General features: G+C 52.8%; 60 protein-coding genes and 1 tRNA gene (1 of these 61 running past the window's edge). 26 read left to right on the top strand and 35 right to left on the bottom strand.

Annotation, left to right across the window (positions count from 1 at the left end; all coding sequences use genetic code 11):
• Both purF and G6Q15_RS00300 read left to right on the top strand, forming a co-directional pair.
• A protein-coding gene (gene purF / locus G6Q15_RS00305) for an amidophosphoribosyltransferase (RefSeq protein WP_164114389.1) crosses the window boundary here: on the top strand, window positions 1-807 show its 3' portion. Its footprint begins 651 nt before the window's first position; only the last 807 of its 1,458 coding nucleotides appear in the window; its start codon lies off the left edge, out of view; the stop codon is at window positions 805-807.
• On the top strand, window positions 807-1,523 hold the full coding sequence (locus G6Q15_RS00300) for an SDR family NAD(P)-dependent oxidoreductase (RefSeq protein WP_164114387.1): 717 nt from the start codon (window positions 807-809) through the stop codon (window positions 1,521-1,523). The genes purF and G6Q15_RS00300 overlap by 1 nt, the downstream gene beginning before the upstream one ends.
• 3 nt (window positions 1,524-1,526) lie before the next feature.
• Here the strand turns inward: G6Q15_RS00300 and G6Q15_RS00295 are convergent, their stop codons facing one another.
• The 6 genes from G6Q15_RS00295 to G6Q15_RS00270 all read right to left on the bottom strand — a co-directional run bounded on the left by G6Q15_RS00295 (window position 1,527) and on the right by G6Q15_RS00270 (window position 9,497).
• Window positions 1,527-2,735: a serine hydrolase gene (locus G6Q15_RS00295; protein WP_164114385.1), complete on the bottom strand. Its 1,209-nt coding sequence runs from the start codon at window positions 2,733-2,735 to the stop codon at window positions 1,527-1,529.
• 18 nt (window positions 2,736-2,753) lie between these two features.
• Window positions 2,754-4,016, bottom strand: coding sequence for a cyclopropane-fatty-acyl-phospholipid synthase family protein (locus G6Q15_RS00290; protein WP_164114383.1), 1,263 nt, complete (start codon window positions 4,014-4,016; stop codon window positions 2,754-2,756).
• Window positions 4,017-4,121: 105 nt separating this feature from the next.
• Window positions 4,122-5,516 carry a deoxyribodipyrimidine photo-lyase gene (locus G6Q15_RS00285; protein ID WP_164114381.1) on the bottom strand — a complete coding sequence of 465 codons (1,395 nt, stop codon included), beginning with the start codon at window positions 5,514-5,516 and terminating at the stop codon, window positions 4,122-4,124.
• Window positions 5,517-5,530: 14 nt separating this feature from the next.
• A complete protein-coding gene (locus G6Q15_RS00280; RefSeq protein ID WP_164114379.1) occupies window positions 5,531-6,490 on the bottom strand; it encodes a metal-dependent hydrolase in 960 nt (319 codons plus the stop codon).
• Window positions 6,491-6,516: 26 nt separating this feature from the next.
• Window positions 6,517-7,545, bottom strand: coding sequence for a 2-oxoacid:ferredoxin oxidoreductase subunit beta (locus tag G6Q15_RS00275; protein WP_164114377.1), 1,029 nt, complete (start codon window positions 7,543-7,545; stop codon window positions 6,517-6,519).
• An 86-nt stretch (window positions 7,546-7,631) separates the two neighbouring features.
• Window positions 7,632-9,497 (bottom strand): 2-oxoacid:acceptor oxidoreductase subunit alpha, encoded by a 1,866-nt coding sequence (locus G6Q15_RS00270; protein WP_164114375.1) that lies wholly within the window; start codon window positions 9,495-9,497, stop codon window positions 7,632-7,634.
• Window positions 9,498-9,695: 198 nt separating this feature from the next.
• Between G6Q15_RS00270 and G6Q15_RS00265 the strand changes: the two genes are divergently transcribed.
• Entirely contained in the window at window positions 9,696-10,175 is a 480-nt protein-coding gene (locus tag G6Q15_RS00265; protein WP_164114373.1) for an RNA pyrophosphohydrolase, read from the top strand.
• A gap of 21 nt (window positions 10,176-10,196) precedes the next feature.
• Here G6Q15_RS00265 and G6Q15_RS00260 read toward each other — a convergent pair whose 3' ends face one another.
• The 6 genes from G6Q15_RS00260 to G6Q15_RS00235 all read right to left on the bottom strand — a co-directional run bounded on the left by G6Q15_RS00260 (window position 10,197) and on the right by G6Q15_RS00235 (window position 15,970).
• Complete coding sequence (locus tag G6Q15_RS00260; RefSeq protein ID WP_164114371.1) at window positions 10,197-10,718, bottom strand: tetratricopeptide repeat protein; 522 nt, start codon at window positions 10,716-10,718, stop codon at window positions 10,197-10,199.
• An 83-nt stretch (window positions 10,719-10,801) separates the two neighbouring features.
• Entirely contained in the window at window positions 10,802-11,998 is a 1,197-nt protein-coding gene (locus tag G6Q15_RS00255; protein WP_164114369.1) for an RsmB/NOP family class I SAM-dependent RNA methyltransferase, read from the bottom strand.
• Window positions 11,995-12,204 carry a hypothetical protein gene (locus G6Q15_RS00250; RefSeq protein WP_164114367.1) on the bottom strand — a complete coding sequence of 70 codons (210 nt, stop codon included), beginning with the start codon at window positions 12,202-12,204 and terminating at the stop codon, window positions 11,995-11,997. Before G6Q15_RS00250 ends, G6Q15_RS00255 begins: the two co-directional genes overlap by 4 nt.
• A gap of 19 nt (window positions 12,205-12,223) precedes the next feature.
• Window positions 12,224-13,681 (bottom strand): IMP dehydrogenase, encoded by a 1,458-nt coding sequence (guaB, locus tag G6Q15_RS00245; protein WP_164114365.1) that lies wholly within the window; start codon window positions 13,679-13,681, stop codon window positions 12,224-12,226.
• A gap of 72 nt (window positions 13,682-13,753) precedes the next feature.
• A complete protein-coding gene (locus G6Q15_RS00240; protein WP_164114363.1) occupies window positions 13,754-15,304 on the bottom strand; it encodes a M28 family peptidase in 1,551 nt (516 codons plus the stop codon).
• Between the two features lie 66 nt (window positions 15,305-15,370).
• On the bottom strand, window positions 15,371-15,970 hold the full coding sequence (locus G6Q15_RS00235; protein ID WP_164114361.1) for a DUF937 domain-containing protein: 600 nt from the start codon (window positions 15,968-15,970) through the stop codon (window positions 15,371-15,373).
• Between the two features lie 214 nt (window positions 15,971-16,184).
• Here G6Q15_RS00235 and G6Q15_RS00230 point away from each other — a divergent pair, with 214 nt between their 5' ends.
• Complete coding sequence (locus G6Q15_RS00230) at window positions 16,185-16,547, top strand: DUF3597 domain-containing protein (protein ID WP_164114358.1); 363 nt, start codon at window positions 16,185-16,187, stop codon at window positions 16,545-16,547.
• 133 nt (window positions 16,548-16,680) lie between these two features.
• Here the strand turns inward: G6Q15_RS00230 and G6Q15_RS00225 are convergent, their stop codons facing one another.
• Window positions 16,681-18,276, bottom strand: coding sequence for a phosphoenolpyruvate carboxykinase (locus G6Q15_RS00225; protein WP_164114356.1), 1,596 nt, complete (start codon window positions 18,274-18,276; stop codon window positions 16,681-16,683).
• A gap of 226 nt (window positions 18,277-18,502) precedes the next feature.
• On the opposite strand from G6Q15_RS00225, the gene G6Q15_RS00220 reads away from it, so the two are divergent.
• The 7 genes from G6Q15_RS00220 to G6Q15_RS00190 all read left to right on the top strand — a co-directional run bounded on the left by G6Q15_RS00220 (window position 18,503) and on the right by G6Q15_RS00190 (window position 23,778).
• Entirely contained in the window at window positions 18,503-19,210 is a 708-nt protein-coding gene (locus G6Q15_RS00220; protein WP_164114354.1) for a response regulator transcription factor, read from the top strand.
• Window positions 19,179-20,774: an ATP-binding protein gene (locus tag G6Q15_RS00215; RefSeq protein ID WP_164114352.1), complete on the top strand. Its 1,596-nt coding sequence runs from the start codon at window positions 19,179-19,181 to the stop codon at window positions 20,772-20,774. Before G6Q15_RS00220 ends, G6Q15_RS00215 begins: the two co-directional genes overlap by 32 nt.
• 4 nt (window positions 20,775-20,778) lie before the next feature.
• Complete coding sequence (locus G6Q15_RS00210; RefSeq protein ID WP_164114350.1) at window positions 20,779-21,210, top strand: serine kinase; 432 nt, start codon at window positions 20,779-20,781, stop codon at window positions 21,208-21,210.
• A 46-nt stretch (window positions 21,211-21,256) separates the two neighbouring features.
• On the top strand, window positions 21,257-22,189 hold the full coding sequence (gene rapZ / locus G6Q15_RS00205) for an RNase adapter RapZ (RefSeq protein WP_240330676.1): 933 nt from the start codon (window positions 21,257-21,259) through the stop codon (window positions 22,187-22,189).
• Window positions 22,190-22,256: 67 nt separating this feature from the next.
• On the top strand, window positions 22,257-22,661 hold the full coding sequence (locus G6Q15_RS00200) for a PTS sugar transporter subunit IIA (protein WP_164114348.1): 405 nt from the start codon (window positions 22,257-22,259) through the stop codon (window positions 22,659-22,661).
• Entirely contained in the window at window positions 22,662-22,934 is a 273-nt protein-coding gene (locus tag G6Q15_RS00195; protein ID WP_164114346.1) for an HPr family phosphocarrier protein, read from the top strand.
• Window position 22,935: 1 nt separating this feature from the next.
• On the top strand, window positions 22,936-23,778 hold the full coding sequence (locus G6Q15_RS00190) for an RNA methyltransferase (protein WP_164114343.1): 843 nt from the start codon (window positions 22,936-22,938) through the stop codon (window positions 23,776-23,778).
• Window positions 23,779-23,787: 9 nt separating this feature from the next.
• Here G6Q15_RS00190 and rmuC read toward each other — a convergent pair whose 3' ends face one another.
• From rmuC to recR, 3 genes are all read right to left on the bottom strand, one after another.
• Window positions 23,788-25,215, bottom strand: a complete 1,428-nt coding sequence (gene rmuC, locus G6Q15_RS00185; RefSeq protein WP_240330675.1) for a DNA recombination protein RmuC — start codon at window positions 25,213-25,215, stop codon at window positions 23,788-23,790.
• 87 nt (window positions 25,216-25,302) lie between these two features.
• On the bottom strand, window positions 25,303-25,869 hold the full coding sequence (gene def, locus G6Q15_RS00180; protein ID WP_164114339.1) for a peptide deformylase: 567 nt from the start codon (window positions 25,867-25,869) through the stop codon (window positions 25,303-25,305).
• 55 nt (window positions 25,870-25,924) lie between these two features.
• On the bottom strand, window positions 25,925-26,521 hold the full coding sequence (recR, locus tag G6Q15_RS00175; RefSeq protein ID WP_164114336.1) for a recombination mediator RecR: 597 nt from the start codon (window positions 26,519-26,521) through the stop codon (window positions 25,925-25,927).
• A 62-nt stretch (window positions 26,522-26,583) separates the two neighbouring features.
• Here recR and fmt point away from each other — a divergent pair, with 62 nt between their 5' ends.
• Window positions 26,584-27,489 (top strand): methionyl-tRNA formyltransferase, encoded by a 906-nt coding sequence (gene fmt, locus G6Q15_RS00170; RefSeq protein ID WP_164115038.1) that lies wholly within the window; start codon window positions 26,584-26,586, stop codon window positions 27,487-27,489.
• Complete coding sequence (gene truA, locus G6Q15_RS00165) at window positions 27,486-28,229, top strand: tRNA pseudouridine(38-40) synthase TruA (protein ID WP_164114334.1); 744 nt, start codon at window positions 27,486-27,488, stop codon at window positions 28,227-28,229. Before fmt ends, truA begins: the two co-directional genes overlap by 4 nt.
• 3 nt (window positions 28,230-28,232) lie before the next feature.
• On the opposite strand, the gene G6Q15_RS00160 is transcribed toward truA, so the two are convergent.
• Both G6Q15_RS00160 and G6Q15_RS00155 read right to left on the bottom strand, forming a co-directional pair.
• Window positions 28,233-29,459, bottom strand: a complete 1,227-nt coding sequence (locus G6Q15_RS00160) for a pyridoxal-dependent decarboxylase, exosortase A system-associated (RefSeq protein WP_164114333.1) — start codon at window positions 29,457-29,459, stop codon at window positions 28,233-28,235.
• Entirely contained in the window at window positions 29,456-31,006 is a 1,551-nt protein-coding gene (locus tag G6Q15_RS00155) for an acyl-CoA ligase (AMP-forming), exosortase A system-associated (RefSeq protein ID WP_240330674.1), read from the bottom strand. The genes G6Q15_RS00160 and G6Q15_RS00155 overlap by 4 nt, the downstream gene beginning before the upstream one ends.
• A gap of 189 nt (window positions 31,007-31,195) precedes the next feature.
• Here G6Q15_RS00155 and G6Q15_RS00150 point away from each other — a divergent pair, with 189 nt between their 5' ends.
• Entirely contained in the window at window positions 31,196-31,492 is a 297-nt protein-coding gene (locus G6Q15_RS00150) for an acyl carrier protein (protein ID WP_240330673.1), read from the top strand.
• Between the two features lie 22 nt (window positions 31,493-31,514).
• Here the strand turns inward: G6Q15_RS00150 and trxB are convergent, their stop codons facing one another.
• Window positions 31,515-32,480 carry a thioredoxin-disulfide reductase gene (gene trxB, locus G6Q15_RS00145; protein ID WP_164114326.1) on the bottom strand — a complete coding sequence of 322 codons (966 nt, stop codon included), beginning with the start codon at window positions 32,478-32,480 and terminating at the stop codon, window positions 31,515-31,517.
• Window positions 32,481-32,605: 125 nt separating this feature from the next.
• On the opposite strand from trxB, the gene G6Q15_RS00140 reads away from it, so the two are divergent.
• Together G6Q15_RS00140 and G6Q15_RS00135 are read left to right on the top strand one after the other, a co-directional pair.
• The gene (locus G6Q15_RS00140; protein WP_275897577.1) at window positions 32,606-33,706 is read left to right on the top strand and encodes a type III polyketide synthase; all 1,101 of its coding nucleotides are present in this window, start codon (window positions 32,606-32,608) and stop codon (window positions 33,704-33,706) included.
• A gap of 1 nt (window position 33,707) precedes the next feature.
• Window positions 33,708-34,247 (top strand): isoprenylcysteine carboxylmethyltransferase family protein, encoded by a 540-nt coding sequence (locus G6Q15_RS00135; protein WP_164114322.1) that lies wholly within the window; start codon window positions 33,708-33,710, stop codon window positions 34,245-34,247.
• Window positions 34,248-34,264: 17 nt separating this feature from the next.
• Here the strand turns inward: G6Q15_RS00135 and G6Q15_RS00130 are convergent.
• Window positions 34,265-34,341: transfer RNA gene (locus G6Q15_RS00130), tRNA-Met, on the bottom strand.
• A 185-nt stretch (window positions 34,342-34,526) separates the two neighbouring features.
• Between G6Q15_RS00130 and G6Q15_RS00125 the strand changes: the two genes are divergently transcribed.
• Entirely contained in the window at window positions 34,527-35,762 is a 1,236-nt protein-coding gene (locus G6Q15_RS00125) for an FAD-dependent oxidoreductase (RefSeq protein WP_164114319.1), read from the top strand.
• 27 nt (window positions 35,763-35,789) lie between these two features.
• Here G6Q15_RS00125 and G6Q15_RS00120 read toward each other — a convergent pair whose 3' ends face one another.
• From G6Q15_RS00120 to fabD, 8 genes are all read right to left on the bottom strand, one after another.
• Window positions 35,790-36,317 (bottom strand): 2'-5' RNA ligase family protein, encoded by a 528-nt coding sequence (locus G6Q15_RS00120; RefSeq protein WP_164114317.1) that lies wholly within the window; start codon window positions 36,315-36,317, stop codon window positions 35,790-35,792.
• Between the two features lie 70 nt (window positions 36,318-36,387).
• Window positions 36,388-36,927, bottom strand: a complete 540-nt coding sequence (locus G6Q15_RS00115; protein ID WP_164114315.1) for a peroxiredoxin — start codon at window positions 36,925-36,927, stop codon at window positions 36,388-36,390.
• A 117-nt stretch (window positions 36,928-37,044) separates the two neighbouring features.
• Complete coding sequence (gene mltG / locus G6Q15_RS00110) at window positions 37,045-38,019, bottom strand: endolytic transglycosylase MltG (protein WP_164114313.1); 975 nt, start codon at window positions 38,017-38,019, stop codon at window positions 37,045-37,047.
• 6 nt (window positions 38,020-38,025) lie between these two features.
• Window positions 38,026-39,282: a beta-ketoacyl-ACP synthase II gene (gene fabF, locus G6Q15_RS00105; RefSeq protein ID WP_164114310.1), complete on the bottom strand. Its 1,257-nt coding sequence runs from the start codon at window positions 39,280-39,282 to the stop codon at window positions 38,026-38,028.
• A gap of 135 nt (window positions 39,283-39,417) precedes the next feature.
• On the bottom strand, window positions 39,418-39,654 hold the full coding sequence (locus G6Q15_RS00100) for an acyl carrier protein (RefSeq protein WP_164114308.1): 237 nt from the start codon (window positions 39,652-39,654) through the stop codon (window positions 39,418-39,420).
• Between the two features lie 146 nt (window positions 39,655-39,800).
• The gene (gene fabG, locus G6Q15_RS00095) at window positions 39,801-40,541 is read right to left on the bottom strand and encodes a 3-oxoacyl-[acyl-carrier-protein] reductase (RefSeq protein ID WP_164114306.1); all 741 of its coding nucleotides are present in this window, start codon (window positions 40,539-40,541) and stop codon (window positions 39,801-39,803) included.
• A 21-nt stretch (window positions 40,542-40,562) separates the two neighbouring features.
• A complete protein-coding gene (locus G6Q15_RS00090; RefSeq protein WP_164114305.1) occupies window positions 40,563-40,988 on the bottom strand; it encodes a GNAT family N-acetyltransferase in 426 nt (141 codons plus the stop codon).
• A 3-nt stretch (window positions 40,989-40,991) separates the two neighbouring features.
• Window positions 40,992-41,927 carry an ACP S-malonyltransferase gene (fabD, locus tag G6Q15_RS00085; RefSeq protein ID WP_164114303.1) on the bottom strand — a complete coding sequence of 312 codons (936 nt, stop codon included), beginning with the start codon at window positions 41,925-41,927 and terminating at the stop codon, window positions 40,992-40,994.
• A 161-nt stretch (window positions 41,928-42,088) separates the two neighbouring features.
• Here fabD and G6Q15_RS00080 point away from each other — a divergent pair, with 161 nt between their 5' ends.
• From G6Q15_RS00080 to G6Q15_RS00045, 8 genes are all read left to right on the top strand, one after another.
• Complete coding sequence (locus tag G6Q15_RS00080) at window positions 42,089-42,589, top strand: VOC family protein (protein ID WP_205518052.1); 501 nt, start codon at window positions 42,089-42,091, stop codon at window positions 42,587-42,589.
• Window positions 42,590-42,737: 148 nt separating this feature from the next.
• Complete coding sequence (rpsF, locus tag G6Q15_RS00075; RefSeq protein WP_164114301.1) at window positions 42,738-43,112, top strand: 30S ribosomal protein S6; 375 nt, start codon at window positions 42,738-42,740, stop codon at window positions 43,110-43,112.
• A 20-nt stretch (window positions 43,113-43,132) separates the two neighbouring features.
• Window positions 43,133-43,357: a 30S ribosomal protein S18 gene (gene rpsR, locus G6Q15_RS00070; protein WP_164114299.1), complete on the top strand. Its 225-nt coding sequence runs from the start codon at window positions 43,133-43,135 to the stop codon at window positions 43,355-43,357.
• Window positions 43,358-43,368: 11 nt separating this feature from the next.
• The gene (gene rplI, locus G6Q15_RS00065; protein WP_164114297.1) at window positions 43,369-44,004 is read left to right on the top strand and encodes a 50S ribosomal protein L9; all 636 of its coding nucleotides are present in this window, start codon (window positions 43,369-43,371) and stop codon (window positions 44,002-44,004) included.
• 112 nt (window positions 44,005-44,116) lie between these two features.
• Window positions 44,117-45,163, top strand: a complete 1,047-nt coding sequence (locus tag G6Q15_RS00060; RefSeq protein ID WP_164114295.1) for a hypothetical protein — start codon at window positions 44,117-44,119, stop codon at window positions 45,161-45,163.
• The gene (locus G6Q15_RS00055; RefSeq protein ID WP_164114293.1) at window positions 45,160-45,822 is read left to right on the top strand and encodes a Fe2+-dependent dioxygenase; all 663 of its coding nucleotides are present in this window, start codon (window positions 45,160-45,162) and stop codon (window positions 45,820-45,822) included. Before G6Q15_RS00060 ends, G6Q15_RS00055 begins: the two co-directional genes overlap by 4 nt.
• Window positions 45,823-45,881: 59 nt before the next feature.
• A complete protein-coding gene (locus tag G6Q15_RS00050) occupies window positions 45,882-47,324 on the top strand; it encodes an AMP nucleosidase (RefSeq protein WP_164114291.1) in 1,443 nt (480 codons plus the stop codon).
• A gap of 122 nt (window positions 47,325-47,446) precedes the next feature.
• Window positions 47,447-47,920, top strand: coding sequence for a hypothetical protein (locus G6Q15_RS00045; RefSeq protein WP_164114289.1), 474 nt, complete (start codon window positions 47,447-47,449; stop codon window positions 47,918-47,920).
• 78 nt (window positions 47,921-47,998) lie between these two features.
• Here the strand turns inward: G6Q15_RS00045 and G6Q15_RS00040 are convergent, their stop codons facing one another.
• The 5 genes from G6Q15_RS00040 to G6Q15_RS00020 all read right to left on the bottom strand — a co-directional run bounded on the left by G6Q15_RS00040 (window position 47,999) and on the right by G6Q15_RS00020 (window position 53,626).
• Window positions 47,999-49,852 carry a M2 family metallopeptidase gene (locus G6Q15_RS00040; protein ID WP_164114287.1) on the bottom strand — a complete coding sequence of 618 codons (1,854 nt, stop codon included), beginning with the start codon at window positions 49,850-49,852 and terminating at the stop codon, window positions 47,999-48,001.
• A gap of 93 nt (window positions 49,853-49,945) precedes the next feature.
• A complete protein-coding gene (locus G6Q15_RS00035) occupies window positions 49,946-50,704 on the bottom strand; it encodes an alpha/beta hydrolase (protein ID WP_164114285.1) in 759 nt (252 codons plus the stop codon).
• Entirely contained in the window at window positions 50,701-51,351 is a 651-nt protein-coding gene (locus tag G6Q15_RS00030; RefSeq protein ID WP_164114282.1) for a DsbA family protein, read from the bottom strand. Before G6Q15_RS00030 ends, G6Q15_RS00035 begins: the two co-directional genes overlap by 4 nt.
• A gap of 81 nt (window positions 51,352-51,432) precedes the next feature.
• Window positions 51,433-52,401 (bottom strand): 2-hydroxyacid dehydrogenase, encoded by a 969-nt coding sequence (locus G6Q15_RS00025; protein ID WP_164114280.1) that lies wholly within the window; start codon window positions 52,399-52,401, stop codon window positions 51,433-51,435.
• 49 nt (window positions 52,402-52,450) lie between these two features.
• Window positions 52,451-53,626 carry a phytanoyl-CoA dioxygenase family protein gene (locus G6Q15_RS00020; RefSeq protein ID WP_164114278.1) on the bottom strand — a complete coding sequence of 392 codons (1,176 nt, stop codon included), beginning with the start codon at window positions 53,624-53,626 and terminating at the stop codon, window positions 52,451-52,453.
• A 91-nt stretch (window positions 53,627-53,717) separates the two neighbouring features.
• On the opposite strand from G6Q15_RS00020, the gene G6Q15_RS00015 reads away from it, so the two are divergent.
• Window positions 53,718-54,377, top strand: coding sequence for a TetR/AcrR family transcriptional regulator (locus G6Q15_RS00015; RefSeq protein ID WP_164114277.1), 660 nt, complete (start codon window positions 53,718-53,720; stop codon window positions 54,375-54,377).
• Window positions 54,378-54,483: 106 nt separating this feature from the next.
• Here the strand turns inward: G6Q15_RS00015 and G6Q15_RS00010 are convergent, their stop codons facing one another.
• Window positions 54,484-55,509, bottom strand: coding sequence for an aspartate-semialdehyde dehydrogenase (locus G6Q15_RS00010; protein ID WP_164114275.1), 1,026 nt, complete (start codon window positions 55,507-55,509; stop codon window positions 54,484-54,486).
• Window positions 55,510-55,602: 93 nt separating this feature from the next.
• Window positions 55,603-55,934, bottom strand: a 332-nt coding sequence (gene rplS, locus G6Q15_RS00005) for a 50S ribosomal protein L19 (protein ID WP_164114267.1), incomplete at its 5' end; no start/stop codon positions are given.

Genomic DNA, 55,934 nt, shown 5'->3' with positions numbered 1-55,934 from the left:
GCGAAATATGAACGCAGCGTTGAGCCTGGTGAACTTATCGTCGTCACCAACGGTGAAGTGCGTTCGCATCATCCTTTTGGCAAACAACCCGCTCGCCCCTGCATATTTGAACATGTCTATTTCTCACGTCCTGATTCAATTGTAGACGGCTCTTCGGTTTACACTGTGCGTAAAGAAATTGGCGCACAGCTTGCTGCGGAAAACCCGGTGGATGCCGACCTTGTGATACCGGTGCCCGATAGCGGCACACCTGCAGCCATCGGTTACGCGCAGGAATCGGGCATCCCTTTCGAGCTCGGCATTATCCGTTCACACTATGTCGGACGCACGTTCATTCAGCCAGGCGATGGTGTCCGGCATCTGGGTGTCAAGCTCAAGCATAATGCCAACAAACCGCTGGTGGCGGGCAAGAAAATCGTGCTGATTGACGATTCCATCGTACGCGGCACAACATCGCTTAAAATCGTGCAGATGATGCGCGATGCGGGCGCAGCAGAAGTGCATATGCGTATTGCCAGCCCGCCCACCCAGCATAGCTGTTTCTACGGTGTGGACACACCGGAACGTAAGAAACTGCTGGCCGCCCGCAAGTCCATTGAAGAAATGCGGGAATATATACAGGCGGACAGCCTATCCTTCCTATCTATCGAAGGATTATACCGGGCACTTGGCGAGACATCACGTGATGCGGCCATGCCCAGCTTTTGCGATGCCTGCTTTACCGGGGCCTATCCCACCACCCTTACCGATCTGGATGAGCGGGAACAGCCCGATCAGCTTACATTATTGGCAGAAAGGCTCGGATAATGATCGGCATGTTTGATGGACAGTTGGCGCTGGTTACCGGTGCGAGCCGCGGGATTGGTGCGGAAATAGCCAAAACACTCGCTGCACAGGGCGCACACGTCATACTGACAGCACGCACCAGTAGTGATCTTGAACAGGTAGAAGAAACCATTCATACGGCGGGCGGCAAAGCAACCATTGCGCCACTCGACCTGACCGATCCGGAGAGTATTTCACGCCTTGCCCAAGCTGTATCAGGTCGCTGGGGTGCGCTCGACATCCTGGTACTAAATGCAGCAATGCTTGGTACTTTGACTGGCGTCTCGACAATAGATGGGCAGGAATTCAACCGCGTTATAACACTCAACTTGATGGCACAGCAGGCAATGATTGCGAATTTTGATGTCATGCTGCGCAACAGCAAAGATGCCCGTGTTGTTGCACTAACCAGCTCTGTCGCAAAATCTCCACGCGCATATTGGGGAGGCTATGCTGCCTCCAAGGCCGCGCTGGAAACTCTGGTCATGTCTTACGGTGAGGAAGTTCGTAACATGGCAAAAATCCGCACGGCAATCGTTGACCCAGGCCGCACCCGCACCAAAATGCGCGCGCAGGCCTATCCTGGTGAAGATCCGCAGGCACTCAAAACTGCGGATATCGTGGCCAAGGAAATTGCAAACCTGCTTTCCAGTGATTTTGAGACCAATGTCCGCCTGGAAATCGAGAACAAAGCTTAATTCTTATTCGGACGTAATCGCATTTTCGGCATCAATGACCGACTGGACATGGCGGTAGAATATATCGCGTTCTTCTTTTAGACGGTCATTGGTGGCTTCAGGCCAATTGCCATTGGTCGCTATCACCAGCCTGCGTGCTGGATCCACGAAAATGCCCTGCCCAAAAATGCCTTGTGCAGCAAAACTGCCGTCATCATATGTCCACCATTGATAGCCATAGCCTTTACCGGGCAGGCCGATATCGGCCTGTTTCGTACCAGCATTCGCAAACCAATCTTCAGGAACTACCTGCTGACCATTCGCCTTGCCGCCTTCAACCACAAATTGCCCGAACAAAGCATAATCGCGCAGAGCCGCGGAAATACAGCAACCGCCGATTTCGAAACCACCATCATTCAATATCCATTCGGCGTCCATCTGCATGCCGAATGGCTGCCAGACTTTCTCCGACAGATAATCCGATAACGTTTTGCCGGTTGCTTTGGCCACCAACACTCCGATCAGATTGGTTTCGCCAGTATTATACTGCCAGCGAGTGCCAGGTTCTGCTTCGCGTTCCAGCGTCGCCATGTAAGTCAGGATCGGGTTATCACCGTTTTTTGATTTTGTTGTGTTGAATTTGGCCACGTCGGAATTTTCATCCGCGTAATCCTCATTCCATTTCACACCCGATGTCATGGTGAGAAGCTGACGAACCGTAACGCCATCATACCCACTGCCACTCAGTTCTGGAATATAGTCCGTAAGCAGATCATCAAGCGATTTGATATACCCATCCTGCACCGCCGCACCAACCAGCGTTGACACCAATGATTTTGCCACGGAAAAACTGGTCCAACGGCCATCCGCTGCATAATCCAGTTCATAGGCTTCCGAACGGATTTTCCCGTCATACAGGATAATCAAACCGGCATTGCGTTGATCCGCCATATACTTGCCAAGCGTCCATTCATGTCCTTCACTGCTCCAGGTACCCAGATCAAGCGGCGCGCCCTGCGCGAGGTCATACGTGTTCTCGCCAGCAGAAATCGTGCGTGTGGTGGTCAGACTGTCCATCTGCCGAAATGCGTTGTCACGCTGATCCTGAGTCCAAAACAGCACGTTCTCATCCGTGGGGAGGCCAGCAGCATCTGCCGCCACCCGCTTGACCGCATCGCATGCCGGCAAGGCAAGCAGCATTGCTGCCCCCGCCAAAAGACCTAAAATCCGCATAGTGCTCTCTCCATCCAATCATTGTTTTATAAGTGTCACCTGGCTTACATTTATCCCGCCACCACGGAAGCCACCTTCACAGTACATCAGGTAAAAACGCCATAATCGCACGAAATAGGAATCAAAACCCTGTGGCAACCCGCCGTCTTCAACAGCCTTGTCAAAACTCGCACGCCAGCGCCTTAGCGTTTCCGCATAGTGCAGCCCAAAGTCATGCTGGTCCTGCCACTTTAACCCGCGCTCTTCAGCCAGCTTTCGAAAACGGCTCTCCGAAAGCAGCATGCCACCTGGGAAAATATAGGTCTGGATGAAATCTGCGCTGTTGGCATAACTTTCAAATACATCATCGGCGATGCTGATATATTGTAATGCCGCGCGTCCGCCGGACTTCAGTCTGGCCACAATCGCGTCCAGATAGGCGGGCCAGTATTGCCGCCCGACAGCCTCAACCATCTCGACACTGGCAATGGCGTCAAACTGCCCCTCGACATCGCGGTAATCTATCAGGCGGTAGTCAATGGGTAAATTACCACGCAGCTGTTCGGTATGTTTCTTTTGCTCTTCAGACAGCGTAATCGCTGTCACCTGCGCGCCTTTTTCCTGTGCAAGGTGACGCGACATTGCGCCCCACCCACAGCCGATCTCAAGAACACTTGCCCCTTCACAGAGTTGCAAACGGTCGGCGATATGTTCCATTTTACGCTGCTGCGCATCACAGAGATGCTCTCTCGTAGATAAGGGTTCCGCAAACAGCGCACTTGAATAAGTCATGGTTTCATCCAGCCAGGCAGAATAGAAATCATTACCTAGATCATAGTGAAAACCGATATTCCTACGCGCGCCACTGCGGCTGTTGCGACGCAGGAAATGCAGCGCCGCATTGACAAGCCGTGATATTCCGCTTGCGCGTGCGGTAGAACCCAACCCCTTGCGATTACGTACAAACAGGTCAAACAGGGGCACTGGATCCGGGCTTTCCCATTCACCCTGTTCCCATGCCTTATACCAGCCAACCGACCCTGAACGTGCAAGGCGGACCAATGCATGCCAGCTGTTCAGCTTCACAATTGCTGTTGGCCCCGGTCCACGCCCGCCAAGCATGCGGCGCGTACCATCGGGCAGCGTCCCGTCTATCGCTCCACGCTCCAGTCCCGTATCAATGCGGCGCAATATCCTTTCGAAACCAGCACCCATGGCACGCGCAAACAGACCATTGCCGGTCAAAAACCTCCTGTCCGCCTGGACCAAGTGCTTGCCACGATGTGAAGTCGGTGCATCCATGTCCGCAATTATGGCGAACACCGGGCAACATCGCAATTCATTTTAACTACATGTTCAGCCTGGACTGACACGCTCCCGGCAAGCAGGCCACGGCAAATGCACGTTTCAGCCTTTTACCTTCTGATAAGCCTGCAGCGCGCGTTGACGGGCTGCCTTATGGCCAATCAGTTTGGCGGGGTAGCTATCGGGCCTGCAACCATGCGCTTCAGGGTCATGGACATAAGGATCATCCAGGTCCGCCAGCTCAGGCACCCATGTACGGATATAGTCGCCTGCATCAAATTTCTCCGACTGGCTGAGCGGGGCCATGATACGTACAAACATATTGCTGTCTATGCCTGTTCCCGCCACCCATTGCCAGTTGGTGGCGTTGGACGCATAGTCAGCATCAACCAGCGTATCCCAAAACCATTTCTCCCCCTCTCGCCAGTCAATCAACAGGTGTTTGACAAGAAAACTTGCGGCGATCATCCGCACCCGGTTGTGCATCCATCCCGTGCTCCATAGTTCACGCATTCCCGCATCGACAATCGGATAGCCAGTCTGTCCCCTGCACCATGCGTCAAATTCATCGCGAACGGTGGAGGAACGAAAATCACGCCAGGGCATATTGCCAAACCGGTCGCGTGCATTTTTTGCGCCATATTCAGGATATTGCACAATTACGTTCTGCGCATAATCGCGCCAGACCAGTTCTTTGTGGTATGTCGTTACATCCTGCCCGTGTCCTGATACACGGTGCCACACACACGCCGGTGAAACCTCACCAAAATGCAGATGCGGCGAAAGACGCGATGTACGTTCCTGAGACGGCAGGTTACGGCCATCATCATAGCCTGTAGCCTTGTCAATAAAACTTTCGATATTGTCCCGTGCACCATCTTCGCCTGGTGCCCAGGCTTTGGCGAAACCCCCGGCCCAGTCAGGATTTTTCGGCAGCAGTTTCCAGTCATCCAGCACATCACTTATCGGCCAGTCGGCTGGAGACTCTATTGAAACCGGAGCACGCACGGCTTCTGCGGGCGGCATATACTCACGCAATGTTTTCCAGAATGGTGTATATATCTTGTACGGATCACCGCTGCCCGTCGTAACACTTCCCGGCGGCATAAGATAATTGCCATCATGCAGAACAAGTTCACAACCGTCGCCCAGTTGCTGTTTTAACGTACGCTCACTATTGCGCCACCACGGCTCATAATGGCGCAGCGCATGTATTTCACTGGCATCTGTCTCATGCGCGATATCTGCCAGAATATCCGACGCAACCCCGCGCCTCAGGATCAGGCGGGATCCTATCTGTCGCAGGCTTTCATCAAGCGATGCCAGCGAGTGGTGCAGCCACCACAGTGACGCGGCGCCCATTTTACGATGCCGGGGCGTTTTCTCATCCAGCACATAAACGGGAATGACCGAAGCATTTTCAGCCGCCGCACGTACCGCCGCCTGGTCAGAAAGCCGTAAATCGCGCCTAAACCACAAAATCACAGGTTTCGTCATGTTGCAGATCCGCCTTAGTTACCCGTCTCAGTCGTGACCGCGAATCTGTCTGCCGTCAAGGCACTGGAAAAACGGGCATCACCTATGGTGACGCTGCGTTTGCCATCATGTTCCTTTACAACGGCAAAAGGCGTGCGGGCCCAGAAAAGAAGAGGCGCTACATCGGGGTTTTTGGCCTTAAGCAACTCGTAATCAACATTTGGCACATGCGTATTTATCTGCCGGACATTATTCCAATCAAGGCCTCGACCAAACTGAAACGGCGCTTCACTGTAAAACCCCTGTGCGTCACCTATCAGCACATCGCGGTACCAGAACCTGACAGGTACTGCATTGGCAATAACGATTGTCGGCACTTCGCCCTTTTGCCTTTGATATTCAGTGTTTCCAGCATTTTCAGCGCGGTTGCTGATCACCCCATTGGTACCAATATAGACGAGGACAGCAGCCAGCGAGATAATGGCAGGATTACGCCAATTGTCCTGCTCTGCCTTTTCACGCCTGCGTGACAGCCAGATACCCAGCGCAAGCGCACTCCATACCCAGACGTCGATTATGAAAAGCGTATCCCCATAAAACCACTGACTCGAAAAAGGTTCGAGCAGGCGGATACCGTAATTGTTGAGATAATCGAGTGCCGGATGCGATAATGTACCAATATAGGCCAATCCCAACAGCCAGCCTTTATGGATAGGCAGGCGGGCCGCAGGTCTTTTATCCCGCTGTGCTTGCCAGCCATCAAATACTATCATGGCCCATGTCAGCAGCAGCGGCAGCATGAGTATGGCTATCGGGCCATGTGTGATTCCGCGCCGGATCGCCAAATGCTGATGCCCGCCCAGCAATGTCGCAAAGGCATCAATGTCCGGAAGATTGGCCGCAATGACCAACGTTGCGGTGGCGAGACCGGTTTTCTTTGCTAGCCCTGCCCGGGATAATGCCCATCCAGCAAGGCTATGCGTAAAATTATCCACTTATTTGGTCCTAAGCTCTTTCAGTCCTAAAGCTCTGCCCTGCCTTCTTTCACGGTCCAGGTCTGGCCTTTGCTGACCAGCGCCTGCAAGTCCGGCTTTTTGCCTTCCGACGCCAGCCTGTTCTGTTCTACCACGGCGCTTTCAAATGTCGGTTTCGGGTCATCATAAAGCACGCCCAGCGCCATTGGAAATTCACCAAAGGGAAGTTCCACCAGCATGTGTGCGATGCTGCGATTGGTCACGTCATGGACGATCACACCTGCAGCTTCCCAATCGCCATCTACGACATTAACGACTTTCAGAGTCAGGTTTTCATTATCAAGCGCGATGCCCTTTTCACCTTTTTCAAATAGCATAGGCTCGCCATCCGTCAGCCAGAGCTGTGTCGAGGCCGCCGTTTTCTTCGCCGCGAATTCCTCGAAAACATCCTTATTATAGACAATACAGTTCTGAAATATCTCGATAAATGCCGCACCCTTATGTGCATGTGCGGCTTTCAGTACATCGGGCAGGCCTTTATGCACATCAATGCCCCGGGCCACAAAACGTGCTCCTGAACCCAATGCAAAAGCGCATGGTGAGGCCGGGTGATCCACCGATCCATAGGGCGTTGACGGACTGGTCGTGCCTTCTCGTGAAGTCGGCGAATATTGCCCTTTTGTGAGGCCGTAAATCTCATTGTTGAACAACATGATCTGGCAGTCAAGATTGCGGCGCAGCACATGCATGGTGTGATTGCCGCCAATAGAAAGTGCATCGCCATCGCCGGTGATAATCCATACATCCAGCTCAGGATTGGCCAATTTAACGCCTGTCGCAACCGCAGGTGCACGGCCATGGATGGTGTGAAAACCATAGGATTCCATATAATAAGGAAAACGGCTCGAACAGCCAATGCCGCTGACAAACACCGTGTTGGCAGGGTCAGCGCCTAGCTGCGGCATAGTACGCTGCACAGCTTTCAGGATCGCATAGTCACCACAACCCGGGCACCAGCGTACTTCTTGATCGGTTTCCCAGTCTTTCAGCGTCGTTACTTTGGTCATCTCGTTCATATCCGGCTCCTAACCGAGCAAAAAGTAAATTACAGCCAGAACTGCGATGAGCATCGCGATCAATATGGCGGGGTGCAGAGGCTTGTTCATGCGAGATTCTCCTCAATGGCAGCGAGTATTTCGGCAATCAGGAAGGGCTGGCCCGATGTTTTGTTGAGCGGCTGAGCATCAACAAGGAACTGATCACGCAACAATGTCTTAAGCTGTCCAGTGTTCATTTCCGGAACCAGTACTTTCTCATAAGACTTCAGCAACTCACCCAGATTTTTCGGCATCGGCCAGATATTGCGGATATGGATATGGCTGACGTTATGGTCCGCTTCACGTGCACGGCGCACGGCCTGATGGATTGGACCATAGGTCGAGCCCCAGCCGACAATGGCCAGCTTGCCACCAGCATCACCCAGATCAACTTGCTGATCATCAATGCTCTCTGCCACACCCATCACTTTGTCACGCCGAATTTCAGTCATTTCCTGATGATTTTCAGGTGCGTAGTCAATATGCCCTGTATCCACCGCTTTTTCGATACCGCCAATGCGGTGCATCAGATCGGGTGTGCCTGGTTTTACCCAGGGGCGTGCCAGCTTTTCATCACGGCCATATGGTTTGAAACCGCCATCCTGCGCTTCTGTTAAATGCTGCACCGGAAACGCTTTATAATCCGACATATCGGGCACGGCCCATGGTTCGGCAGCATTGGCGATATATCCGTCGGTGAGTAGCATGACAGGTGTCATATACTGCACCGCGATACGAACCGCTTCAATCGCGCAATCAAATGCATCCGCGGGTGAGCGCGCTGCGATAACCGGCATTGGTGCATCGCCATTACGGCCATAGACCGCCTGATACAGATCAGACTGTTCAGTCTTGGTTGGCAGGCCGGTAGAAGGTCCGCCGCGCTGGGAATTGACAACCACCAGTGGTAATTCAGTCATAATCGCGAGCCCCATGGCCTCACCTTTCAACGCGATGCCGGGTCCCGAACTGCTGGTCACGCCCAGGCTGCCGGAATAACTGGCGCCGATGGCCGATGCGATCGCGGCAATTTCATCCTCTGCTTGAAATGTTGTAACGCCATATTCCTTATAGCGCGCCAGATGGTGCAAAATTGCCGATGCAGGCGTGATTGGATATCCACCAAAAAACATGGGTAAGTCAGCAAGATGCGTACCCGCAACAAGACCCAGCGAAATCGCTTCCGCGCCCGTTATGGTCCGGTAAAGACCGGGTTCGGATGGCGCGGCGGGAATATGTACTTTCTGCATGGGGCCAGAAAGCTCCGCCGTTTCACCATAGGCATGGCCTGCATTCAACGCCGCAATATTGGCTTCGGCAATTTCCGGTTTTTTCGCAAACTTCTGGTTCAGCCAATCGACAATCGGCTGCCGTTCACGGTCAAACATCCAGAGCGCCAATCCCAGCGTCCACATGTTCTTGCACCGAAGTGCTTCTTTGTTGCCAAGACCAAAGGGCTTTACAGCATCCAGCGTCAACTGCGATATATCAAATGACAGCAACTGCCATTTCGCTAGCGAACCGTCTTCCAGCGGATTATTTTCATATTTGGCTTTGTCGAGGTTGCGTTTCCCGAATTCACCGCTGTCAGCAATGATAAGACCGCCTGGCTTGAGCGCTTCAACATTGGTCTTAAGCGCTGCCGGATTCATTGCCACCAGAACGTCTGGTTGATCACCGGCAGTATTGATTTCACGGCTGCCGAAATTAATCTGAAATGCTGACACACCAAAAAGCGTACCTTGCGGCGCACGGATTTCCGCCGGAAAATCGGGGAATGTGGCAAGGTCATTGCCTGATAGTGCCGTCGACAGCGTAAACTGCCCGCCGGTCAGCTGCATACCATCACCACTGTCACCCGCAAAGCGGACAACAACCGCTTCTGGAACTGCATCTATCTTACCGGTATTTACTTCAGCGGCGCTGGCCATAATTCGTCCACTTCTTCACTTTTGCAGGCTTACTTGGTGCATCACTTAGCATTGAACAGCAAGGGTGCAATTTAGAAATTATATCCACCGCCCCTGTTCTGGCTTTCTCACAATGTGCAATTCACCATTTTTCAGGGATAGACCTCAGCCTTATTTCTCACTAGCGTTGAAGCGCAACAGAAAAGAAATAGTGACTATATGACTGATCCGGAAAACCTGCCTTACCGTCCCTGTGCAGGCATCATGCTCGCCAACAAAAATGGTAAAGTGTTTGCAGCCCAGCGCCTTGACAACCCAGGCGTTGATGCATGGCAAATGCCACAAGGTGGAATTGACCCCGGCGAAGACCCCAGACAGGCGGCCTTGCGCGAATTGTTCGAGGAAACAGGCATAGCTGCTGAAAAAGTAACAGTGCTCGCGCAAAGCAGTGAAGAGTTATTCTATGATCTGCCGCCTGAACTTGTCGGTAAAATCTGGAAGGGCAAATGGCGCGGTCAGCGGCAATGGTGGTTCCTGATGCGTTTTTTGGGCAAGGACAGCGATATCAATATTGATACCGATCATCCTGAATTCAGTGAATGGAAATGGGCGGATGCTGAAAGCCTGCCCGAGGTGATAGTGCCGTTCAAAAAAGAATTGTATCGTGCAGTCCTGAAAGAATTTCGCGATCTGATATAAGCCGTTTGTTCGGGCAGACGATTAGGGGGTTTCGCTCGCTTCACCAATAACAGGTTCAGGCGTCACCGCTTCGGCCGAAAGCACCTTGGAAGGTGGCCCCTGGTCAATAGTCGCGCTCAGCTGTGCCACTTCAGCGCAATCTGTGCGACAGATACTTTCCAGTCTGGCAAGATTCTCACGCGCTTTTTCAACCGCCCCGCGCTGCACCATCGCTTGCCCCTGTCCGGCAAGCGCAACCCTGTCATTCGGGTTGATTTCCAGCGCTTCACGGTAGAGCCGGATGGCTTTTCCGGGTAATTTCTGTTCCTGCGCAATTTTGGCCAGCGCGATAAACGCATTGCGGTTTCCCGGATCAATGGCCAGCGCCGATTCATAAAGATCTGCGGCAGCCATCAAATCCCCTGCATTCTGCGCTGCTTCACCTGCTTCAACTAATGTCACTGACTTCGGATCAACTTCACGTTCGCTTTGCTGGCTATATGTCGCGCTGGACGTGACTGCGAACGCCAGTGACAAAGCTAAAGCTGCTGGTGAATAACGCATAATAAACTCCCGAAAACCACTGATATCTTCTGTATGAGAGGCGGACATATCACCGGCCATCTGACTGTCAGATGAAGACAAAGTCATGATTTGACAAGCCGCGTCATGAAAAAACCATCCGTCCCATCATGGTTCGGGGAAAGCAACCTGCCAACCGGAGCGCCATCCGCCTCTATTGTTCGACCAATCTGCATATCAATTGCATCTATACGCCAGCCTTTGTGCCCTGACAAGAAAGCTGCGATCTGCCCTGCACCTTCGGCCTGTACAAGCGAACAGACCGCATAGACCAGCGCGCCACCCGGCTTGACGAGCTTTGCAGCCATATCCAGAATTGCGGACTGCTGCGCAACTACGCTATCAAGGCGCTTCGGCGTCAATCGCCACCGTGTTTCAGGGTTGCGCCGCCATGTCCCAGTCCCGCTGCATGGTGCATCGACAAGGACAATGTCAGCTTGCTCAGCATATGGTTCAAGCTTCTCCCACTCGCGCCCAGCATCCAACAACAGCGTTTCAATATTTTCAGCATCCGCACGTTGCCTGCGTGGTTCAAGACGCGAAAGGCGGTTGCGGTTGGTATCAGAGGCTATGATGCGTCCGTCATTCTGCATATCCGAAGCCAGTGCCAGTGTCTTGCCTCCTGCCCCGGCACATAAGTCAACGACCAGCGCCGCACCGGACGCCTTACATGCCGCAACAATCGCCTGACTGCCCCAGTCCTGTATATCAATCGCACCCCTGCTCCAGAGCGGGTCTTGCTGGATCTGTGTGCCGGCGGGCAGGCGCGCCGCATGTGGCCATTCATCGCTATAACTTGTTTCTGGCCATGTATCCGACAGTTCAGCACGGCTTGTTTTGCGTGGATCAAAGCGGATATCGAGCGGTGCACGATCCAACAACACAGGATGTTCATCCTCACCAATTAACGGCGACAAATGCAGTTTTATCCAGTCTGGGATCGCTTCTCCTTTGGCCGCGACTTCTTTTGCGTCGATAGCTGCGGGACCATAGTTCGAACCATCAAACAAAAGTGCAAGCTGCGGATCTTGCTCCGCCAGCCCCAGCATCGCCGCACGTCCGCTGGTAGGCATCTCGCCAAAACGGCGGATCGCATCATAGGTCAGGTCACGTACCGCGCGCCGATCCTTTGATCCCATATAACGGCGTGTCTTGAAGTAATTTGCCGCAATTTTGTCCGCGCTCGGTCCATTGTCACGTGCAGCAACGATAATCTCATCCAACAGGTCTATGGCAGCCTGAACACGCGCCGGGGGAGTCATTCGGCTACACGATCATCTAGTGAAAGACACTGGAACGCAACTTTTGTGCCCGCACCATATTTCTCTCTTACAATCCTGGTTTGTTCGGCTGCCGCCGCCTGACACGCTTCGACTGTCAGGAACGCATCGCTTGTCCATTTAGGTGCTTCTTCAGGCGTGCCAGCAGGCCAGAATGTAAGTATCAGGAATATTTTCATCAGTTCCATATGTCTGGCCTACCTTGTTTTAGCGTGATGGATAATTTGGCGCCTCACGGGTGATTGAAACATCATGCACATGGCTCTCACGCAATCCTGCATTGGTGATGCGCACAAACTCTGCTTTGGTCCGCAGGTCGTTAATCGTCGGTGATCCGGTATAACCCATAGCAGCCTTTACACCGCCGACAAGCTGGTGAATGACTTCATTGGCCGCGCCCTTGAACGGCACCTGGCCTTCGATGCCTTCAGGCACCAGTTTCAGTTGATCCTTGATATCCTGCTGAAAATAACGGTCAGCCGATCCGCGTGCCATGGCTCCCACCGAACCCATGCCGCGATAGCTTTTATATGCGCGTCCCTGATACAGGAATGTTTCTCCCGGCGCTTCTTCCGTACCTGCCAGCATCGAACCGATCATCACAGTCGATGCACCAGCTGCAATCGCCTTTGCCGCATCACCCGATGTGCGCAGGCCCCCATCGGCAATGACAGGGATATCTGATTTGTCAGCTTCCTTTGCAGCATCCATGATAGCGGTCAGCTGCGGAACACCGACACCCGCCACCACACGTGTTGTACAGATAGACCCGGGACCGATCCCGACCTTGATGCCATCCGCGCCTGCATCTATCAGCGCGCGTGCGGCTTCTGCCGTGGCCACATTGCCAGCAATAATCTGTGCTTCTGGATGCCGCTTTTTCACTTCGGCAACCGAATCTATCACCATGCGGCTATGGCCATGCGCCGTGTCCACGACAACAACGTCACATTCCGCTTCGATAAGCGCGCTTGTCCGGGCCATGCCATTTTCACCGACCGTCGATGCGGCGGCAACGCGCAGGCGGCCTGTTGCATCCTTGGTTGCATCGGGGAATGTCACGGCCTTTTCGATATCCTTGACGGTGATCAGGCCGATACAGTGAAAATCATCATCCACGACGAGCAGCTTTTCGATCCGGCGTTGGTGCAACAGGCGCTTTGCTTCCTCATGGCTGACACCATCAGGCACGGTTGCCAGATTCTCGCGGGTCATCAGTTCGCTGACCTTCTGCGCAGGGTTTTCCGCAAAACGCACATCACGGTGAGTCAAAATACCAGCCAGCTTGCCACTATTTTCAACAACAGGGATACCGGAAATATGGTTCTGCTCCATAAGCACCTGTGCTTCGGACAGGTTCGCATCGGGCGATATGGTTATGGGATTGACCACCATACCGCTTTCAAAGCGCTTCACCTGCCGTACGGCAGCGACCTGCTCTTCTACCGAAAGATTGCGGTGCAACACCCCGATACCACCCATTTGCGCCATGACAATCGCCATATCGGCTTCCGTTACTGTATCCATGGCAGAAGAAAGCACGGGAATATTGAGCGTGATATCACGGGTCAATTTTGTCCGTGTATCGGCCTGCCCTGGCACAATGTCAGAGGCTGCAGGGCGCAGCAAAACGTCATCAAAAGTTAAACCGAGGGAAATTTCCATGCCGCGCCGCCTTTATGCGTTTATTGATTCGTGGCGGTATCGTGTAAACGCGATAGCAGCAAATCGCCAGTTTTATTCGACTGATTCCTTATCTGGCTCCGGTCCTGTCTGCCTGGCCCAGTCTTCTGCTGAATATGTCTCAAAATTCGCGAAGTGGCGCGCCAACGCAATGTGCAGGTCGGTGTCCTGTGCCGCACCGCCCAATTCCATACCCGCCACAGCCTCATCTTCTGGACCATGGTAGACACTGCCCAGAAATTTTTGCAGCAATTCCATGTCGGCGAAAGAGCCCCCTACCATCAATGAAGGCACACCCTTGGCTGCAAGGGCCCATCCATCCTGGCGGCGGATAAAGGCATTGGCGTCCTTGCTGGACTCTATATCACGGCCCAGTTTGCGGGCCACGTATTCAATGGCGGGATCCAGTGATGTTTCCCCACGCCCTATAATTGCAACTTTTGCATCCCGCGGGGCAATGGCAATTGTATCTATATTGAGCGCAATGACGATGTCTTTCAGCGGAATGTTCGAATTTTCGGCATAGGCATAAGCGCCCAACAAACCCTGCTCTTCAGCAGTCGTTCCCATAAAATAGATATCACGGTCATGCTGCGGCTCTTTGGCAAGCCGCTTGGCCGCTTCGATAAGCACGGCAATGCCGCTCGCATTATCCACCGCACCATTGCAAATCCGATCTTCCGCACCTTCATCACGGCAGATACCGATATGGTCCCAGTGGCCAAGCATCAAAATTGCCCCTGCATCGGGGTTTTTACCGGGCAGTTTGGCAATTACATTATAACTTGGGAAACGATAAACCTGTGTAGAGGCAAGCAAACTAGCGTTAAGCGGTAGATTCCGTCCGGTAAAGTCAGCCTTACCGGCATCCCCTTTTGTCTCACTCCAGTTCATTTTTGCCGAATTGAAAAGCCGTTTAACAAACGCGCCGCTTACAGCACCATCAAGTGGCAAAGCTGTGTCTTTGCTCTGGAGATTGATACTGCGGCCTGTATAGCCGGACAGAACTCTGGACCATGGGAAGCTACCGTCAAAAATAGTCAATACAGCGGCCGCGCCTGCGTCACTCAACTGCTTGCGGCGTTCAACAAAGCTCTTCCCATCTTCGCCAGCAAATGGGGGGGCAGAAAAATGCAGCAGTGCAATCTTGCCCGAAACATCTGTGTTAACCTTACCCTGCGCATCCACACCATAGCCTGTATAAACGACCGGTGCATTGCGAACGGCTGCACTGCTATCATGGCTACGCAAGATAATTTCATCAGAAATAGATAAAGAACGATTGCCCTTCGCAAAGCGCACCGTCTGCCCAAAATGTTTGCGTTGGACCATTTGCACCGGCGCATACCATGGATGTGCTGGATCGTTCGTGCCAGAAACAAGGCCAGCCTTGTTCCATTGATTGGCAATATATTCCAGCGTTTTGGTTTCGCCTTCGGTTCCAGGCATCCGCCCGGAAAAATCATCATTGGCCAATATTTCGATATGCCCGCGAATGTCATCTTCGCTTACATCCTGCGCAAGGACTGCACCCGGTGAACCTGTAACAGAGACAATGAATAAAAATGCGACGAAACCCGCAAAATACGAACACTTGTCTGGCATATATATAAACTCTCTATCCTAGCTGGGTGGTATGACTACCACCCAGCTGGACATTAATGCATCATATTAGCGGTTAAACTTTGAAGCCATTCCTATGATATCGTCGAGTGGATTTCCGTCACCATCCAGGTCAAGCATGGAACCAAGTCCGCCAAGGACACCACCTTGCGATTTATTGCCGCCCAGAACACCGCCCAGGACATTACCCAATATACCGCCAAGTGCACCGCCACCAGCTGTCTGACCCGCGCCGCGATTGCCTCCTGCCTGATTGGCCATATAACCAGCCACCAGCATGGACAGTATCGGCAGCATTTTCTTCAGTATAGACGTATCAAGACCGGTTTGTTGAGCAGCGCTGCCTGCGACAGTCCGGCTAACATCCTTTGACCCAAAAATCTGACCCAGGATTTCATTGCCCTTAGACACATTGGTGGGCTGTTTACCAAGAACGTTTTCAAGCAGCCCTGTACCGCCCAGGCCCCCAATCATGCCGACAAGGTCTTCAATACCTCCAGGCTGAGCTTGTGTCTGCTTTTTGAAACCGCCCAATATAGCCGGCAGCAGCGCCGCGGCGCCCGTTTGTGCCATGTTCTTGTCGATCCCCAGATCATTGGCCAGCGATTCAAGGCCGCCTGTCTGTTGCAAAACTTCCATTATATTCATTAGAGCATCTCCCTCAATTATATACTTACCAGGGCAACGTACCCTAAGCTTGCCGATATGGTTAGCCGAATTTACATGAGCAAACCAGCCCAAGCTGTTTTAGATAAGACATTTTACACTGTTTTAGAATCACCTGCATTGTGCAACAAGGGAACAATCCTTATGTGCAAGGAGTAGCTTGATAACATCAATTCTTTTTAGGGAAGGACAAATAATGGGAATTTTCAGCACAATTAAGAACGCAATTTTCGGAACGAAGGACGAGCCGGAAGCAGTCGACGCAACAGCAACAAGCACCGAGAGTGCCGCGCCAATCAGCGCAGTAGATGTTGAGCAGGTTCTGTCGGCCAAAGCGGCCTCAACAGGCGGAGACTTGAACTGGCGCACATCAATCGTTGATCTGATGAAACTGCTGGGCATTGATTCCAGCCTGTCCAACCGCAAAGAGCTGGCTCAGGAGCTGGGTTATACCGGCGCACTGGACGGCAGCGCAGAAATGAACATCTGGCTGCACAAAGCAGTGATGCGCGAACTTGCGAAAAATGGTGGTCAGGTTCCTGCCGACCTTACCGACTGATCTACTTTATCAGTAATAATCAGGCGTCCGGATTCCGGGCGCCTTTTTATTTGCCCTACATCTTATCTGCACGGATAGAAAAAGGACCTCCCCGTTTCCAGGAAAGCCCCTTTTATCTTATGAATTTGTACGTTTATGCAGCGCTGGGGGCTGCTTCACGGACATTCTCGTCCACATGTTCAGCAAACTGCGCAAAGTTATCAACGAACAGCTGCACAAGCTTATGTGCAGTCGCATCATATTCCGCGCCATCACTCCATGTCGAGCGCGGATCAAGGATAGCGCTATCCACACCCGGCACAGCCACGGGCACTTCAAAACCAAAATTCTCATCGATACGGAATTCAGCATCGTTGAGGCTGCCATCAAGAGCTGCATTTAATAGCGCCCGTGTTGCCTTGATCGGCATACGGTGTCCCACACCATATTTACCACCAGTCCAGCCGGTATTGACCAACCAACATGTTACGCCGCCTTTGGCAATTCGCTCTTTCAGAAGATTTCCGTAAACTGACGGGTGACGTGGCATGAAAGGCGCGCCAAAGCATGTCGAAAATGTAGCTTCTGGTTCCGTTACACCGATTTCAGTGCCGGCAACTTTGGCCGTATAACCTGACAAGAAGTGATACATGGCCTGTTCGGGCGTCAGCCGTGAAATTGGCGGCAGAACGCCAAAGGCATCAGCTGTCAGCATGATGATATTCTTCGGTACCGGCCCCATATTTTTTTCCGATGTGTTCGGAATAAAATCGATCGGGTAAGCACCTCGGGTATTTTCCGCCAGGCTATTGTCATCCAGATTCAGCGTACGGGTTTCAGCATCCATCACCACATTTTCAAGCACCGTGCCGAAACGCTGTGTCGTGGCGTAGATTTCCGGTTCCGCTTCGGGGTCCAGGCGAATCATTTTCGCGTAGCACCCGCCTTCAAAATTGAAGACAGCCGTATCCGACCATCCATGCTCGTCATCGCCGATAAGTGTACGGCTAGCATCTGCGGATAATGTTGTTTTGCCCGTACCAGACAGGCCAAAAAATACTGCGGTGTCACCATTCTTGCCCATGTTGGCGGAACAGTGCATCGGCATCACACCCTCAAGTGGCAACAAATAATTGAGAAGACCGAAAACCGACTTCTTCATCTCGCCGGCATAAGCTGTTCCGCCAATAAGGATCAGTTTTTCGGTTAGGTTTACCGCAATAACTGCCGGTCCATTTGTACCGTGGCGTTCTGGATCAGCCTGAAAGCTTGGCAGGTCAATAATCGTATATTCCGCTTCAAAGCCGTCCAACTCCTGAACTGTTGGGCGCACCAGCATCGTACGGATAAAAAGATTGTGCCACGCTAATTCATTGATCACACGCACATTAACGCGGTGTTCCGGCTGTGAACCGCCGAAAAGCTCCTGTACGTATAGCTGATCTTTTTGGCCAACAGCCTTGAAGAAATCTTCTTTCAGAATGGCAAAATGTTCAGGTGACATGGCTTTGTTCGTTTTGCCCCACCACACTGTATCTTCCGTCTCGGCATCACGCACCATGAACTTGTCATTTGCTGAACGTCCTGTGTGCTGGCCTGTCGCCACTACAAGCGGACCCGATGCTGCCAAATGTCCTTCACCATTGCGAATCGCTTGTTCCACGAGTGCGGCACGCTGAAGATTGGAATCGATATCGGCATTGGTCTCAATACCCATTGCTCTTAGGGCTGCGTGGCTGGAATCTGTCATTTAATCCTCACTGTCAAAGCGAATTATGGGGTGGCATCGCATGACATATCCTCATACGTATGCACTTTGGTCGCGGTTCGCTTAAAACATGCAGCATCACGCGTCAAATTGACATTTTCTTGACAAGGTTGTCACTAACAGACTTTACTCGCAACCACGCAGATGCGAATAAAAACAGCAACATTCATGCGTGATTATTCGAAACCAGTGAGGTAAAGGCAGTGGCATGACAGCAACAATCGCACTGGTTGACGATGACCGGAATATCCTGACCTCTGTATCCATAGCTCTTCAGTCGGAGGGTTATATAACACGCCTGTATTCAGACGGTGAAACAGCGCTGAAGGCCATCACCGAAAACCCGCCTGACCTGGCCGTTTTCGATATTAAAATGCCGCGCATGGACGGGTTGGAGTTATTACGCAGGGTAAGGGAAAAAAGTGCCTTACCCGTTATATTCCTCACCTCAAAAGATGATGAGCTTGATGAGGCACTTGGTCTTGCAATGGGCGCGGATGACTATATCTCCAAACCGTTTTCGCAGCGTCTTTTGCTGGCCCGGATAAAAGCCATACTGCGTCGCACAGAATTTATCAAAAACGATGACCGGCAGGATGAAACGGCTATCAGTGAACCTATAATACGCGGTAGCCTGCATATGGACCCGGCACGCCATATGGTGAAATGGCAAGATGAACCACTTACCCTGACAGTGACTGAGTTCATGATACTTGAAGCACTGGCCACGCGGCCAGGTGTGGTCAAAACACGCAACCAGTTAATGGACGCAGCCTATCAGGATGATGTCTATGTCGATGACCGCACCATTGATAGCCATATCAAGCGCCTACGCCGGAAGTTTCGGGAAATTGACGAGCAGTTTTCAGCAATAGATACATTATATGGAGCCGGTTATCGCTTCTCGGAAGAATGAAGATGGCGGTTCTGACCTATCGCTATTCTGGACACGGCGGCTGTCGCTGACCACACGGATATTGGCCGTGAATATACTCGCGCTCGCTATATTGGCTGGCAGCTTTTTTTATCTCGACAATTACCGCGCGCAGCTCGTCAACGAGCGTATCGAACAGGCCAGGGAAAAGGCCGCCATTATCGCAAATGCGCTATCGCAAGACATCGATCGGGATGCAAAGCGCGCATTTATTGCAGACGTTGGATCCAAGACAGAAAGCCGTGTGCGTATATATGGAGCCAGCGGCCGGAAAGTAATGGACAGTTTTGATGTCATGCCGCCTTCCTACACTCTGCGCGACCCTGCAGAAGAACCATGGCGGAAAGACGCAGCCAGGTTTCTTGACAAGATCATCGAGGCCATTGTCCTGTCACCTGAAGTGGAGAGGTTTGCGCCGCCGAAAGCAGATACAGCCAGCGCATGGCCGGAATTATCCGAATCCTCAAAGACAATAACACCTGTTGTCAGATATAGGCATGCGCCAGATCGCACGCCGTACATCAGCGCCGCGACACAAACCGCAAAACTAGGCAAATTTGTACTGGTCACCGAAAATGCACGCGATATTACCCGCATAGTGCGTGATCAAAGAGCCCTGCTGGCAATTATCATCCTGATCGTCACAGCGTTTTCCATACTTTTATCACTGTTTCTTGCACGGACAATTGTGCGTCCCCTCAGACGGCTTTCTCGCGCTGCAGTGCGTGTTAGGCTTGGCCGGGCACGAGAGGTTGTAGTTCCACGGCTACCCGAACGCCGCGATGAAATAGGCATGCTGGCACGGGCCTTGTCCGATATGAGTCTGGCCATACGCGACCGGATTGATGCAACGGAAAATTTCGCCGCTGATGTCAGCCATGAGATTAAAAACCCACTGGCTTCACTGCGAAGCGCACTGGAAGGGTTAAGTGCAATCAAAGATCCAAAATTGCAGCAACAATTACTTGATATTGCAGAAAATGATGTCCGGCGGCTTGATCGGTTGATTACCGATATATCCGAAGTATCGCGTGTGGATGCTCAATTGTCCCGCACAAAATTCGAACAGATCGATCTGGGCGAAATGGTGGAAAATGTGCTTGCGGCGCGTGAAGAAAGAGAATTGAACCATGGACGGCAGATTGCCTTTGCGCGGCCCAGGCGCGGCGTTGCTACAGTGCTTGGGGAAGCCATCAGGCTGGAGCGCGTAATTACCAACCTGCTGGACAATGCTGTATCTTTCTCACCGGAAGGGAGCCTTATCGAAGTTGTTGCGACCCGCGCAAGTAATGTCGTCCACATCCGTATTACAGATAGTGGTCCTGGCGTCCCCGAAAGTGAGCGCGAGGCAATTTTCCGTCGCTTTCACAGCATACGCCCTGGCGATGAGGATTTCGGTAAACATAGCGGGCTAGGCCTAGCCATCGCCCGCACCATCATTGAGGCCCATAACGGCAAGCTCAGCGTCTGCGAACGTGAAGATGGCAGGTCAGGTGCCTGCTTTCGCATAACTTTGCCTGCGGGTGTATCCAGCCAGGTCCAGTAACGCTATGACTGATAGGGAAATCATATATCCAGCCTGCTCTGTTTGTGTTGAGGGAAGCGCAATCTTAGTCGCAGGTATATCTGGCTCTGGAAAATCAGAATTGTGCCTGCACCTTGTTGATCGCGGCGCAATACTCATCAGCGACGACCAGACACTGCTAAAAAATGATGCCGGTAAACTATATGCATATCCCGCGCCAAATATCGCTGGACGAATCGAAGTTCGCAACCTGGGTATCATGAAAACGCCTTATGCCAGCAAAGTTCCAGTTGGCCTCATTATCGTATTGGAAAAAGAAGCTCCGCGTTTTATCAATGCGCCAGGGCAGGAAATTATTGGCGATATAAAGATCCCTCGCATTAAAATGGATGCGCATGGGAGCGCGCTTTCGATAAAGGCCGAATGGGCATTGCGTGCTTACGGGCTATCATTGTAAGCAAAGCTGGTTTTCCGTCTATTTTCTGTGAGTAATAATAACGGCCATGCCAAAAACTTCGGACACACAGCGTACTTCGCAAAACATCATGCTTGTGACCGGCCTTTCGGGGGCGGGCAAATCAACAGCTCTGCGTACATTGGAAGATCTGGGTTGGGAGGCAGTCGATAACTTCCCGATACGCCTTTTGGGAAGATTGCTTGAAACCCCCCTGCCCGCCGCTACTGGCATCAGACACGCTCCCCTTGCCATCGGTTTTGACAGCCGTACGCGCGGTTTTGACCCCGAAGCGATTATCCGAAAGGTCGAATCGCTTAACAGCAAAACCCATTTGAGCATCTCGACACTATATCTGGATTGTTCCGGCGCTGAACTGGAGCGCCGGTATAACGAGACACGGCGGCCGCATCCGCTCGCCAAAGATCGCCTGGCCAGCAATGGAATAGCGTTGGAGCGTGAAATGATGCAGCCTTTGCGAGATTGGGCAGAACACATTATGGACACAACCGCTTTTGCCGCTAATGAGTTGCAACAGGCTATACGCGAACAGTTCATGCTGGAAGAAGACCGGCAACCCACCCTTACAATCACGAGCTTTGGCTTTGCGCGAGGTATGCCGCCTGTCGCTGATCTGGTGTTTGATATGCGCTTCCTGCGCAATCCGCACTGGGATAGCCAGCTGCGACCGCTTACCGGACAAGATAAAGCAGTAGGGGAATATGTTCGCCAGGATAAGGCTTTCGAGGAGGCCTATTGCCGCATACTGGATCTGATAAGTTTTCTTCTCCCGCGTTACGCAGCGCAGGGTAAAGCCTATGTCAATATCGCCTTTGGATGCACGGGCGGACGGCACAGGTCCGTATTTACTGCGGAGCAAATGGCGAAGGACTTGCGTGACGCTGGCTTTTCGCCCACTATTTCCCACCGCAATCTTGCGTCACCACCTGCCGATAAACTGGAAGGCAAACCAAACACATGATATGGGCGGCAACTTATGAATTTGAAAAAGCAGGACAGGCTATTTTGAACCGGAGTTTTCTCGCCCAATGATAGGCATGGTTTTGGTCACTCACGGCAGGCTGGCAGAAGAATTTCTGGTGGCGATGGAGCACGTTGTCGGCAAACAGAAGAACATTGCCACCATCTGCATCGGCCCGCATGATGATATGGAGCAAAGGCGGCAGGATATTGCCGCTGCCATTACCAAAGTCGATGGCGGTGATGGTGTCATCATACTTACAGACCTTTTTGGTGGTACGCCTTCCAACCTGGCCATTTCGCTGCTTGAGGCAAACCGTGTCGAGGTCATTGCCGGGGTTAACCTGCCCATGCTGATCCGTCTGGAAGGCGCACGAAAATCCATGACCGTCGCTGACGCCGTTACTGCTGCGCGAGAGGCAGGGCAGAAATATATCAGTGTTGCATCAGAGCTTCTCGGGCTGGAACAGTAAATGCCGTCTCAAGAAATTTTGATCACCAATCAGCGTGGCCTGCACGCACGGGCCAGCGCAAAATTTGTCACCATGGCGTCCAAACTACCGGAAGAACTAAAAATCACCGTAGCAAAGGATGGGTCACAGGTGAACGGCGACAGCATAATGGGGCTCATGATGCTTGGCGCAGCAAGGGGCGATCATGTGACGGTCAATGTTGAAGGAGAAGACGCAGAGATATATCTGAAAAAACTTGTCGGCCTTATCAAAGACGGTTTTGGCGAGGATTGATGTGAATACAGATTTTTCGGCCCATGGTGAAGTCGATGCAGACGGCAACCGTATCATTACCGGATTTTCCAACCCGCTTGTCAAACAGGTGCGCAGCCTGCGTGAAAAAAAGCACCGTAAACGCAGCGGTCATTTTCTCGCCGAGGGACTGCGTCTACTCACCGAAGCGCGCGAAGAAGGCTATGTACCGGTCATGCTCTTTATGTCTGATTCACGCGACGAACATCCGCTTGTCAGTGCGCTTGAAAACGCGGTGCGGGAAAATGACGGGCAGATAATTAAAACCACCCGTGAGATATTGTCGAAAATGTCGGGCAAGGATAATCCGCAGACAGTGCTGGGTGTATACCGTGACCATGCCATTAACTTGAATGACATTGACCGTCATCGCGCCAATATCTGGCTAGTGGCGCAGTCGCTGCGGGATCCGGGCAATCTGGGTACGATATTACGCACCGGCGATGCGGTTGGTGCAGGTGGGTTGATACTGGTGGATGATTGTGTTGATGCGTTTTCAGTCGAAGCCGTACGTTCCAGCATGGGGGCCATTTTTACACAGAAAATTGTACAGGCACCCTGGCCGGAATTTCTGAAATGGTTACGCGGAGGTGAAGGTCAACTTGTCGGCACCAGCCTGAATACAGACAATGACTATCAGGGTGTAAAATATGAAGCGCCCACGTTTCTGCTGATTGGCAATGAAGCGCAGGGACTGCCCTCGGATTATGAGACAGAGTGCGACACGCTCGTCAAAATGCCGATGATGGGCAAAGCTGACAGTCTGAATGCAGCGGTTGCAACGGCTGTCATGGCTTATGAAGTGTTAAACCAGCAACGGAAGTGATCAAATTGGTTATTCGGCCTTTTTTTTAGCCGAATCAGGGTTTTCAATAAGCTCTTTTTCCGCCTCACTGCCATAACGCGGCAGCGCCTCTACCGGTGGTACTTCTTCCAGCTCACGCTTACCGGTTTCGATATTAAGTTCGGCAAAACGTTTGCCGGTAGACATTACGTTGCGTTCGAAGCTTCCGACAAATTTGTTATAGTTATTGACCGCGCCGGTCAGGCCGGTTCCGACACGTTTCAGATGCTCTGCTGCCGTGGCGAGCCGATCATACATTTCCTTGCCCAGCGCACCAATCTGCTTGGCTTCGCGTGCCAACCCTTCCTGCCGCCAGACAGATGCCACGGTGCGGGCAATAGCGACAAGATTAGTCGGCGTTGCCAAAAGCACTTTCTTTTCAAAGGCATGATCCCAGAGTGTGTTGTCATGCTCCAATGCGGCCGATAGAAAATGCTCACCCGGCACAAACATGATGACATAGTCCGGCGCATCCTCAAACTGATCCCAATAGGCTTTGCGCGACAAGCCATCGACATGCGTTTTCATAGATTGGCAGTGCGCTGCCAGTGCAAGATCACGGGTTTCATCGTCTTCTGCCTCAAACGCATCCTGATAGGCATTGAGCGACACTTTGGCATCGATCACCAGTGAACGCCCGCCCGGTACGCGAACAATCGCATCGGGGCGCGCCCTGCCCTCATCGGTGTCAACACTCACTTCCATCTGAAAATCGGTATGCTCGGCAAGCCCGCAGGTTTCGAGCACATTGCGCAGCTGCTGCTCACCCCACCGGCCCCGCGCTTTAGGCGCATTGCGCAAACTATTGACGAGCCGTGCTGCCTCGCTCCGAATTGCCTCCTGCCCCAGCTTCATGTCACCCATCAGGCCTTTTAGGTCCCCATAGGCTTCATTGCGTTCTTTCTCGATCTTCTGGACGCTTTCCTCATAGGCTTTGAGCCGCTCACCTACTGGATTCATCAGTGATTTGATTTTCGCCTCATGCTTTTCTTCGGCCTGATTAAACCGTGCATCGGCGCGCTCCAAAAATGCCTTCTGCGCCTCGCCAAGCAGCTTACCGCCCACTTCGCTGAACTGCGCAGACAGGGCTTCTTTCGCCTCAACAAGCTGCTGCAACTGCTTTTCATGGTTTGCCGCATCCGCCTTCATCGCGGCCAGATCAGCTTTCAGGATTTCGCGTTCAGTCCGGTAAGTCTCCAACCGCTCGCCAAGCGTATCCGCGCGGTTTGCGCGCTCTTCCGCTCCAGCTAAATCACGAATAGATGCACGAAATTTTTCCCTTAGTTCCCTGAGCTCTGATTCAGACTCTTCACGCTCTTTACGAATATCAGTAAGCGGACGGCTTCCCAAAAACCAACCCAGCCCAACTCCAATGAGCAACGCCAATACCGTCAGCAAGACCGACAAAAATTCACCCAACGCCCTATATCTCCTAACTGGAACGAAATAGGAACTTAGGCGCAAAAAGCGCTGCATTCAATTGTTAATTTGCGGAACTTTCGAGGCTTAAGCGGCCTTGCGCATTTTGTTGAGTTTTTTGAGCACCATCTGCCGCTTGAGCCGCGACAGGTGGTCAATAAACAATATGCCTTCCAGATGATCCATCTCATGCTGCAGGCATGTCGCCATTAGCCCGTCCATATCTTCCTCATGCACCTTGCCATCCAGGTCGTGCCAGCGGGCGCGGATCTGCGCGGGGCGCTCCACTTCCGCATATTGGTCAGGTACCGATAAACAGCCTTCGTTATACAGCGACTGTTCGTCCGAAGGATCAAGAATTTCCGGATTGATGAAAATGCGCGGGTCATTGATGACCGGGCGGTGGTCATGACCGCACCCTTCATCACCGCAATCCTCTGCCTTCGCCTCTGGATCGGGTTCCTGCAAGTCGATCACCAGCACCCGCTTGGGCACGCCAACCTGTATCGCCGCAAGGCCGATGCCGGGCGCGGCATACATGGTTTCAAACATGTCCTCGACCAACTGTTTCAGCTCATCGTCGAATTTCTCAACCCGGGTTGAAACGGTTTTCAGCCGCGGATCGGGCACTTCTATGATCGGTAATATAGCCATAAGCGTAAAATAGCTGCGCTTGCCACAGTCTTCAAGGGGTTTGGTGTATCTAAAATCAGGCGATGGGTTTGCGTGCCCGAAGCGCCTGTGCCAGTGTGCCTTCATCAAGATAATCGAGCTCACCGCCCATCGGCAGGCCATGTGCCAGTTGGGTGAGCCGCACAGGGTATTTCTCCAGTCGCTCAGCGATATAATGCGCGGTAGTCTGCCCTTCCAGGGTAGCATTCATCGCCAGCACGACCTCATCAATATCGCCCGCATCCACACGTTCGATCAGCCGTGAAATGGTAAGATCTTCCGGCCGCACACCGTCAAGCGCGGAAAGTCGGCCACCCAGCACATGGTAACGCCCCAGGAACAGCCGTGATTTATCCAGCGCCCACAGGTCGGACACCTCTTCAACGACGCAAATGGCCCGCGTGTCGCGCCGCACGTCGGTGCATATGCCGCAAGGATTGATGGTATCAACATTCCCGCAATTGTCACAGGTCACCAGTTTTTCACGCACCTGTTCCATGGCCGAAACCAGCGGATCCAATGCCGTTTCACGCTTTTTAATGAGGTACAGCACCGCGCGGCGCGCAGAACGCGGCCCCAGTCCCGGCAGCCGTGCCAGCGCATTTGTCAGATCGTCTATCTCTTGCGATGCCATGCATAGGGCATTAGGGGGAAGGCACGCCTCCTGCCAAGCAAAATTTCATGAAGGAACCTGACATGCGCATCGCTTTTATGGGAACACCCGATTTTGCGGTCCCTACGCTGCGCGCTTTGCATGACGCAGGGCATAACATCGCGGCGGTTTATAGTCAGCCGCCCCGCCCCGCCGGACGTGGTAAGAAACTGCGCGCTTCACCCGTGCAAACGCTGGCAGAAGAATTGGGGATGGAGGTGCGCACACCGGTTTCGCTGAAAGGCAATGAAGCGAAAGCAGGGTTTGCAGCGCTTGAGCTGGATGTGGCGGTTGTTGCGGCATATGGGCTAATTCTACCACGCGCTGTGCTGGATGCGCCCAAATACGGCTGCCTCAATGTACATGGCTCCCTGCTCCCGCGCTGGCGTGGTGCGGCGCCAGTCCAACGCGCGATACTGGCTGGAGACAGCGAAACCGGCGTCACCATAATGCAGATGGAGGCGGGACTGGATACTGGCCCGATGCTGGCCAAGGCGAAAACACCTGTGGCGCACAAGACTGCCAGGGAGCTGACCGACGAAATCGCCGCAATTGGCGCGGAACTGATGGCGCAGGTAATTTCTGATCTGGGCAGCTACCCAGGCGAAATGCAGCCAGAAGAAGGCGTGACCTATGCGCACAAGATCGACAAAGCCGAAGCAAGGCTCGATTTTATGGCAAATGCCGTGCAGGTCGAACGCCAGGTACGCGCTTTCAATCCAATGCCAGGTGCGTTTTTTGAGCATGACGGCCAACGCTACCGTATCCATGCGGCAGAGATAGCTGATGCCTCCGGTGAGGCAGGCACAGTGCTTGACGATCGCCTGACGATCGCCTGTGCCAGCGGAGCCATCCGTCCGGCGGTTATCCAGCGCGCGGGCAAACCAGCCATGGAACTTGATAATTTCCTGCGCGGTAATGCCATAGCTGCTGGAACAGACCTTACATGACACGCTTTGCACTCACCCTCGAATTTGATGGCTCGCCCTATATGGGCCTGCAGCGCCAGGCACATGGCCCAAGCATACAGCAGAGCGTTGAGGAAGCCGCTGAAGCGATTACCGGCGAACAAGTGACCATGCACGCCGCAGGCCGCACCGATGCAGGGGTGCATGCCCATGCAATGCGCGCGCATATTGATATTACTAAAGAAATCAATGCTTTCCGTCTGATGGAAGGCATGAATGCCAAACTGCGCAACGAACCTATCGCGGTGCTGGCCTGTGAAGAAGTGCACGACGACTGGCACGCGCGTTTTTCCTGTATCGGACGCAGTTATATCTATCATATCACCAACCGCCGCGCCCCGCTCACGCTGGATAGGGCGCGCAGCTGGCAAGTGGCACCCCCATTGGACGCAGATGCCATGCATGACGCCGCACAGGTGCTTATTGGCAAGCATGATTTCACGACTTTCCGTTCCGCACACTGCCAGGCGCAAAGTCCAGTAAAGACATTGGACAGTATATCAGTGGAACGCCACGGCGACGTTATTGAGACGCATGTTGCCGCGCGCTCTTTCCTGCACCATCAAGTGCGTTCGATGGTCGGGTGCCTTGTGCTGGTGGGCAAAGGCAAATGGTCGGGTAAGGATTTACAGGACGCGCTGGATGCGGCGGACCGCCATGCTCTTGGCTTTAACGCCCCACCAGACGGGCTGTATTTTGCGCGGGCCAGCTATCCCGAATAGAGCCTAGACCAGCATTTCTATCGCCTTGCCCTGGCCCAGGAATTCTGCCGGACTAGCGCTGGCTCCATAGGCGCCAGCACAAAATATCGCCACCAGGTCACCCACATCCGCACGTGGGAGATGTGCCTTGTCAGCCAGCCGGTCAAGCGGTGTGCACAAACAGCCTACAATGTTCGCTTCTTCAGCGGGCTCTGCATCAAATTTCGTGGCAATCGCGGCCGGGTAATTGCGGCGTACCACTGTCCCGAAATTGCCGCTCGCGGCAAGCTGGTGATGCAGACCGCCATCGGTGACCAGATAGGTCTGGCCATGACTTTCCTTACGGTCAACAATCCGGGTCAGGTACACACCCGCCTCGCCCACCAGCCAGCGGCCCAGCTCTATCGCGAACTCGGTTTGCTGAAGCGCAGCTGGCAACTGATTAAATTCGGCCGATAGCGCATCGCCGATGCGCTTGATATCAACGGGTGTGTCCTTTGGAAAATACGGAATGCCAAAACCCCCGCCCAGATTAATATGTGCAGGGCTTTCGCCAATCATGTCGGAAAGATGTGCGGCAAGCCCCAGTGTCTGTTTTTGCGTGTCCACAATCGCGTCTGCATCCAGCGCCTGTGAACCCGCATAAATATGAAAACCACGCCAGTCCGCACCACCCGCGATAATCTCACGCGCCAGAGCAGGCACACGGTCCTGATCGACACCAAAAGGCTTTGCCCCCCCGCCCATGCGCATGCCCGAACCGCGTAGGTCAAATTCGGGATTGACCCGTATCGCCATTTTTGCCGTCGCTCCGGTTTTTTCAGCAATCGCCATTGCGCGCCGCGCTTCATTTTCGGATTCGATATTGAGCGTCACCCCCGCATCGATAGCCCTGGCCAGTTCGCGGTCCCGCTTGCCGGGACCTGCAAAGCTGATCTGCGCAGGATCGGCGCCCGCCCCCAGCACATGCAGAAATTCGCCTTCTGAAGCGATATCAATGCCATCTACAAGGGACACCATCAGTTCAAGCAGTGGTGCAAATGGATTGGCTTTCATTGCGTAATGGATGGAAAGCCGCTCCGGCATGGCCGTACGTAGCTCAGCGACACGCGCACGCAGCCGTTCTGCCGAATAGACAAATAAAGGCGTGTCGCCTGCCTTTTCGGCAAGTTCGCTGGCGGTGTAACCTGCGATTTCCAATTCGCCATCGCGCGTATCAAATCCCGCCGGTATAGGTCCTAACGGTTTCATGCTATCTGTTCCTCCGCAATTTTCTTGAGCACCGTGCGATCAAGTTTGCCGTTCGGGTTTTTGGGAAAACTCTCAAGCGCTATGATGTGATGCGGCACCATGAAATTGGGCAGCTCCTTTTTTAAAATCCGCCTCAGTTGTTCCGTGTCCAAACCCTGACCCATTTGCGGGCGTACGAACAGCACAATTTCGTGTCCCAACCGCGCATGGGCTATGCCCAGAGCAACAGTTTCAGCAACCAGTCCTGTATCCAGCGCTGTGTTTTCCACTTCTGCGGGGCTTATACGGTTGCCTGATGACTTTATCATAGCGTCACGGCGTCCCACAAAATAGATCAGGCCGTCCCTGTCGCGGCGCACACGATCACCGGACCATACGGCCATGCCACCAAATTCGGAAAAACCAGGTGCAGGCCTGAACCGCTCTGCAGTGCGGCTGGAATCCTGCCAATAGCCTTGCGCCACAAGCGGTCCCGCATGCACAAGCTCGCCCTCTTCTTCAGGCCCGGCTTTTTCCCCAGCATCATTCACCACCATGATTTCCGCAAAAGGTATCGCCTTGCCGATCGACAGCGGATTGTCATCAATCAGTGCGGGGTCAAGATAAGTGGAGCGAAATGCCTCTGTCAGGCCATACATCGCGTAAATGTCAGCATCGCAGAATATAGCGCGCAGCTGCCTGACTAACCGCTCTGTCAGCGCGCCGCCGGTATTGGTCAATCGCCGCAGCGGCGCAGAAGCCGCTGCCGGCCATTCCTGCTCGACCAATTGCACCCAGAGCGGCGGGATCGCGCCCAGTGTCGTGATTTCATGTTTCGCGCAGGCCTTTATCACATCGCGCGGCGTCAGGTAATCCAGCGGGACACAGCAGCCTCCCGCATACCAGGTCGAAAGCAACTGATTCTGGCCATAGTCGAAACTGAGCGGCATCACGCACAATGTCCGGTCGTCGGCCGTCACGTTCAGATATCCGGCCACACTGACTGCGCCCAGCCACAGATTGGCATGGCTGAGCATCACGCCCTTGGGTTGCCCTGTTGAGCCGCTGGTATATAATATTGCAACCAGGTCATCAGGAGCAGCATCTGATGGTCCGAGCGGGCTCTTGACCGCCTTCCACACCTCCATAGCCGGTTTTTCATCGTGCAATGCGCAACTGTCTGGTACATCACCGCCGCCAAGTGACTTCAACCGTGATGTATTGGAAATAAGGCATTTTGCACCACTATCCGCGAGGATATGCGCCACCTGCGCATGTTTGAGCAGCGGATTGATCGGGACATGCACCAATCCGGCCCGCGCTGTTGCCAGCGGCATGATACATGCCGTTTCCGTCTTGGGCAGCCATGTCGCGACACGGTCACCAGCAGCAAACCCCTGTTCCAGCAGCCAATGCGCCAGCTGCCCCACACGGCAGTCCAGTGCGCCGTAATCCAACGTTTCATCGCGCAATTTCAACGCTGAATCCTTGGTTTTCCGGCTCAACACAAGATGATCGAGTGGTTTGGCCTGTGGGACTGTGGGTGTGTATTTTTTGGACTGATGCAAGGAAGGTCCTTTGTTCGTAAAAACCATATGGTACTAGACATGACGTAATCGCTTTAGCCGCGAGTATCACCTTAAAGAGATCATCCTTCAAGAGCGATGGGAAGGATTTCGGTCTTGTGACAACGTACGGAAATGCGTAAACGCGGTTATTCGAATTTGAAGGGCTGGAAATCAGGGGGTTTGGGTCACTTGACTGAGCATAACACTATCGATGAAACCGTACGCGCAGTATTATGTGACGTACTGGGGCTCAAAGCGGAAGATGTTGCCGCATTTGATGCCGACACCGAGCTGTTCGGTGCGCTGCCCGAGCTTGATTCCATGGCAGTGGCCGGCCTCCTTACCGAAATGGAAGATAGACTTGGCATCATTATCGAAGATGACGAAGTCGATGGCGAGCTGTTTGAAAACTATGGCAACTTGCTGAAATTTGCGGAAGAGAAAACCGCAAATGCCGCCACCTGCGCATCTGACGAGGAAGAGTAATCCCCCTCCTCCAGTTGCAGTTTTACTCCGCAGCCTCCGCCGCAAAGTCTGCTTCAGCCAGGAAACGCTCTGCATCAAGCGCCGCCATGCAACCAGTCCCGGCGGCCGTCACCGCCTGACGGTAAACATGGTCCATCACATCACCGCATGCAAATACGCCCGGAATACTGGTCTTCGGCGTGCCAGGTTCCACCAGTACATATCCGCCATCGTCCATGGGCAGGTGCCCTTTGAACAACGCAGTCGCCGGCGCATGGCCGATGGCCACAAAACCGCCATCGGCAGCTTCGTGTGATTTCTCGCCTGTCTGTGTATCGACCAGGTCGACACCGACCAGGCCTTCCGGATCACCGCCCGCCACAAATTTCTCGACTGTCTTGTTCCACAGCACTGTAATTTTCGGATTGGCAAACAGCCGGTCCTGCAGGATTTTTTCTGCCCGCAGGCTGTCCCGGCGGTGGATCAGCGTCACGTCGTCGCTATGATTTGTGAGGTATAGCGCTTCTTCCACGGCAGTATTGCCGCCGCCAATCACCACAACTTTCTTGCCGCGGTAGAAAAAGCCGTCACAGGTAGCACAGGCAGATACGCCCTTGCCGCCCAGTTCCTGCTCACCTGCTACGCCCAGCCATTTCGCCTGCGCGCCCGTGGCGATCACCAGCGTGTCGCCTTCGTAAACTATGCCGCCATCGCCGGTCGCACGAAATGGCCGCTGCGACACGTCAATATCGACAATTGTGTCATACATCATGCGGGTGCCAACATGTTCGGCCTGCGCCTGCATTTCCTCCATCAGCCAAGGGCCCTGGACCACGTCACGGAAACCAGGATAGTTCTCCACATCGGTCGTAATGGTAAGCTGCCCACCCGGTTGCAGCCCTTGCACCACTATCGGTTCCATGCCGGCGCGTGCGCCATAAATGGCCGCAGAAAGCCCGGCCGGGCCGGAACCAATTATAAGCATACGGGTTTTGTGGGTCTCGCTCATGGATATTCTCTCATCTGGATGCCGCAAAAATGCGGTACGTGATTCGTATGCACGTTAGATAAGGATGGTTGGCATGACTGCGCAAGTGCGGGACGGGCAAGCAAATCTTGGCCAGGGCGCAGTCAATGTTTCATATTGCAGGGTTTCATATTGCAGGCTTGTGTTTATCACTAAAAGCTGCGCAGAATGTGGCCATGGCCGCAATCCTGAACGCAATAGCCACTGCGGTTCCCGAATTCAGCATCACGCAATCCGATGTATGGGCACGCATGGCATCACTGGTGCCGGGTGGAATTCCCGCACGGTTATCCACAGTTTATGAAAATGCAGGCATCGAAAAACGCCACATCGTGCAGGCAGCCGACGCCTATATGGATGGGCAGGACTGGACCACGCGCAACCAGATATACTTGCAGGAAAGCGAGAAACTGCTCGCCAAAGTTACCGCTGATGCGCTTGACAAGGCAGATATGGAAGCTGGCGACATTGGCACCATTATCTGCGTCTCTACCACCGGCATCGCGACACCGTCGGTGCCCTCACAGATGATCGCATCCAGCGGATTTCGCGAAGACGTGATGATTGTCCCGCTATTCGGCTATGGCTGTGCAGGCGGCGTTATGGGCCTTCAGGTCGCGCGCGATATGGTTCTTGCCGATCCGTCACGCAAAATCCTGCTGCTTACTGTCGAACTGTGTTCACTTGCCTTTCGCATTGGCGACCTGACCAAGAAAGGCATTGTTTCCACCGCACTGTTTGCCGATGGCGCCAGCGGCTGTGTGCTCTCTGGCAGCGGCAATGGCCTTGCGCTCGGCGCATTTACGCAGGTCACATGGCCGGGTACGCGCGACATGATGGGCTGGGACATTGACGAGCAGGGGCTGGGCCTGGTGCTGGCCCGCGATATACCCAGCTTTGTGCGTAAGGAATTCTCACCGGTTATCGATGCATTTTTATCGGACAATGGTATTATCAAAAACACTCTCAGCGAACCTGCCTGCCATCCGGGCGGACGCAAGGTGATCGAGGCTCTGGAAACCTATTTCAACCATTTGCCCGGTGGCCTGCCCGCAACGCGTGAGGTACTGGCGAAATATGGCAATATGTCCGCACCCACCGTGCATTTCGTGATGCAGGAACTTTTGCAACAAGAAGCCAGTGGCCCGCTTCTGCTGACCGCTCTTGGTCCGGGCTTCACCGGCGCACTTGGCCTGTTGGAGCGTTGACATGATGCAAAATGGCGCATGGTGGGTATGGGATGGCAGCGGCTGGCCGATTGCATATGCCATATTGATATTCCTCACCCTGCAACGCGCACTGGAACTAGTCTACGCCAATCGCAACACAAAGGCATTACTGGCGCGCGGGGCACGTGAGCACGGCCGCAGCCATTATCCAGCCATGGTTGCAATCCACGCCGCTTTCCTGGTTAGCCTGTTCGCCTTTACGCGCCCCTATGACTCCATAATCTGGCCGTTGGCGATCCTTTTCCTGCTGTTACAGGCGGCACGGATATGGGTACTGGCAACGCTTGGCCCTTATTGGACTACCCGAATTATCTCCGCCCCTGACTTCCCGCGCGTGCTCGCCGGACCATTCCAGTATGTGACACATCCCAATTATCTGGTGGTGACGCTGGAGATACTGACCATCCCGCTGATTTTTGGGCATATCTGGATCGCGGTCATCTTCACCGCGCTCAATGCAGCAATATTATATGTGCGGATCGCTGCCGAAGACCGGGTGCTAAAAGAGCGGCAAAACTGATATTTCCTAGGAGAGTTTGGTAGCGGAGGAGGGACTCGAACCCCCGACACATGGATTATGATTCCACTGCTCTAACCACCTGAGCTACTCCGCCATACACACGAAATGTGGCTGTGCCATGTCAAATGGCTCTCGCATCGTGCCTGCAAGGCGCGGGCTATAATTTGCCTCTGCATCATGGTCAACAAAAACCGGCATCAAAATGCAAAATAGCATGAGGCGGCTTGTAATGCGCGGCGCAAAGCGCCAGATTGCAGCCAGTTTATAAAGGGGACACAGATGCAGGATCACTATGATGTGGTGATTGTAGGCACCGGACACGCTGGCGCACAGGCGGCGATTTCACTGCGCCAAAAAGGCTATGAAGGGTCGGTTGCGCTCTTGGGTGACGAACGCGTACCACCCTATGAGCGCCCTCCTTTGTCCAAGGAATATCTTGCAGGCGAGAAGCCATTTGAGCGGATATTGCTTCGTCCCGAAAATTTCTGGGGTGAGCGAGATATCGAACTACTCACCGGCAAACGGGTCGTGGCCGTGGATGCAATGGATAAAAGCGTTACACTCTCAAGCGATGAAGCCATCGGCTATGACAAGCTCATTTGGGCCGCCGGTGGCAGCCCGCGCATGATTGATTGCCCCGGCTCCAATGCCCGCAACCTTTTTGCCGTGCGACGGCGCAGCGATGTCGACCGTATTACAGAACGACTTGATAAAGTTGAAAACATCACTGTCATTGGCGGCGGTTACATCGGATTGGAAGCAGCCGCTATATTCACAAAACTGGGTAAAAGCGTGACTGTTGTGGAATCACGCAGGCGCGTGCTGGCGCGTGTAGCCGGGCGCGGACTCTCCGCATTTTATGAAGCGGAGCATCGTCGTCAGGGTGTAAAGATCATAACTGAAGCTATGGTAAATGAAATTGTGACGGATGATGCCGGTGAAGCCAAGGCAGTGGCGCTCGACAATGGCGACACTATCCAGACTGACATGATTATCTGCGGTATCGGTATCATCGCCGAAACGGGACCACTTATTGCTGCGGGTGCTATCGGTGGTGACGGGGTGGATGTCGATGGCCGTTGCCGGACAAGCCTGCCAGATATCTACGCGATTGGCGATTGTGCGGCCCATGCAAACAAATATGCCGACGGCGCACATATCCGCCTTGAATCCGTGCAAAATGCGAATGATCAAGCCAAGACTGCCGCAGCCGATATTATGAACGAAGGCATTGTCTATGATGAGATTCCCTGGTTCTGGTCCAACCAATATGACCTGAAATTGCAAACTGTGGGATTATCACTCGGTTATGATACGGAAATCATCCGCGGCGATCCCGAAACACGTGAATTTTCGGTGGCATATTTGCGCGGTGGAAAACTGGTGGCGCTGGATTGTGTCAACAGAGTGAAAGATTATGTGCAGGGCCGCAAAGCGATATTGGAAGGGGATGAGCTTGATCAGCAGGAACTGGCTGACCCGTCCATCCCGATTAAGGAAGTCAGTATAGCCTGAACTTTCCCTGAGTTATTATATACCTAGTTAACCTGCATCTTGTGTGCCGCGAAAGGAATAGCGGCCAATTTCTTCCCAGGGACCGCCGCGGTAATAATAAAGCCCTATTCCCTTGATGGCAAAGGGACGCGGCTCGAATTCAGCGACAAGCTGTTCATGCAGCGCTTTGCTTTCAGCCGGTGTAACCTTGTTCTGCACCGTAATATGCAAGCGCGGCCTTGCCTGATCCTGCGGGGTGAGCATGCCGGCAAAGTTTTCCGCCAGTTCATCGCGGATATTCATAAGCCCTTCGCAATCAAGACGATAGGCAACTCCCTTGCCCTGAAGCATGACGTCATGCAGCCATGCTTCAGGCTGTGCAAATACAGCCACCATATCTTTCACGCGCTGACGGATTTCAGGCAGCATCTGCGGCGGTAAATGGTGGAACAGCGTAATATGTGCATCCAGAAAATTGCGCTCGGGCGGGAAATGTTGCTGCCTGAGACGGTTCGCCCATGCAAAATCCGCATCGCCCATAAGCGCGGTCATGATGATGGGAGCATTTTTGTCCATAAACCCGCCCATAACAAAAGGCGCCGGGACTTGCATCCCCGCGCCTTCTTTATTTATCCTGTCAGCCGGTTCAGGCGGCTTTGCGAACTTTAAGCGTATCCAGGATGTTTTCCGGTGATGTTTCACCATAGGGATCATTATCCTGTCCATCATCATTGATGCCCGGCTCTTCAAACCATTCGCTGATAACGCCGTCATCAACAATCATCGCATAACGCCAACTGCGGTTACCAAAGCCAAGATGGTCTTTTTTGATAAGCATGCCCATGCGGCGAGTGAAATCAGCTGATCCATCCGGAAGCAGCTTCACTTTTTCAACGCCCAGCTGCTTGCCCCACTGGTACATGACAAAGGCATCATTCACTGAAACGCAGTAAATTTCATCAATACCGGCCGCCTTGAATTCGTCGTAAAGCCGTTCAAATGCAGGACATTGTTCGTTTGAGCATGTGGGCGTGAAAGCGCCAGGCAGCGAGAATATGGCCACCCTCTTTCCAGCAAGTAATTCTCCGGTGTTTACGTCTTGCCAGCGAAAAGGGTTGGGGCCATCTACGCTTTCATCGCGCACACGGGTTTTCAGGGTTACGTTAGGGACATCGCGTCCAATCATTTATTCCTCCATAATTGATAAGCTCGAAAATCGAACGCCAGATGGAGACTAAAGTTTCATAATAGAAACAAATTAATTTGATTGGACTGATTGGATGACTCAATCACAAAAAGAAAGTCACATTTCGCCACGTTCACGGCGCAGGGCACGCCATTTTTCAGCGTTGCGATTATGTTCTTCCAGTGTCTCGGAAAAGACGTGACCACCACTGCCATCCGCAACATAATAGAGCGCTTTTGTCTCCGCCGGGCTCAATACAGCAGCAATGCTTTCACGCCCGGGATTGGTGATTGGGCCAGCTGGGAGACCAGCTATAGCACGTGTGTTATAAGGATTGGGGTCGCGTAATTCCGATACACGGATACGCCGGCCAAGCGGCTTGCCCTTCGTAATCGGGTAAATCGTTGTCGCATCCGCGCCAAGCCGCATGCCGATCCGCACCCGGTTCGAAAGCACCCCCGCGACCATGCGCCGTTCCTTTGGCAAAGCCGTCTCCTTCTCGACAATAGAGGCCAGATTAATGGCTTCTCCGGGCGATTTGACGACCGTGTCCGGGGAACGTTTTTCCCAAAGTTCCGCCAATACATTCTTCATATCCGACTGCATCCGGTCAAGCACGGCCTGACGCGTCTCACCGCGTTCAAAACTGTAGGTTTCGGGCAGGATTGAGCCTTCAGCAGGTACTTCAACGCTGCCCGCCAGCAAAGGCTCTGCCATCAACGCTTCATAGACAAGTATGCTGGGCATGCCTTCAGGCACCGTGACCATGCGTTGCACAACTTCGTTGCTCTGCAGCAGTGCCAGTATATCCGCATTGCTTGCACCAGCGGGCAGCATGAACTCGCCCGTCTTTATGGAATCACCGCTGCCCAGTATCTTTGCGCGGGTCAGAAAACTGCTTGCGGAATCAATCGCATTTGCTTTTTCCAGCTGCTCAGCGACTGCGGAAAGGCTGCTGCCTTCTTCAATAATGAAAGCAGTCTCGGTCTCCAAAGGCCCGCTGGCATTCCAGCCATAGACAAAATTGGCAGTGACAACGCCAATCAGCAGAAACGCAGCAAGAAAACCGAAACAGCCTATCTTACGCAGCATGGCGGATTATACCGCCTTCATCACAAGGCTGGCATTGGTGCCACCAAAGCCGAAACTATTGTTGAGTACCGCGCGCACTTCGCGCTTTTTCGCTGTGTGCGGGACCAGATCAACACCGTCCGTACCTTCATCCGGATTATCCAGATTGAGCGTGGGCGGCACCACCTGATCGCGCAGGGCCAGCAGGCAGAAAATTGCTTCAACAGCGCCCGCGCCGCCCAGCAAGTGACCGATTGCGGACTTGGTGGAGCTCATCGATGCGCCGCCCAAATCATTGCCCAAGACGCGTTTGACGGCGGCCAGTTCAAGCGTGTCCGCCATAGTCGATGTTCCGTGCGCATTCACATAATCAATCGCATCCGGTGTGATACCCGCTTTTTTAAGCGCCATCTGCATCGCGAGTTCCGCGCCCAACCCTTCGGGATGCGGCGCGGTGACATGATAGGCATCACCCGACAGGCCATATCCAACCACTTCACCATATATCTTGGCACCGCGTGCTTTGGCCCGCTCATATTCCTCCAAGACCATTACGCCAGCGCCCTCACCCATCACAAAGCCTTCACGATCCCTGTCATAGGGGCGGCTCGCTTCAGTGGGGCGGTCATTATAGCTGGTATTCAACGCCCGAGCTTGTGCGAAACCGGCGATACCTATCGGGCAAATAGTGGCTTCCGCCCCGCCCGCAAGCATAACGTCGGCATCATCATCGCGGATCATGCGCGCAGCATCACCTATCGAATGCGCGCCTGTCGAACAGGCGGTGACGACTGAATGATTCGGTCCCATAAACCCATGCTGGATCTGCACCTGCCCAGTGATAAGATTGATCAAGCGGCCATGCACAAAATGGGGGCTGACCCGCCCTGGCCCTCGTTCATTGAGAACCAGCGATTCCTTTTCAATGCCCGGAAGACCGCCTATACCCGAACCAATCGAGCAACCGGTGCGGCGTTTATCCGCTTCGCTCATGTCGGTAAGACCAGCATCTTCCAGTGCTTGCCCAGCGGCATCAATGCCATAGACAATGAAAGGATCAACCTGCCGCTGGATCTTGTGATCCACACGTTTTGACGGGTCAAAACCATATTCATGGTCCGCCGGTTTTACCTCACATGCAATGTGGCATTTCTGGTCAGAAGCATCGAACTTTGTAATCGGACCTGCGCCCGATTTACCGGCCAGGATATTTTTCCAGCTCGTTTCAACATCTCCGCCCAGCGGCGTGACCAAACCCAAACCCGTGACAACTACTCTGCGCATTTCGCAAACCCTTAAAAAAATCCAAAGAAAAAGGCTCCCCGATCGGGCTTATAGCGACCGAATGGGGAGCCTGTATCCGATATATGTGCCCGGCAAATGATGCGGGGCCGGACGTTCAAGCCATCCGGCGATCACTTAACCTTTGTTATTTTCGATATAATCAATCGCGTCTTTGACTGTGCTGATTTTCTCGGCAGCATCGTCAGGAATTTCAACGCTGAATTCTTCTTCGAATGCCATGACAAGCTCGACAATGTCGAGGCTGTCCGCACCAAGATCGTCGATAAAGCTGGCTTCTTCCGTAACTTTGTCGGCTTCTACGCCCAGATGCTCAATAACGATTTTCTTTACGCGGTCGGCTGTCTCACTCATTTAGAGATCCCTTTAGTCTTGTTGTTGATTTCACCTATTGCCCTAAAGCGATGTGCGCCCCGTGGCAAGTGTTCGTTCATATTATAGTCATGCTATATAGGTCGTCATACACCCTGAACAAGTGCAAAACTGCCATTTATACGGCTTTATAGCATTGCCATGCCGCCATTGACGTGCACGGTTTGCCCCGTGACATAGTCAGCTTCCCTGCTGGCCAGATAGACCGCAGCTGCGGCAATATCATCACCTGCACCCAGTTTTCCTGCCGGGATACGGCCCGTCAGCGCCTCTTTCTGTGCATCCGGCAAGGCATCTGTCATTGCTGACTGGATAAAACCGGGCGCGATGCAGTTTACCGTGATGCCACGCGAAGCAAGCTCCTGCGCCAGCGCTTTTGACATGCCAACCAAACCCGCCTTCGATGCCGCATAATTGGCCTGCCCGGGATTACCCGTTGCACCCACCACCGATGTAATGGAGATGATACGCCCAAACCGCGCCTTCATCATGGGCCGGGCAGCAGCACGCGCAAGCCGGAAAGCCGCTTCCAGATTGACTTGCAGCACATCAGTCCATTCATCATCCTTCATCCGCATGGCCAGGTTGTCGCGCGTAATTCCCGCATTATTGACCAATATGTCAAGCTGCCCCATTTTCTCGATCGCGGCCGGCACGAGACCATCCACAGCGTCGCGATCTGACAGGTTGCAGGCAATAATTTCATGACCCTTGCCCGGCATTTTCGCCTTGGCTTCTGACAGGCTGAGCTTACGCGTGCCCGTAAGGCAGACCTTCGCACCCTGCTCTGCTAAACCCTTTGCAATGGCTGAACCTATTCCGCCACTTGCACCTGTTACCAATGCAGTCATTCCTGTCAGATCAAACATTGAAAGCTCCTTAAAAAATTATCAATAATTCAAATAGTATAGAACTATTTCTTCAGACTGCGCACCATGAGATTCGTATAGCGCTTTTGCCGGTATATTATCCTTTTCCGTACCCAACCAGCATTCCTCACAGCCATATTCATCGGCCAGTTCCAACATCCTGGCAATAAGCATTTTACCAATACCCTGTTTACGAAGCGTCGGCGTCACATCTACTTCATCGATATAGAGTTCATCCGGCTTGTCGGGGCGATGATGTACTATTGCCGTGCATTTCCCGACAGTCAGGCCGTTTTGCACGGCCACAATCATCATATGCCCCTTATCGGCAAGAAATCGGGACAGATATTCGTCCTTTACCGGTGCATCAAAGACATCTTCACCGGCATTGTCCAGAATTACGGCATTGTCCGCCGTCACTCTTTCAATTTTAATTGCCGTCGTCATGAATCAAAGTGAACCGGTCCAGCCTGTGATATCATCCATTGTCACAATGCTAGTAGTCGTCACACCCTCTGTTGAACGTCCCACCATCGGGCTCAGCACTTTGCCGCCAAATTCAACCGTTTCTACAACACCTGCGGCGGCCATATTAGTGGCAGTTTCACGCCAGCGCACACGGCCTGTCACCTGCTCGACCAGAAGCGCACGAATCTCGTCAGAATCTGATACGGACGCGGCGCGCACATTGGCAAATACCGGAACAGATGGCGCTGCAATTTCGACTTCATCCAATGCTTCTGCCATGGCGTCTGCAGCAGGCTGCATGAGCGGACAATGAAATGGTGCAGATACAGGCAGCGGGATACCGCGCTTGATGCCGTGGTCCTTGACCATGGCAATCGCGCGCTCGATTGCGCCTTTATGACCGGAAATAACGACCTGCCCTGGGTCATTGTCATTCGCCACAGTGCAGATTTCACCCTCAGCCGCTGCCTTGGCCAATGCCTCAGCCTTTTCGATATCCGCGCCCAGCAATGCCGCCATCGAGCCTTCGCCAACAGGAACCGCTGCCTGCATCGCCATGCCGCGCAATTTCAGCAATTTTGCGGTTGTCGGTAAATCCAGCGCGCCCACCGCGCACAACGCGGTATATTCACCCAGGCTATGCCCCGCCACAAACGACGTTCTATCCGCCAGCGCAAAGCCGCCTTCTGCCTCTGCCACGCGCAATGTCGCAATGGCATTGGCCATAATTGCTGGTTGCGCATTTTCCGTGAGCGTCAATTCCTCTTCCGGGCCATCGCACATCAACGCAAACAGACTTTGCCCTAATGCTTCGTCAACTTCTGCAAAAACGGCACGCGCTATATCGCTTTGGTCAGCCAGCTCCTGCCCCATACCGACTTTTTGACTGCCCTGCCCCGGAAAAATAAATGCACGCATGTGTGATATCCTTATACTCGTGAGACTATCTAGTATATGCATATGCGCGTTAAAAGCGAAAGTCCGGCTGTGCAAGTCCCATGCGCGGGGGATGAACATGAAAGACAAAACGCACAGCAGACCTCAAGACATGGAAACATAGAATTTGGAGATTGCCTGAGATGAAAATACTTACCGGTGCACTTGCCCTGTCGCTTTGCATGCTTCCAGCCCATGTTCTGGCACAGGAAACAGAAGCAGAGACAGAAGCAGAGACCTTAGACCTGAATCATATTGGTCTTGCTGTAACCAAACTGGATGAAACAGCTGACTTTTTCATTGATGCCCTGGGCTGGAAACCTGCTGGCGGCCAACCGGAATATCCCGCCAGATTTGTGACAAATGGGAAAATGTTCGTAACTTTATGGCAGGTGGAAGACCCCGCTACAGCAATCCAGTTCGACCGCCGTAAGAATGTAGGGCTGCATCATATGGCGATTACCGTCCGGGACCTGGACACACTGCACGCCTTGCATGAGAAGTTTAAAGCGCTGGAGAATGTCAAAATAGAATTCGCCCCGGAATTTCTGGGCGATGGCCCAACCACACATATGATCATACGCGAACCATCCGGTCTAAGGCTGGAATTCATCGTTCCGGCAAGCCGTATCCAGGTGAAGTAATAAGCATAGAGAATACTTGCTTTTCACTAAAAAACCGGTATGTGAACCCACTTCCGGCCTTTTTTAATGTCGGGAAAAAAGAAAGCCGGAGGGGTGTCGTCATGAGGACGCCATCAGCGATCGGCAGAAAACAAGGAAATACAATCCCATGCCAATGTATGAGCATGTCTTCCTCGCGCGTCAGGACCTGTCACAGTCACAGGTTGATTCGCTGGCACAGGAAGCCACCAAAATCATCGAAGACAATGAAGGCAAAGTCGTAAAGACCGAAACCTGGGGTCTTCGCACCCTCGCTTACAAGATCCAGAAAAACCGTAAAGCACACTTTGTGATGCTGAACATTGACGGCCCGACATCTGTTGTTGCCGAACTGGAACGCCAGACCGCCATTAACGAGGATGTCATCCGTTACATGACAATCCGTGTTGAAGAGCATGAGTCCGGTCCATCTGTCATGATGCGCAAAAACGAACGTGATCGCGGCGACCGCCGTTCACGTCGTGACCGCGACGACAATAATTAAGCGCGAAGGAGTTATTAAATATGGCACGTCCATTTTTCCGCCGCCGCAAAACTTGCCCATTCTCTGGCAAAAATGCGCCCGTAATCGATTATAAAGATGTCAAACTGCTGCAGGGCTTTATGTCCGAACGTGGCAAGATCGTCCCCTCACGCATCACCGCCGTTTCTGCGAAGAAACAGCGTGAGCTGAGCAAAGCCATCAAGCGCGCACGCCATATCGGCCTGCTGCCTTACATCGTCAAATAGGAGCAAAGAACATGGATATTATTTTGCTCGAACGCGTCGAGAAACTCGGCTCTATCGGTGATGTTGTCACAGTGAAGGACGGCTATGCCCGTAACTTCCTGCTGCCCAACAAGAAAGCCTTGCGCGCCAATGCAGCCAACAAAAAGGTGTTTGAAGCCAACCGTGCGAAGATCGAGGAAGAAAATGCCTCGAAGCGTGCAGAAGCCGAAAACCACAGCTCAAATGTGGATGGCAAGAAAGTCGTCCTCATCCGTGCATCTTCAAACAGTGGTCAGCTTTATGGTTCTGTTTCGGTTCGCGATATTGTCGAGGCACTGAACGAAGCAGGCGCTGACGTTAACAAGTCGATGATCATCCTGGAGCGTCCAATCAAGACACTGGGTATTTTCGACGTACGCGTCGTGCTGCACCCTGAAGTATCAGTGACTGTTCAGGTTAACGTTGCACGTTCACCTGAAGAAGCTGACCTTCAGAATGAAGGCGTTGATGTCATGGCTGAAATGTTTGACAGCGCACCTGAAGCTGGTTTTATCGAAGAATTCGACCCCAATGCAGAACCTGGCGAAATCGCCGCTGTTGATGCAGATGGTGACGAAACACCCGCCGCTGAACAGGCCGAAGCCGGTACTGCGGGCGAAGAAGAGTAAGCATTGCTTTAAAAAGATCAGAAGGGGCCGTGGGAGAAATTCTACGGCCCTTTTTTTATCTGATGCATACTGACACTTGTAATATTCCTGCGGCTGCGTGATGAAAGGTTTCATGAAACCTCAATTCTTAAGCCGGTTTGCAGCCTCGCCTGATCTATTGCCCTTTGTGCTTGATAGCATAACGGACAATGTCATGGTCGTGCAGCTTTCAAAGGAGCTTTATCGAAGCTCAAGTTTTCTGGATCAACGCATCATTAATCCGCAAATACCTCGCGGAAATGCACAATGGGACGATCTTGCGGAAACAATGTCACAGGCACATCAGAAGCCTGATTTCATATTTCATATCGGCCATGTCGGTTCGACCCTGATATCCAGACTATTGGGGGAACTTGAATGTACTCATGCGTTGCGTGAACCATTATTGTTGCGCGGCCTCGCAGAGATTGGTGAAACAAACGGGAAGGCTCATTGCCAATGGTCTCCGCAAAAATATACACGCCGCGTAGAAGAGGCCATTACATGGCTGTCACGCACATATGCGCCATCACAAACGGCACTTATCAAGGCATCGAGTTTCGTAAGCGCAATTGCAGCTGATATCTTGCCACATTCTGGCCAAGTCATAGCACTATATGTACCTCCAGAGCGCTATATTGCTACAATCATGGCAGGTGATGCGTCACGTCAGGAATTAGCTCGGCTTTGTGCGCAAAGACTGGTCAGGCTGCATAACAATTTTGATGCTGACGCTTTCAGACTATGGGATATGGATGAAGCCATGCGCGCTGCCATGAGCTGGGTTTCTGAAATGACCAGCCTCATTCTAGCTCTGGGTGACAAGGACGACGACAGGGTAAAATGGGTGAATTTTGACACATTTTTGAACGCGCCGGAAACCGAGCTCTCGGCAATAGCTGCCTTTTTCGGATATAAGCATGATAGTGCGGAAATTGCGGGTCTGGTCAATGGCCCTATAATGCGGCAATACTCCAAGGCGCCTGAACATGAATATAGTGCAGACTTGCGCACACAATTGTTACAGCAGGCAAAGACGCAACATGCAGACAGTATCCGGGCTGCTATGGACTGGCTCAGGGCAACGGGTTCGAACTATCAACTGGCTGGTAAAGCTCTGGAAATTGGAGGCACGGCATGATCAAGCAAATCCCACATTTATTAAGCGCCGACCAGGTTCGTGAAATCAAATCTTTCTGTGAAAAAGCCGATTTCGTCGATGGACGCATAAGCAACCCACATTCCAAGGTTAAAAATAACCTGCACCTTGGGGATATGGATATCTATGAAAAGACATCACAGCTAATGATGGATGCTCTTGCAGCCAGCGAGGATTTCCAGAATTTTGCGCTACCGCACAATATTGCACCGCCACTAATCACCAGATACGAAATCGGGATGCATTACGGCCTGCATCCCGATTCGGCAGTCATCCCCCTGCCGCAAGGGCCTTTGCGTTCTGACCTGAGCTGTACAATATTTCTTAATGATCCAAATAGTTACGAAGGAGGGGCCCTTCGTATCACTCTAGGTGACAGTGCCATGCGGTTCAAAGGAGCTGCAGGATCAGCCATTGTCTATCCTTCCAATACACTTCATGAGGTCGAAGCGGTTGTATCCGGCCAGCGCCTCGTTGCAATTTCATTTATTCAAAGTCGAATCGCGGATAATGCCCGACGCCATTTGCTGTATGAACTAAGCGAAGTCGCGGCTCTGGAAGGGCTTGGCATGAGTGATGAAAACCACAACCGCCTGCAATCGGTAAAATATAACCTGTCACGCATGTGGATGGATGTTTAAACAGCCTTACCACCTAATCTGTAATGACAATGACGCAAGAAAGCGCTAACTAGCCGTTCATGACAAATATAAGTAGAATAATAGACGACCTTCAATCCCATTATGACACAGCGGTCCAGAATTTACAGGACGCAATTCAGGATTATATCAGGAACGGCACTCTCCCGCCCAAGCGGATGCGCAGCGATGGCAGCTTTGCCTATCCCGAACTGCGTATCAAATATGCGGGCGATGAACATAGCGGCAAATCCGGCCTTTCCTTTGGGCGCCTAAACGATATTGGCGTTTATGCCACCACCGTCACCCGCCCACGGATGTTTGCGCCGTATCTGGTTGAGCAGATCAGGATCCTGGACGAACAATATACCATCGAAGTAGAAGTAGGCCCGAGTGATCAGGAAATCCCTTTTCCTTACGTACTTGAAGGAATAGCAGATTTTGACCTGGGCGATGTAACGCCGGTGGAACTTGCCCGCTTTTTCCCGACAACGGAACTGGCCGATATTGGGGATGAGTTGGCCGATGGCAGCCGTGATTGTATAGGTGACGAAGATACACATCCATTGTCGCTTTTTGACGGGCTGCGCACTGATTTCTCGTTGGCGCGGCTGCGTCACTATACTGGCACGCCGGCAGAACATGTGCAGCGTTTTGTCCTGTTCACCAACTATCACCGCTATGTTGACGAATTTGTGAGCTGGGCCTGCAGCCAGATCGGCAATGGTCAATATACCGCGCTTTCTGGGGCTGGTGGACTGTACACCGAACAATCAGGCAGTGACCCCAGTAAGCTGGTGGCTGACAGTGCATGGCGGCGACATCAAATGCCCGCCTATCACCTGATCGCGCCCGATGGCGACGGCATTACGCTCGTCAATATTGGTGTGGGACCTTCCAATGCAAAAACCATTACCGACCATCTCGCCGTGCTTAGACCTGAGGCATGGATGATGATTGGTCACTGCGGCGGCTTGCGTCCGACGCAGCGTATTGGCGACTATGTGCTTGCGCACGCCTATTTACGTGACGACCATATTATGGACGAAGTACTGCCACCCGAAATACCCATTCCAGCCATTGCCGAAGTGCAGCAGGCGCTTGCAGGCGCGGCGGAGCATGTCTCAGGCACCAGCGGCGCTGACCTGAAACGCCGTATGCGCACAGGCACTGTCGTGACAACTGATGACCGCAACTGGGAACTACGTTACACAGACAGCGCGCTGCGTTTCTCACAATCGCGCGCGGTTGGTATTGATATGGAATCAGCTACAATTGCTGCACAGGGCTATCGTTTCCGTGTTCCCTACGGAACACTTCTCTGCGTTTCCGATAAGCCGCTTCATGGTGAATTAAAACTGCCTGGGCAGGCGAACAGCTTTTATGATGAGGCCATCGCCGGGCACATGCAGATCGGCATCAAAACATGTGAATTGCTGCGCGAAGAAGGACCGCGCCTGCACAGCCGAAAACTGCGTGCGTTTAACGAACCTCCATTCAGATAGCAGCTACCACTTCACCTTATATACAGGTTTGTAAAGGAGTGTAACTGCATCCGTTTTTATGGAACAATATCGCTGCCATTCGTTGATAGTTGTGAAGCTATTCTAACGAAATGAGGGAAAACATGACCAAGCAAACAAAATTTGACACCGTAGCTGCCAAGGAAAAAGCACTGGAAACCGCGAAACAGGCGTCTGAAACCGTTGCGGAAAACGCGAAAGTCGCCGGCGACCTGATTTCAGAAAAGGCACAGGAAGCCGCCGAGGTCATTTCCAAAAATGCAAGTGTTGCGGCAGAAGCCATTGCAGAAAACGCGCGCATTGCAGCGGAAAAGATTTCCGAAAACGCAGGCCCAGCCAAAGATGCGATTGTGGAAAAGGCGCAGATTGCTTCTGAAAAGGTGCAGGAAGGCGCAAAATATACCGCTGAAAAAGTCAGCGAAGGCAGCCAAGTCGCCGCTGATTATGCCAAGACAAACCCCGGCAAAACGGCAGGTATATTAGGCGTAACGGCGCTTGTCACGGCATTGGGTGCATTACTGCTGCGCCGCAAGAAAACCACTGATGACGTTGTCGGCACAGAAAATATCGACGCTTAAGCAAGCCAACGGCTTACCCAAAAGAAAACGCCCGCATCACTGCGGGCGTTTTTCGTTTCAGCTTTGCAAACCAGTAATTTACCAGCCGCAGCTTTTGCCTTTATTCTGCTCTTTCAGCCAGCCTTGCAACGGCGCAAAATATTCGGTCAGCGCCTTACCGCTCATCTGCCGTGTGCCAGTAAAGGCTTCCAGCGCATCAGGCCATGGCTTGCTGGCACCCATTTCAAGCATCGCATTAAGCCGCTTACCGACTTCTTCATCGCCATAGAAAGAACAGCGGTGCAGCGGGCCTTCCCAACCAGCGGCATCACAGGCTGCCTTGTAGAACTGGAATTGCAATATCCGCGCGAGGAAGTAGCGGGTGTACGGCGTGTTGCCGGGGATATGATATTTTGCACCCGGGTCGAATGCGTCCGCAGGACGATCCACTGGCGGCGTAATACCCTGATACTGCCGCCGTAAGTCCGTCCAGGCCTGATTATACGTGTCTGGTGTGATAGAGCCGTCAAACACACCCCAGCGCCAGCGATCGACCAATAGACCAAACGGGAGGAATGCGACCTTGTCCATCGCCTGACGAAGCAGCAGGCCGATGTCTTTATCCGCACTTGGCACTTTGGATTCGTCAAGCAAGCCTATCTGCACAAGATAGTTGGGTGTCATGGAGAGCGCCACCGCATCACCAATTGCTTCGTGGAAACCATCATTTGCACCGTTCAGGTGCAGATAACTCTTTTTATTATAGGCGCGCTGATAATAGTTATGGCCAAGCTCATGGTGAATAGTCGTGAAATCATCACCGTTCACTTTGATACACATTTTGATGCGGATATCATCGACATTGTCGATATCCCAGGCCGAAGCATGGCAAACAACATCACGGTCGCGCGGCTTCACAAACTGGGACCGCTCGTAAAACGTTTCCGGCAGCGGTTCAAAACCCAATGAAGAGAAGAAACCTTCGCCCGCCTTCACCATTTTGATGGGATCATAGTCCTTTTCGGCCAGCAATTCAGTGACATCGAAACCGATATCACCTGCACCTTCCGGCGCTACGACCTCATAGATATTGCCCCATTCCTGCGCCCACATATTGCCGAGCAGGTCGGCACGGATCGGGCCCGTTTCAGGTTGAACCTCATCACCATATTTCTCATTCAGCTTGTCACGCGTGTAGCAATGCAGTTCATCATATAGTGGTTTGACTTCCTGCCACAATGTTTCGGTCAGCGCAGCAAAGTCATCGGCGGGCATGTCATAGCCTGAGCGCCACATCGCGCCCACATCCTTGAAGCCCAGCTCTTTTGCGCCTTCATTAGCTATACCAACCATGCGGGCATAATCATCTTTCATCGGCGCACCAACCTGATTATTCCAGCTTTCCCACATTTCCTTAAGCTGGTCAGGATTGCGGTTCGTACCCATTGCGGCTTCGATATCGGAGCCGTTAATGGGCTTGCCATCAAGTGTTCCCATGCCTTTGCCATACGCACTGTTCAGCTTGGTCGCGATTTCATTAAGTTCGGTCGCCGCACCTTCTGTCGTAGGGGCAGGCAAAACAATGCCGCCGCGCAGCATATTCAATTTCCGTGTTGTTTCTGCTGACAAGCCATCGACACCCGCATATTTTGCGGCTTCAAGCGCAAGGTTAACGGACATTTCCGTTCCCTCTGCACCTGCAGCAGCAGCAAGCGCGTCTGTATCCTGTGTAATGTAAGTGGAGTTGATCCAGTAAACTTTGGAAGCCTCGACTGAATAATCGAACAGTTTCTTTTCCGCCTTGGCCACAAATGCTTCAGCATCTTCAGCCGTAGGCGCGGCCTCTTCCATTTCCTTGCCATCATTTTCATGATGCTTGGCCATGGCAGGTGCAGCTATCGCAACACTCGCCAGTGCCAGTATGGATGCGGCTGTTTTTCCAAATTTTTTCATAAAGCAATCCTCTCAAATCCTGTATTTTCGTTGGCGCAGAGATTGGAACCTTGCTGCCCAAACGTCAATATCTATCCGACAAACTGCATCCCGTCATGCCTGCAAAAATTTGATCATTTCCTGTGCCATTGTTGGCTCAGTCACACTCGACATATGCGTTCCGGGAATTTCGGCATAAGTGGCATCGGTAAGCTGCCTGGCTAGTTCAGGCGCAGAGCCGTTATCATGGTCATCCGCGCCGCACAGCACCAGTGTCGGCACATCAACCGCGGCAATGGCCTCTACGTCCAGATTACCAAAGCTATGCAATAATAGCCGCGCTGCAACAGGATCAATCTTCATGCTCTTCATGAACTGCACTGCCATCCAGTGCGCATCGCCGCGTCTCACCTCTTCGCGCCTATCGATTGCATCGACAAAAAAGTCGCGGCGGCGGCCCCAGCCCTGCAAACCTTCCCAACCCATGCCGATCAGCATCGCACAGCGCGGCCGTGTTCCGGTTGAAAGGAGTTTTGCAGTGGTGCGCGCGCCCAACGAAAACCCGCCAAGGTCAAAGTCATCGAGCGCCAGATGGTCGATCAGCGTTTCGATATCACTGACCAGCACATCGGTAGGATAGGCGGTGGGATCATGAGGGTTTTCACTTTCTCCGTGTGCGCGCAGATCCGGCATGATGACGCGGAAACCGGCATCCGCCAATTTTTCCGCATGGCCGAATTTGATCCAGTTCATCTGTGCGCTGGAGAACAAGCCGTGGAGAAGCAATAGCGGGCGCGCACCACTGTCCCCTGTCCCATGGATGGCGAGCTTTGTGCCATCAAAAGAGGTGACGCTTTGTGTTTCCACGTTCACGCGCGTTTCTCCAGACCGTTTTGCTGCATCCGCCACAGCGCGATTTCGATCCGGTCCTGCCCGAAAAACGGCTCATCATTATAAACCAACGTCGGCACACCCCAATGGCCGCCCGCTTCCAACCTTGCCTGATTTTCCGCTATTTCTGCGTCCAGCGCTTCGGCATCATCCGCCGCTTCTTTGTCGAGCGCGACAATGTCTAGCCCTGCGCGCTTCGCAGCCTCTGCCAAATGGTCACCCTCATGCCAACCAGCCACACCGCCCCAGATCAGCTGTGATACTTCATGTGCGAAGGCGAGACTACGCCCTGCCCGCTTTGCCGCCTGCCCCAACCGTGTGAGGCGGAAGATATAAGGCTGCTCTTCCGCAATCTCCCGCGTCATCATGTTTTGCACAATCGGGTCAGGGTTGGGCACGGCAAACGGAATGCCATAAAACTGCGCCACCCGCACCATATCGCGCATGGTATAACCCAGCCAGTTCGGATGGTTTTTTTCAAAAAAGTCAGGCTGACGGATCGCAAGTGGATAGACCGGGCTCAGCGTGATATCGAGGTCGTATTTTTCGGTCAGTTCCACATAGCGCCGCGTAGCAAGGTAACTGTATGGGGAACGGAAGGACCAGAAGAGTTCGGCTGTGTGTGTCATCCAACTTTATTGGACCGGTATCACCGCAAAACGCAAGCCGAATGTCTATGCTTGGCGCAGAAGGGGACATTGGTTAGCCCCTTATCTGGATGCTTCTTCCAACACATCATAATCAAGAACACTGGAAAGCAGCGGTTTCTCGTCCAGGAAATTCTCGATATTGTTTTGCGCCAACTGTGCTTGTGCAAACAGAGTTTCATAGGTCGTCCCGCCCTGATGTGGAGACAGAATGATGTTGGGCACATCTACCCATTTGGCACTATTTGTTGGTTCAGGGTCAAACACATCAAGTCCGGCACCGCCTATTCGCTTCGAGTTTAGCGCAAAAATCAGCGCCCGTTCATCAACAACGGTTCCTCTCGACACATTCACGATCACACCGTCACTGCCGAGTTGATCCAGCATTTCCCTATTTATCAGATGATGTGTGGATTGATCGGGACGGCAACATACAATTAGGCCCCGGCTTTGTTTCACTAGTTCACTTAGCGAAGAAACGTATGGAATTGAAATTTCAGATTTTCTCCTCGGACCCCACCATTTGATGTCCATGCCGAACGGCTCAAGGCGTTTGAAAACCTCCTTGCCAATCGAGCCCAAACCGACAATCCCAATGGGCATGCCGCGCATTGAATGCCGAATAGGACCGTTCTTGGTCACCCATTGATCCGACATGATATAGTAATGGTTTTGAGGAATTCTCAACAGTAGCGAGGTTAACATGGTGACGGCAACATCGGCAACATCGCCCGAGTTAAGGCCGGGAGCATTGGTGACGGCAATTTCCCGCGCCTTGCATTCTTCCAGATCGACATTGTTGAATCCGGCAGAAATCGATGCGATCATTTTCAGATTTGGAAAACAATCTAGCATCGCCTTGTCGAGCTTTTCGACGCTCGCCGAGAGTAGAATTTCGACGTCTCCGCCCATCTCCGCAATTGTTTTTTCCACATCGCCGTTTGTATCAACAAACTCCCAGTGATCGGGCTTGTTTGGAAACAGGCCTTGCATCCCCGGATGCATCGCCAGAACTTTGGTTGGATTTGTCACGGAGATGTTCCTTCAAATACGTGCAAGATGGACCGAAAAATGCTGCTGTTCAGATGCTCAGGTCGAGCAGGTTATAGTCTTTAAGACTGGCCTTCGCCTCGGGATTCCAGGCATAATTTTCGCCGGTTGCCTCAAAGGGCTTATAGCTATAGGGTTTTTCATTCGGATATTTCTGTTGCCGCGCATCAATCGCATAACCAATCACTTTCGAACGCTCCTTGATGACATCTTTGTCGTACGTGGCAACAGGGCTGTGAATACCTGCGCCTTCGACGTCGAGGACCGATGAGCGTTTGTGGAAACCGAAATTGATCGTCAGGCGCGGTTCGAAGCCGGTATTGGCAAAGGAGCCGTGAACCAGCTGACGGTTGCACATAATGACATCGCCCGGCGCGCAGACAATCGGCACTGCATCTTTCAGCCGCTCGCTGCCCGAATCCTCGACCATCTGAGTGATGTCCATTTTGCCCAACTTATGTGTGCCGGGAACAACCCAGACGCCATTTACAGGAGAACTTCCATAGGCCTGCGCCATAAAGTTAAAGCCATGGATATTCTCGTCAAAGTCGGGATTGTCCCAATGAGTGTCACCATCCTGATGCCAGGAAACAGCAGCACCAAGGCCCGGATCCTTGATAAAAAGCACCTCGTTAAAAGGTGCAAAATCCTCACCATTGACGGCAGCAGCTACCCTTAAAAGGTCGGGGTGACCATAGGTACGCATGGCAGCGTCGGAAAATTGGAGAGACCCCAAAAGAATGAACGGCGCTGCTTCCGGCGCGCCTTCGGCCGCATCCAGTTCCTTCAATTTCACCTGATGACGGCCATTGGCAATCTGTGTTCCGCCAAGCGGATCGCTGAGAGGCTTGCTCCAGGTAAGACCAGGGGCCTTGCAGCCCACGCCAATGGCCTGACGCCCCTGCGAATCCACGTCTGAACCTGGATGGGTCGGGAAGCGGCTGCGCAAATCAACCAAATCTGCTTCAATGTCGGCAAGTTCCTGTTCGCCGATTACCCTTTCAAAGACATAAAAGCCATTTTTGAAATAGGCGTCGAGAATATCCTGATGCAGCGAGCCATCTTCATTGAAACGGATGAGCCCGCGATTGCCAAGCGATAACGCCCTGTCCAGACCGCCATACATATAGTCTTTTACCTCATCAGCCTCATCACCATAGTGCGCAGCACAAACTTCAATTGATCGCGTGAAGTCAAACTTGGCCATGAATCTTCTCCTACAAACTTTTAACGTTGTTTAACTTTTTAACGACGTTAAAATCTTGAGTCAACCCCGTTATCAATCTATAGAGTATCGTATGCGACAGATGACATTGCCCCAAAGCGGCTCGGCCCGTGAAATAAACAAGGAAAAACGCAAGCAGCGCATCCTGTCGCATGCGCGCGCTGTTATCGCGGGTCACGGTTTTGAAGCGCTGAAGCTGCGCGACTTGGCTACACGTGCAAACCTGACCGTTCCTACCATCTACAATCTTATAGGCGGGAAGGAAGAAATCCTCTCCGTGATTATAGAGGAGTTGGTAGAAAAACTGCTGGAAGTGCAAAACCGCAATAGTCTGGATGATGTGGAAGCGGCATTTGAGCAGCAGATCCAGGATCTGGCGGAGCTATTTGCCAAGGATGAGGATTATTACCGGGCCGCCTTTATTGCCGGTGACAGGAGCGGGCTTTTTGAACAGAGTTCCGGGTCCGGAATATTTGCGCGGTCGGTTCAGTTACCCATCGATGCGTGCAGTGCCGCGCAGTCCGCCGGCCTGCTTTTAGGCAACATATCTGCCGAACAATTGGGACGGCAGATTTATGGAAGCTACCGGCTCGCTCGTCAGGATTGGGTCCATGGATATTTCGACCTCGAAGGATTTCGTGTGCAGGCCCTGACAGGCATTTTTCTCTGCCTCGCGGCAGATGCAAATCCGGAATTCCATGATCGATTGATCAACCGGCTGTCCTCGCTATAGGCACAATGAGTTAGATCAAAAGCCGTGACATTATAGGCTATCAATACTCGCTATGACTTCACATTTCTAATATTCGCTGTCAAAATAAAGCCGACATCGCCCCACCCTACCCCTTCTGCAGATGCTTGCGTCCCAACAGCTCCGCAATCTGCACCGCATTGAGCGCCGCGCCTTTGCGCAGGTTGTCGCTGACGCACCAGATATTGAGGCCGTTTTCCACGGTCGGATCCTCGCGCACGCGGCTGATATAGGTCGCGCTGTCGCCGACACATTCAACCGGGGTCACATAGCCGCCGTCTTCGCGCTTATCGACCAGCATGATCCCAGGGGCCTCACGCAGGATCTTGCTCGCGTCTTTTGCGGACAGTTCTTCCTCGAACTCGATATTGATCGATTCCGAGTGTCCCACAAATACCGGCACACGCACGCATGTCGCGGTGAGTTTGATCTGCGCACCCATGATCTTCTTGGTTTCGACCACCATTTTCCATTCTTCCTTGGTCGAACCATCGTCCAGGAAAACGTCAATATGCGGTATCACATTGAACGCAATTTGCTTGGTAAACTGTTTCGGCGTTGCCTGGTCGCCCACAAAAATGTCGCGGGACTGTTCAAACAGCTCATCCATGCCGCCTTTACCCGAACCGGAAACAGACTGGTAAGTCGATACCACCACACGCTTGATTTTCGCCGCATCATGCAACGGTTTAAGCGCCACGACCATCTGCGCGGTCGAACAGTTCGGGTTAGCGATGATATTGCGTTTTTTATAGCCATCAATCGCTTCAGGGTTCACCTCTGGCACGATCAGCGGCACATCGGGATCCATGCGGTAAAGCGAGCTGTTGTCGATTACCACACAGCCAGCAGCAGCGGCTTTGGGCGCATATTCTTTCGTTGGGCCTGAACCTGCCGCGAACAGGGCTATATCCCAGCCGGAAAAGTCAAAATGCTCGATGTTCTTGACCTTGAGCATCTTACCCGTTTCGCCGAATTCAACGTCCATACCGGTCGAACGCGACGATGCTACAGCGGCGATCTCGTCCGCTGGAAATTCGCGTTCAGCCAGAATGTTCAGCATTTCGCGTCCGACATTGCCGGTCGCGCCCACAACTGCGACTTTATAACCCATGTACTACTCCAGCTTATTTGCAGATTTCAGGTAAAAAAAAGGCGAACCGTGCGGCCCGCCTTTCTTGTTCATGTACGAACAGATGTACGGGACTTAAGCCTCTGCGGCTTCCGTTTCTGTAATCTTCTTCTGTGTGGTTTTTTCTGCCACGGTGCGGGTATCACGGCGTTCGGCGATACGGGCACGCTTACCGGTGCGACCACGCAGATAGTAAAGTTTCGCACGGCGGACAACACCGCGGCGAACAACTGTAATCGTGTCCACATTTGGTGAATAAAGCGGAAATACACGTTCTACGCCTTCGCCGAACGAAATTTTACGAACGGTAAAGTTGGAACCCATGCCGCGATTGGTACGTGCGATGCACACGCCTTCAAAATTCTGAATACGGGTCCGGTTACCCTCGACCACGCGGACGCCAACAC

This window comes from Sphingorhabdus sp. Alg239-R122 (genome assembly GCF_900537065.1).
In the GTDB taxonomy this organism is placed as follows: Bacteria; Pseudomonadota; Alphaproteobacteria; order Sphingomonadales; family Sphingomonadaceae; genus Alg239-R122.
This window is presented reverse-complemented; position numbering and strand designations above follow the sequence as displayed.

Coding starts and splice junctions, on each gene's coding strand:
- G6Q15_RS00300 (WP_164114387.1), top strand. CDS start 807: ATGATCGGCATGTTTGATGGACAGTTGGCGCTGGTTACCGGTGCGAGC.
- G6Q15_RS00295 (WP_164114385.1), bottom strand. CDS start 2,735: ATGCGGATTTTAGGTCTTTTGGCGGGGGCAGCAATGCTGCTTGCCTTG.
- G6Q15_RS00290 (WP_164114383.1), bottom strand. CDS start 4,016: ATGGATGCACCGACTTCACATCGTGGCAAGCACTTGGTCCAGGCGGAC.
- G6Q15_RS00285 (WP_164114381.1), bottom strand. CDS start 5,516: ATGACGAAACCTGTGATTTTGTGGTTTAGGCGCGATTTACGGCTTTCT.
- G6Q15_RS00275 (WP_164114377.1), bottom strand. CDS start 7,545: ATGAACGAGATGACCAAAGTAACGACGCTGAAAGACTGGGAAACCGAT.
- G6Q15_RS00270 (WP_164114375.1), bottom strand. CDS start 9,497: ATGGCCAGCGCCGCTGAAGTAAATACCGGTAAGATAGATGCAGTTCCA.
- G6Q15_RS00265 (WP_164114373.1), top strand. CDS start 9,696: ATGACTGATCCGGAAAACCTGCCTTACCGTCCCTGTGCAGGCATCATG.
- G6Q15_RS00260 (WP_164114371.1), bottom strand. CDS start 10,718: ATGCGTTATTCACCAGCAGCTTTAGCTTTGTCACTGGCGTTCGCAGTC.
- G6Q15_RS00255 (WP_164114369.1), bottom strand. CDS start 11,998: ATGACTCCCCCGGCGCGTGTTCAGGCTGCCATAGACCTGTTGGATGAG.
- G6Q15_RS00250 (WP_164114367.1), bottom strand. CDS start 12,204: ATGGAACTGATGAAAATATTCCTGATACTTACATTCTGGCCTGCTGGC.
- guaB (WP_164114365.1), bottom strand. CDS start 13,681: ATGGAAATTTCCCTCGGTTTAACTTTTGATGACGTTTTGCTGCGCCCT.
- G6Q15_RS00240 (WP_164114363.1), bottom strand. CDS start 15,304: ATGCCAGACAAGTGTTCGTATTTTGCGGGTTTCGTCGCATTTTTATTC.
- G6Q15_RS00235 (WP_164114361.1), bottom strand. CDS start 15,970: ATGAATATAATGGAAGTTTTGCAACAGACAGGCGGCCTTGAATCGCTG.
- G6Q15_RS00230 (WP_164114358.1), top strand. CDS start 16,185: ATGGGAATTTTCAGCACAATTAAGAACGCAATTTTCGGAACGAAGGAC.
- G6Q15_RS00225 (WP_164114356.1), bottom strand. CDS start 18,276: ATGACAGATTCCAGCCACGCAGCCCTAAGAGCAATGGGTATTGAGACC.
- G6Q15_RS00220 (WP_164114354.1), top strand. CDS start 18,503: ATGACAGCAACAATCGCACTGGTTGACGATGACCGGAATATCCTGACC.
- G6Q15_RS00215 (WP_164114352.1), top strand. CDS start 19,179: ATGGAGCCGGTTATCGCTTCTCGGAAGAATGAAGATGGCGGTTCTGAC.
- G6Q15_RS00210 (WP_164114350.1), top strand. CDS start 20,779: ATGACTGATAGGGAAATCATATATCCAGCCTGCTCTGTTTGTGTTGAG.
- rapZ (WP_240330676.1), top strand. CDS start 21,257: ATGCCAAAAACTTCGGACACACAGCGTACTTCGCAAAACATCATGCTT.
- G6Q15_RS00200 (WP_164114348.1), top strand. CDS start 22,257: ATGATAGGCATGGTTTTGGTCACTCACGGCAGGCTGGCAGAAGAATTT.
- G6Q15_RS00195 (WP_164114346.1), top strand. CDS start 22,662: ATGCCGTCTCAAGAAATTTTGATCACCAATCAGCGTGGCCTGCACGCA.
- def (WP_164114339.1), bottom strand. CDS start 25,869: ATGGCTATATTACCGATCATAGAAGTGCCCGATCCGCGGCTGAAAACC.
- recR (WP_164114336.1), bottom strand. CDS start 26,521: ATGGCATCGCAAGAGATAGACGATCTGACAAATGCGCTGGCACGGCTG.
- fmt (WP_164115038.1), top strand. CDS start 26,584: ATGCGCATCGCTTTTATGGGAACACCCGATTTTGCGGTCCCTACGCTG.
- truA (WP_164114334.1), top strand. CDS start 27,486: ATGACACGCTTTGCACTCACCCTCGAATTTGATGGCTCGCCCTATATG.
- G6Q15_RS00160 (WP_164114333.1), bottom strand. CDS start 29,459: ATGAAACCGTTAGGACCTATACCGGCGGGATTTGATACGCGCGATGGC.
- trxB (WP_164114326.1), bottom strand. CDS start 32,480: ATGAGCGAGACCCACAAAACCCGTATGCTTATAATTGGTTCCGGCCCG.
- G6Q15_RS00140 (WP_275897577.1), top strand. CDS start 32,606: ATGTTTCATATTGCAGGGTTTCATATTGCAGGCTTGTGTTTATCACTA.
- G6Q15_RS00135 (WP_164114322.1), top strand. CDS start 33,708: ATGATGCAAAATGGCGCATGGTGGGTATGGGATGGCAGCGGCTGGCCG.
- G6Q15_RS00125 (WP_164114319.1), top strand. CDS start 34,527: ATGCAGGATCACTATGATGTGGTGATTGTAGGCACCGGACACGCTGGC.
- G6Q15_RS00120 (WP_164114317.1), bottom strand. CDS start 36,317: ATGGACAAAAATGCTCCCATCATCATGACCGCGCTTATGGGCGATGCG.
- G6Q15_RS00115 (WP_164114315.1), bottom strand. CDS start 36,927: ATGATTGGACGCGATGTCCCTAACGTAACCCTGAAAACCCGTGTGCGC.
- mltG (WP_164114313.1), bottom strand. CDS start 38,019: ATGCTGCGTAAGATAGGCTGTTTCGGTTTTCTTGCTGCGTTTCTGCTG.
- fabF (WP_164114310.1), bottom strand. CDS start 39,282: ATGCGCAGAGTAGTTGTCACGGGTTTGGGTTTGGTCACGCCGCTGGGC.
- G6Q15_RS00100 (WP_164114308.1), bottom strand. CDS start 39,654: ATGAGTGAGACAGCCGACCGCGTAAAGAAAATCGTTATTGAGCATCTG.
- fabG (WP_164114306.1), bottom strand. CDS start 40,541: ATGTTTGATCTGACAGGAATGACTGCATTGGTAACAGGTGCAAGTGGC.
- G6Q15_RS00090 (WP_164114305.1), bottom strand. CDS start 40,988: ATGACGACGGCAATTAAAATTGAAAGAGTGACGGCGGACAATGCCGTA.
- fabD (WP_164114303.1), bottom strand. CDS start 41,927: ATGCGTGCATTTATTTTTCCGGGGCAGGGCAGTCAAAAAGTCGGTATG.
- G6Q15_RS00080 (WP_205518052.1), top strand. CDS start 42,089: ATGAAAATACTTACCGGTGCACTTGCCCTGTCGCTTTGCATGCTTCCA.
- rpsF (WP_164114301.1), top strand. CDS start 42,738: ATGCCAATGTATGAGCATGTCTTCCTCGCGCGTCAGGACCTGTCACAG.
- rpsR (WP_164114299.1), top strand. CDS start 43,133: ATGGCACGTCCATTTTTCCGCCGCCGCAAAACTTGCCCATTCTCTGGC.
- rplI (WP_164114297.1), top strand. CDS start 43,369: ATGGATATTATTTTGCTCGAACGCGTCGAGAAACTCGGCTCTATCGGT.
- G6Q15_RS00060 (WP_164114295.1), top strand. CDS start 44,117: ATGAAACCTCAATTCTTAAGCCGGTTTGCAGCCTCGCCTGATCTATTG.
- G6Q15_RS00055 (WP_164114293.1), top strand. CDS start 45,160: ATGATCAAGCAAATCCCACATTTATTAAGCGCCGACCAGGTTCGTGAA.
- G6Q15_RS00050 (WP_164114291.1), top strand. CDS start 45,882: ATGACAAATATAAGTAGAATAATAGACGACCTTCAATCCCATTATGAC.
- G6Q15_RS00045 (WP_164114289.1), top strand. CDS start 47,447: ATGACCAAGCAAACAAAATTTGACACCGTAGCTGCCAAGGAAAAAGCA.
- G6Q15_RS00040 (WP_164114287.1), bottom strand. CDS start 49,852: ATGAAAAAATTTGGAAAAACAGCCGCATCCATACTGGCACTGGCGAGT.
- G6Q15_RS00030 (WP_164114282.1), bottom strand. CDS start 51,351: ATGACACACACAGCCGAACTCTTCTGGTCCTTCCGTTCCCCATACAGT.
- G6Q15_RS00020 (WP_164114278.1), bottom strand. CDS start 53,626: ATGGCCAAGTTTGACTTCACGCGATCAATTGAAGTTTGTGCTGCGCAC.
- G6Q15_RS00015 (WP_164114277.1), top strand. CDS start 53,718: ATGCGACAGATGACATTGCCCCAAAGCGGCTCGGCCCGTGAAATAAAC.
- G6Q15_RS00010 (WP_164114275.1), bottom strand. CDS start 55,509: ATGGGTTATAAAGTCGCAGTTGTGGGCGCGACCGGCAATGTCGGACGC.